Below are 57,671 nucleotides of genomic sequence, written 5' to 3' on the forward strand. Positions count from 1 at the left end.
GTCGCACCTTGGGTGACTGACAGTTTTTCATTCCATTGAAGGCTGGTCAGTCCCACAATCCAAAACTCTCCGGGATCTGTTGGCAATCGCATGCCGCGCGGGCGCAGGGTGGTGTCAGTGATTTCTTCTGTCGGAAACTCGGAGTCTTCAAAGGTCTCGGTGTTTTCAGTCTGGGCGAAAACGGAAACGGCTGAAAGCAAAAGACTGAGGGTGATAAGGATTCTTTTCATTCCGCTCTCCTAGTAAGAAACATGCACTTGGGTTTGTAACAACCAAGTGTCATCAACCCCGGCGTTGTCCAGATTTGTTTTTCCATTGGTCAGCCCCAAACGGTACTCGGTTCGTGGCAAAGGAAACGCGAGCAGACCGAAACTGTATTTCAAGTTTTCGGCAGATGAGCTTTGAATATCGTCTTTGGAGTGTTCCAGTGTTGCCAGCAGATTATATCCGCGGGTCAGATAAACCATGGATTGCAACCAGGCATAAGAGCCAAGCTGTGGATCAAGTCCCATGCCTTTGCGGGTCTGTTCTTTCAAGCCCGCTTCCGCCAGCAGAGATGTTCCTTTGGAAAGTCCCATGCGGCCTGTGACACCGGCCAGGCGCCAGCGTGTTTCGTCGGATTCTGAAGCCAGCACCGAGCCGCCAATTTTGAATTTTTCATAAACTTGATACTCACCAGTGACAGAGACACCTTGTTGGCGCTTTTCAGGTTGAGTGTAAACGCTGCCAAAAAACGGATTGATGGCAATATCCCAGGTTGGGTAGGTGATATGTGCCATCGCCCCCAAAGATTGGCCGAACTGATCCAGGCCCACGTTGGTGGCAGGGAAGCGATTGACTGCGGTATGGTCGACGTTTCTGATGCCGTAGGCTTTGTCCATCTGACCGGCGTACCACCACAGATAATTACTTTGTTTGAAGCGCAGATAAAATTCCTTGGCGTACATCGTCCACTTGTCGATGGTGGTTTCAGGAATGTCCATCTCCGCATAGGAGGCCGTCGTGACCAATGTGAAGCGTTGCTTTTTATCAAAGAAGAAATTCAAGTTCAGGTCATTTTGCATATTGACCCATTTGTTCACTTCGTTGCTGCCGTTGGGATTTCTTTGAAAGTAGAGTCCGCGGTATTTGATGCCGGGACGGAAAAACCACGGCAAAGGTTTGTTCACCAAGAAACCGGAAGTGTTGGCAATGGCTTCCTCATCCATCGAATCCGGGTAAACGGCGCGAGAGGTGATCTCTTGTGCAAATAACGCTCTTCCGTAGTCGTTCAATGCGCCACCACCCAAACCACTATAATGGCAAGTGATGCAAGAAGAATAACCGTAACTGATGAAATCAGGATAGGCGATGGCTTGTTTTGAAACTAAAAAAACACCGATAAAATAGAGGTAAAAACTGAGTTGTCTCACAACTAAACAGTCTATTAAGAAGATGCGGGGAAGCAACAAAAAACTGAATTCCCACATTTGCTATGCCGATAAGAAGATCATGAGAAAAACTATCGGTATTACACACGGTCCTTGGGTGATCATCCCGGCAGCATTCACACTTATGGTGATTCCGGTGATGGATTTCACCACCATGCACACGGGCACCACTGGAACCTTGGAAGCCATCGGGTGGTTGGTGGCCTTTGGCGCCGGTATCAGTTTTTTAATTCGTCACAAGCTTTTGTGGTTAATGGGTTTGGTTTTCTGCGCCTTGTTTATTGCGATCAACCTGTCACATCTGGTGTTTTTTCAGGAGCCACCTCTGGATACCGAAGTCGCGGTTTTTAAAATCGTCAGCACCATCATGGTGGCGGGGATTGCCTGGCTTTATTTTTCCCGATCGCCGGATTTGGATCGCCGCCAGCACTGGATGGAGCAGACGGCCCATCGCTACTATGTCGATATCCCTGTCGTACTGATGGGTAAAGAGAATTGCCGTATCCTGGATTTATCCTATACGGGCTCTCGCATCATGCTTCCCCAGGCCCGCGAAAAGTTCAAGGTCGGGCAGATGATCTCGGTGGAGATCCCGGATATTGACGATATTCTCTGTCAGGGCAAAATTATTGCAGTTTCGCATAGTGAAATTCGAGTCCACTTCGTGGATACCTCTGACCATGAAAAAGAGCTCATTCGTCAGTGGTTAGGCAGTCAAAATTTGCAAAGTGTTTAAGCTTTCTCTTCCTTGCAAGGCCATTTTAGGGCATAAGAAATCATCTTTGGATTCCAATCGACAGGCAGGTCATCGTGGCAAAGGCAAAAGCTAAAAAAATCACTAAAAAAGGTGCAGGTAAAAACACACCTAAAAGAGTTGTGGATTCTGAGATCGAGCAGATCCTAAGCACCAAAGATATCCTGGATAATGTTCGTCCAACACCGATGATCGACAACGGACTTACCAACGAACAGAAGATTGAAAAAATCACTGAAAAATTCACGGAAATTCTGGAAGTACTGGGGTTGGATCTTGAGGATGACAGCCTGGCTGACACGCCTAAACGTGTGGCTAAGATGTATGTGAATGAAGTCTTCGGTGGATTGGATCCGCATAAATTTCCAAAGATGACTGTTATTGATAACAAGATGAACTACGATCAAATGATCGTGGTGCAAAATATCGAATGCCTGTCATTCTGTGAACATCATCTTTTGCCAATCGATGGATTTGCAACCGTGGCTTACATTCCCTACAAAAAGGTGATCGGACTATCCAAAATCAACCGCATTGTACAATACTTCGCACGTCGTCCTCAGGTGCAGGAACGCCTGACGAAACAGATCGCGGATTGCTTGCAGTATGTGTTGGATACGGATCACGTTGCGGTTCATATCAACGCTAAACATTACTGCGTGATGATGAGGGGTATTGAGGATACTCACAGTACAACGGCGACTTCGGATGTACGTGGGCACTTTAAAACTCTTCCAGAGACCCGCGAAGAATTCCTTCACCACTGCCGCTTAAAATAGGTGAGCTGTCCTGACATTTTTTGATACTTAGACAGGGGCTTGAGAAAGCTTCATATTCTAATGCAATAGATACGCTTTAAGGCTCCGGAAACGGGGCCTTTTTCTTGCTATTACCCAGCTGAAATCAAGATTCATTCATCAAGGTGGGATCATAGCTTATGAAAAAAGCATTGTGTGCTCTATCGATTATTGCTCTTACGTGGACCGCGGGCGCCAAAGCCGATGTGGATTCTTTTATTCGCCAGGAAGTTGAAATGTTGGCCGTAAAAGCAGCCCTTTCCGCGGATCACCCGGATCGCCTGATGCACCTACAGAATATCCAAAGAGCTTCTGAGTATAAAAAATCCCTGAGTCCAACTACGGGTATTGCTAAAGCAGAAACCGCTGCCAAGACCTCACAAGCCACAAATGCCGTTGCAAATGAAATTGGTAAAGTTGATTCTTTTATTCGTCAGGAAGTGGAAATGCTGGCCGTAAAATCAGCCCTATCCGCAGATCATCCGGATCGCCTGGTGCACATACAAAACATCCAGAAGGCTTCAGACTACAAGAAGACTCTTTTAGCCCAAGCGGCTTCCGGCATCATTTCCTGCCAAGTTGTATTTAAATAAAAAAAACCACGGCAATCGGCCGTGGTCGTTTTTTAAAGAGCGGACTGCAAAAGTTCGCGTGAGTTTTTTGACATTCCCGGAACATCCACCATGCGTTTAATTTGCTTCATGGCTTGCGCTTTCAATTCAGGCTCAAGCTTCCCAACAAAATTAAATGCCGAGCACAGACGTGCTGCCACTTGTGGATTCTTTGGATCGATTTCAATAATCATATCCGCGATGAACTCGTAAGCTTTCTCGTTATTGAAGCTGACCAGGTTCGTCGTGAAAGCACGTAGCAAAGAATACACGTTGTTCGGGTTGTTGATGTTGAACGTTGGATTCTTCGTCAAAGCTTTGATCTCGTCCAAAATTTGCGGACGGTGAGCCAGGGCCTGAACCGTGAACCACTTGTTGATCACAACTGAATCGTTCTTCCAATTGGTATGGAAGTCCGCCAGAACTTTTTCGCGATGAACGCTTTCTGAATCCGCCAAAATCATCAGCGCCGTCATACGGTCTGTCATGTTTTGGGCTTCCCAGTACTGCGTGTTCACCAGTTCGTAAATTTCCGGATCATGCAAATCAGCCAGATAATGCAAAGCCTGGTTTTTCAACAGGCGTTGGCCGAAGACTTTGGTGTCACGGCTCTTAGGCTCCACGTTGTGATACTTTTTGTAAGTCGCAAGAAGAGTCTCTTTATTGCCCTTGGCGATTTCACGACGGATCGTCTGGCGGGCCTGATCGAAGGCCTTTGGATCCAGAACCGGCTCCATTTGTGCCAGTACCGCAAGACTTGGCAGCTGTAACATTTTGGCTTTGAACGCAGCATCCATGGACTCATCATTCATCACAGCAGACATCGCTTTCAGGAAGCGGGCATCCACTTTCATCTCCTGGCCATTGCGAGCTTGTTTGATCAATCCAGACATCAAACGCAGCGCCAGTTTTTGCGCCATCTCACGACGGTTGAAAGAGTCGGTGTCTTTTTCCATCAGGAAATAAAGATCTTCCTCGGAAGCCTCCCAGTTCAAATTCACCGGAGCCGAAAACTCGCGCAGAATTGAAAGCACCGGGCGGGCTTTGACGCCTTTGAAAACATAATTTTCTTTTTGTGATTTTAGTTCGATGACATGTTGGCCATCGCTGTTTTTCTCGATCTTTTCACAATCCAAATGAAGTTCCTGTCCGGATTTATCCAGAAGTCCCATCATCAGTGGAATATGGAAAGGCTCTTTCATCGTTTGACCCGGAGTTGGCGGGCAGGATTGCTCCAGGCTTAAATGGAATTCCCCAGCCTTTTCATCATAGCGTTCCTGAATGGAAACCACCGGAGTGCCTGATTGATTGTACCAGCGTTTGAACTGAGTGAAGTCTTTGCCATTGGGCTCAGAGATTGCCGCTGCAAAATCTTCCGTCGTTACGGCTTGCCCGTCATGACGTTTGAAGTATTCGTCCATCCCTTTGCGGAAACCTTTGCGGCCCACAATCGTTTGCATCATGCGAATCAGCTCAGATCCTTTTTCGTAGATCGTCATCGTAAAGAAATTATCCACGGCCATGCAGGATTCAGGGCGAACCGGATGGGAGTTAGGACCCGCATCTTCTGCAAATTGGCCCGTACGCAAAGAGTCCACGTCTTCAATGCGTTGCACGCCTCGGTCGGTCATGTCAGCAGAGAATTCCTGATCGCGGAATACGGTCAGGCCTTCTTTCAAAGAAAGCTGGAACCAGTCACGTAAAGTCACACGGTTTCCTGTCCAGTTATGGAAGTATTCGTGAGCAACTACTGATTCAATGGCGTGGAAGTCTGAATCTGTTGCAGAGTTTGAGTCTGCCAACACCAGACGGGAATTGAAGATATTCAGACCTTTGTTTTCCATGGCGCCGGCATTGAAATCATCAATAGCCACAATCATGTATTCATTCAAATCATACTCGCGGCCGAAAACCTCTTCGTCCCACTTCATTGATTTTTGCAGGGACTCCAGGGCATGCCAGCAGCGATCCTGCTTGCCGTGAGCAGCGTAGACTTCCAAGTTAACTTTACGACCGGAAGACGTTGTGAAGGTGTCACGAATCACACCCAGATCACCGGCGACCAGTGCAAACAGGTAACAAGGTTTTTTATGTGGATCGCTCCAGTAAGCTTTGTGACGGCCATTGCCCAGGTCTTCGATTTTTACGCGATCGCCATTTGAAAGCAGAACTGGGTATTTGGTTTTGTCCGCTTCAATGGTCACCGTATAAGAGGTCATCACATCCGGACGATCCAGGAACCATGTGATTTTACGGAATCCCTGCGCTTCACATTGGGTGCAGAAGATCCCGTTGGATTTATAAAGTCCTTCAAGGGATGTGTTGTTTTGCGGCTCCAATTGAGTTTCAATTTCCAGAACAAATTCCGCAGGCACATTTGGAATCGTCAGTTCCTCTGCATTGACTGAGTAGTCGGCAGTCGACAGGACCTTGTCGTTGATTTTGACACTGACAAGTTTAAGTTCCTCGCCATTGAGTTGCAGGGGAACACCCGCGGTCACAGTCTTGATTTTTGATTTGGCGATAACTCGACAAAAGTCCTCATTCAGAATGAAGTCGAGGTGTACGGACTCCACGGAAAAAGCAGGGGCTTTATAGTCCTTAAGGTAAATTTTCTCTTGTTTCATGGGTCCTCGCTTCTGATAATAGAACAATGAGTTTGAGCCTGACTTCTATCACAATTAACACTGCACAGCTACAGAACATGCTGAATTTTTACAGCCATTTAGGCTTTAAATTTCAACAGACTAAAGTGGACAAAGGCAGTGAGGTTCATCGCGCTGTGCATGATGGGGTTGAATTCTCATTGTATTCCCTGCCAGCCGCTCAGAAGTCTCAGATTCCCAGCCTTCAGCTTGGATTTCAAATTACAGGCTTGGAAGCTGCAGTATCAAATTTGGTAAAAGTCCCTGGGGCTTTGTTAATTTTGGATCCAACGGAAATGCCAGATGGTATGAAGGCCATTCTATTGGACCCTGATGGTCATTCTATCGAACTTTGTCAGAAATAAGATTCACATTTAATGGGAATTAGCCAGAGTACTTGTTTCGCTCCCTCAGAGGAGTAGCATGGAAGAATGGCTGTTGCTAAATCGCGCTCGCTTTGGGCAAATCTTTTTACTTTTGATCGATCTCGTTTGGACTTATGGGTTGCGTCACGCAGCGCAATGGCGGTGGGAATTGCACTAATGATCGGCGTGTGGCTGAACTCGTCCACGATCGGTTTGATTATCGTAATGGGTGTGTTGAATGCCTGTTTTTCTGATAACTCCGATGCCTATGCTTTTAGGGCTAAACGTATGACTCGGGCAGCGGTGATCACAGCTCTGTTGGTTTTTTTGGCGTCGATTTCTTCTGCGAACTTTTACCTTTCTTTGGTGTTGATCACGTTGATTGCATTTGCGGCGGGCTATGTGATTATTTTCGATACCGTATTGGGTGAGCTGGGTGTCGTTGCGATGAGTACCTTTGTGGTGTTCAGTGCGCACAAGGTGGATCCTGCGCAGGCCCTGCATTTAAGTTTATTTGCGCTGTTGGGTGCCGGTATTCAAATGGTGTTGGCGTTGGCTCTGTGGCCGTTGCGTCGCTATCGACCGGAGCGACGGGCACTGTCTAAGTTCTTTATGGACTTAAGCTCACTCTGCGATCTGCAATTCAAACCTGACGAGATCCCTGGCGGAAGTGCCCAAAGCATTGATACGCAGATAAATCTTGGAGCCATCTCCCAGGATGTGCGTCCTGAAGGTCGAAGATATCGCTCGCTTCTGACTCAAGGGGAGCGACTCCGTTTGGGGATTTTATCATTGGGACGACTGAAGAATCGCATTGATCGCGAAAACAAAGGCAACCCTTCGGTGGATATCATTGCCGATTTTTTGGCGATGGAAAAAATGCTTTTGCAAAAGGTGTCCTACATTATCACTCACGAACAAAAGGTTCAGGAAGCCCGCGAATACCTGAAGGCACTCGAAGTGGATTTGGCAAAAGTTCGTGACAGTGACTTTAGCAATCAGTCTGTATTCATGAAAGTTGTACTGAGCGATGCTCTTCGACAAATGGAAAACATGGTGGGGCAGTCAAGGGCGGTGATTGAACTTGCTGCGCGAACAACGGAAGCCGGAATGGTTGAGTCTGAACGCAATGAAAACGCACGCCCATGGCGATTTCGTTTTCGCGGGATTTGGGCGACGATCAGGGCAAATTTCACTTTCCACTCTCCGGGTTTTCGCCATGCTTTGCGACTTGCAATCTGTGTGGCCGTGGCCGAAATCGTTGGTCGCTTGCTGGCGACCGAGAGAGGTTACTGGGTGCCGATGACGGTCGCCATCGTGTTGAAGTCGGACTATTCCTCAACCTTTCACCGCGGTCTTTTGCGTATGGGTGGAACTATCGTGGGACTGTTGCTTGCGACGGTTCTGGTCACGGTTCTGCCCATGGAACCTGTTTGGACCCTTGGCTTGATGGTGTTTTTTGCGTTCTTGATGCGTTGGGTGGGGCGGGCAAATTACGGAATATTTGCAATTTCAGTAAGTGCCGTCGTGGTGTTGTTGGTCGCGATGACAGGTGTACCTCCCAAGAATGTTATCTGGGACAGGGGATTCAACACCGTGCTGGGCGGTGTGATGGCGATGCTGGCTTATTTGTTATGGCCGACCTGGGAGAAAACCCAACTGTCAGACGTCGTTGCCAGAATGCTTGATACCTATCGCAAGTCATTCAGAGCCACGGCGGGATTAAGTCTTTCTGGGCAGGCGGTTAGTATCGCAGAGCGGGATCGATTGCGTCAGCAATCCAGAGTGGCCCGTGCGGAGTATATGGCCTCCATGGATCGCTATTTGTATGAGCGGGGATCCACGGACAAGGACCGGGAGTTTTTGGCGGGTATTACGGCTGCGGGGAACCGATTTGCCCATGCGATGGTTGCGATCGAGTCCGCGTCCCCCTTTGCTCTGGATTCCCATCAGCAAAGTATATTCGCAAAATTCGTTCAGGACATCGAATCCACTTTGCAGAATCTTTCTGAAGCTCTTCGCGGCAAGGACGTGGCCAATAACGAGTATCCGGATTTACGAATTTCATTTGTGGAGCTGGAAAAAATGCGGGGTGAGGAAGGACGTCATGGATTGTTCTATGACGAAACCGATCGCATGACCAACAGCCTTAACACCTTGCGCGAGTTTGTTCTGCAAAGACTGCAACAAAACCGCCTGGAGTCCAAGTAGTCCAATGTAAAACCACATAGGACTTACCTGAAGGAAGTCTGAGTTTTAAAATCAGATTCAAGGGGAGGTCTTTATGAAAGTCACCGTCACCTTCAATGCCCAGGATAGACTTTTGGAAGCCGGCCTGTTCATTCCTGAAAACAATAGCGATGAAGAGCCCTTGGCCTCAGTGATCATCGAGGGCGCCATGACTGGAGCTGGCCCGAAATACGCAGACCAAGTGGCCCGCCGACTTTGTCAGGAGGGGTTTGTCTGTCTGGTTGTGGATCACGCATTCTACCTGGAAGATCAAAGAGCCCCGCATTCCTGGGAATCGCCCAGTAAGCGTGTCGGGGACATAGTCGCCGCCTTGAATTTTTTAAAAGATAACAATGTGGTTAATCCTGAAAAAATTGTGGCAGTTGGTTTAAGCGCCGGCGCCGAGTACATGGCGCAAGCCCTGATGAATACAGATATCTGTAAAGGTTTTGTGATCATCGATGAGGACCGTGATGGGGTTGCAGACCTTCCTTCTCGAGTGCACGTACCTGCGACGCGGATTACGGACTACAGCTATGAGCTGGCCAGCGAGGATGCCGCGATTTGGATTAACACGCTATTCAGTCAAATGTCGCCATTGAGTCGACATGACTTTGCTGCCTGGAATACCTTTAGTGAATAGTGTCTCAGGGTGAAACAGGGCATGGCTCTTGTATTGAGTATCTGTAAGATCGAACGAAAGGGTCTATAGATGCAGGTGTCCAAGTTCAAAGTTGTTGTAGCGGTGGTTCTGACGCTTTTAATGGGTCTTTCAGCGGCTGAGGCGGCAAATAAGAAGTCTCTTATCAAAATGGGACAGCCCAAAAAGGTCCCTGCTGTGAGCAAAAGCTGGCAACGTGAAGTTATCGCTGATTTGTATGCTGCGACGGCCTCAGCAGAGAATCTGGATTCCCAGTTGGAACCCTTGATGAATGCATCGGGATATTCTTATTTTCAAAAATGGAAACGCGGTATAGATGAAGTGGCCTTGCAAAAGCAATTCGCCAAGGGCATGAAGAGTCATCTGCAAATCATGGCGGTTCTGTTTGAAAAACACGGCAAATCCAAAAAGTTTGATCGCTTGAACGAATTTGAATTTCAAAATCTGGTTCGCCGCAGTGACTATATCCTGTCCTTGCCAGTTTCCAAACAGGCCATTGATGCGAGTATGTCAGTTAAAAAGTTCTCTGCTGATTTCAGAGTAACCCTTGATGCCTATAATAAAGTTCGTATGCGTTTTGACTCGAAAAGTATTCAACTGGCGCAAAAATAACGGTCTCTCCCAGTGAGTGTGTCGAAATATAGAATCGGTTAATTTAATTGGACTTAGTATCAGTTTAATTTGCATCTGATCAGGAAGTCTCCTTTCTCATGGGAAGACAGGGGGCTTTTTGATATCCTGATAATATGAGGATCAGGGTCTATCTTCTCCCTATAACGATTGTCGTGGGTACCGCGGCCTTAGGGTTTTTTCTGAGGCAAGGTCCTGCTATATCAGCGGCAACGATAGATCAAAAATACTCAGTTCCTGTAGCTCCCAAACCACAACCCATTCCCACAGTGAAGCCCAGCGACGATTTCTGCAGCAGCAGTTACGAAGCGATCTGCAAGGAAAGCGCACACGCTGATCCTACGGGGGAAACCTCTTTGGACTACCGTGGAGAAATTCGGGCTCTGCGCGTACTCAGGAAAATAGTTCGCACCAATCCAGGTTGGACGACGGATCAGGTCGAAGACGAATTAGTGAAGCGCATTTACACTCCAGAGCGGAAGGCCAAACTTCAGCGAATCTTCGAGTATGTTCGCGGGCAGATGACTGCTTATATCGAAGGGCAAAATTCCAATGTCTTGCGGGATGCCGATAAGGCCTTTTTGATTGATCGTATCAAACGGGTGCAGCTGGAGCTGCCGGTGGATCGCACGACCTATGCGGACGTGACAGATCTATACACGAAAAGTGAAATCTATTATGAGCGCAGTTCTTCCGGAGAAGAGCATAGAGTCCGGGTGGGAGGCGCCTACGTCCTGAACACCTCTTCGGAATACAGTATCATCTTTACCATGGCTCACGAACTGGCGCACGCCATTGATCCGTGCGGGATCCCTCACAACTCCGTGAACCATGCGGTGTATGATGAACTGGTTCAGTGCTTTGTGGACAGTCAGTGGATTAGCAAAGACGAAGCTCAATGCGGCAACAAGGACAAGTCCTCGGAGGTTTTCGCGGATTGGCTGGGGACGGAGATTCTGGCCCGGGCCATTCGCCAACAGACAAGTTACAGCTTACAGGATAAAACCCGCGCAGCGATAAATGCGGTTCGTGACCTGTGCGATGATTCATCGGGTTTTGAGAAAGTTAATTTGGAGTATTATCCCACCGATGTTGTGCGTGTAGGTGGAATTTTTGCCAACAACACTTTGTTGCGCAAAGAATTGCAGTGTTCGGCTTCTTCCAAAGCAAAGCCCTATTGCCGATTTGATTCACTTCCTTCGAAAGGCAGCAATTAATGGACAGGTGTCGCTGGTTTAATTGTGCTCTAATAACAATTGGATTTCTATTCCTGGGGGCTTGTGCGAGCAATCCCAAAAAAGAAGCTTCATTTATTTCGCCTTCAGCGGCGGCGGTGCCCGATAGCAGGATCAGTATTAACTATCATTTGCGGCATAACTATTACTTGTTTCAGATGCAATCCGGTGGTGCTGGCGTTTATACCGCAAAAAGCACAGTGAATGAAAAGGTGATAGAGAATCGCCCGGTCTCCCGGGAAAAGTATATTGCATTTGCCAATCGTGTTTATGACTTTGCGGAAAAGTACAATGGTTCGGTAGCGACCCAGGATGACTGTAAAAGTCCATTCACTATTCGGATGGAAAAAGCGGGGGCCGTGAAGGATGTTCAAGGTTGTCGGGGCAGCGACGAGACCGGGGAGCTCGGAAAGATCATCCGAGAGGGCGAGATCCTGTTCTATTCTGAATAAAAAAAAGCCCACTCTCGCGAGCGGGCTTTTTTACTGGAAAAATTAATTTCTCTCAGACAAAGGAACAACTTTACGTTGTTCAGCACCCACGTACTCAGAAAGAGGACGGATGATGCGGTTGTCAGCAGTTTGCTCCATGATGTGAGCAGACCAACCAGTTGTACGAGCCATAACGAAGATCGGAGTAAAGAAGTCGATCTCGAAGCCCATCATGTAGTATGCAGGACCCGCTGGGAAATCCAGGTTAGGGTAGATCTTTTTCTTATCAACCATAACTTTTTCCAAAGCCGTGTACATTTGCATCCATTTTTGTTCGCCAGTTACGTCAGCCATAACTTGCGCGTATTTTTTCATGGTTGGAACGCGAGAGTCGCCAGAGCGGTAAACGCGGTGACCGAAGCCCATAACTTTTTTCTTTTGTGCCAATGCATCGATCATCCACTGTTCAGCCTTAGCCGGATCAGCGATTTCTTTCATCATATGCATAACCATTTCATTCGCACCACCATGCAAAGGACCTTTCAACGCACCGATACCCGCAACAGTTGCAGAGTAGATATCAGATTGAGTTGAAGTCACAACACGTGCTGTGAACGTGGAAGCATTGAAGCTGTGTTCAGCGTAAAGGATCAAAGAAACGTCGAATGCCTTAACAACTTCTTTTTGCGGTACTTTACCAAAGCACATGTGGAAGAAGTTTTCAGCCATCGTCAAATCAGCTTTTGGAGGAATGAAATCCAAACCTTTTTTGAAACGGTAGTCAGCAGCAACAGCCGTTGGAATTTTCGCCAACAACATCATCGCTTTGTCCATGTTCGTTGCTGGAGATGAATCCCAGATACGAGCGTCTTCACAACCCATGAAAGATACAGCCGTACGGATAGAATCCATAGGGTGGCATTTTTGTGGAAGTGATTTGATCACGTTCAAGCAAGTCGCAGTGATGTCGCGGTTTGCGCGTTCTTTTTTAGTGAAGTCAGCAAGTTGAGTTTTGTTTGGCAACTCGCCATTGTACATAAGGTACGCTACTTCTTCGAAAGAGCAGTTTTCAGCCAAGTCTTGAACTGGGTAACCGCGGTAGATCAAAGAGTTTGTGTGTGGGTTCACTTTAGATACAGAAGATGTATCCATTACCACGCCATCAAGACCTTTTTTTACGTTCATCTTTTCCGGTTCTGGTACGTAATCTGGATTGATATATTCAGCCATAATTTCCTCCGATCGCACTTTCCCGAAAACCGGCTGGCGCCTTTTTGACGGTATGGTGCGTTAGTTAAAGTAAAGTAATGGCTCGAGGCTAGTCCTTGCCCCCTCCTCGGTCAAGCGGAGGCAAGGAGGGAGCAGTGTGGCAGGTGGGATTTTTGCGATGCGTTTTGCTGTGCAAGCGGTCTTTTAAACCGAAACTCTGACTGCAATGGAGGCAGTGTAACCTCCGGTTGACGAGTTTGCTGAGACTGTCAGCATTTCTGTCGATGTGCCGTCACTGAAAATTCCGTCTGCGGAATTATCCATCATTCCTGAAGTGCCCTTGTAGCCGTAGGTTGTTTGGGCGGCGACAGTGCGATTGACACTCATCGGGAATGCAAATTGGGCGATCTTTATAGGGGAGGCATCGTCCAGGCCCGCGTAAACTTCGGCATGAATGTGAATCGCTCGCCCCGTGTACCAACCGGGATAGATTGTTGTGAAAGTGACTTCACCGTTGGAATCTGTTTGTTGAATTCCGCGGAAGTAAGTCTCGGAGCTGGAGTGTGAGCCACCGTTGTTAGAGGCCGTGTAGGCTGAGTAAACTCCTGCAGGGGTGCAGTGCCAGATATAGATGTAGTAGTTTGGCAACGTCGCGCAACTGTTGCGCACATTTTGAAGAGAAATATTCAAAGTTAACGGAACTCCACTGAAGCTTTCGCCGATATCGCGACGAATGATGGGCGAGCCTGTGTAGACTTTGTCCAATCGGGTCGACGTGCCGTCACCGGCCGTGTTTGATCCGTCGGCAGGGAAGGGACCGTTTGTTTCATTGGCACTCTCCACACAGCTTCCACCCGTGGAACCACTGGAATCATCACTATCACTGGAAGTTGTTAAGGGGGAAAATCCCGTCTGATTGCATCCTGCCAGCATCACAGTTGCGCCAGCGCCCAGAAGGGCGGCAAGAAGTTGACGTCTTTGCATTCCATTGAACTTCGGTGCTTGGTCGCACATGGGTACCTCCGTACATTTATAAATGTAGAAGGCAACTATTGAAGGATCATGGAGTCGTATCAAAATGAAAAGAAAGCCCGGACATTTTGCCGGGCTTAACGTCATAAATGAATTGAGGATAGGAGACTAGAAGCGGAATTGCATTTCCACGCCCCAGATATTTCCACGTTCGATGCCCGCCGTTGTGGCAGGAGCCTTGCGAACCGTCATTTGCGCGCGTGCTTCCTGAATCACTTCGGAGCCCACGAGTTTGTTGATGTGTTCTGCAGCGACACCCATTGGATTCATCACGATCATCGCGAATGAACCAAGTCTTTCAGAGCCCAGAAGTTTTCCGTCGTTGGCTTTAATCTTTTGTTCTGCGCGATAGAAAAGTTCACCCAGGATAGATCCCACGATGGGTGTGGCGAACAAGTCCTGGATTGATGGTTGTTCAGCAAACGCCTCAACACCGAATTCCCAGAAGAATGTCGACATCAATACAGAATAACCGAAAGACTCCATCGCACTTAGGCCTTCATTACGAGCCACCTGATAGTATGCAGCGCCAGAGTACGGGTGACCAATGTAGTTGATCATCCAGTCGTCTTTATCCATATGCGGGCCGGCTTTGATATTCTCTTTCCAGTTTTTACCCAGATTCTTCATCTCGGATTTGTCCCAGTTGGTGAAACTTTCAGGCATCATGTACAGGATCCCAGCCACGCCCAGGGCGGCCAAGGCCACGTTGCGGGTGGCGGTCACAATATTTTTTTCTGTAGAAGTGTACTTCTTAATATTGATTTCTTTTTTCCATTGAACTTCACTTGATTCACTCAGGACAGTGACTGTAGCGATGGGCTTTTGATTGTCGACAACACACAAACCTTTAACGTCGTTCAAGGCTTTGAGTGTTTTGTTATTTTGTAGTTCTGACTGAATAGCCAGGCAGGCTTCCTGATCGCGAGTATCAATCGAAATGACCTGTCCTTTAAGCATCATTCGTTTTTGGTCGCCGGCTTCTTTTTCACGAGCCAGGCGTTCAATGTCGGCCTTCGTATAAAAAGGACCTTTGTTATTAATAAGGTCTGCCACCGCATCTTTAGGTTGATTGCCGTGGTTTAGATAGTCCATAGCGCTTTTATTCCAGTCGATGGGAGCAGCTGCATTCGTCTTTGTCTTAACATTAGTCAATGGCGCAAAATTGCTGGCGACAGCGGCGTTGACCTGAAGGGCTGCGACTCCAAATGTAATATAGCGAAGGATCGTCTTCATTTCTGGCACTCCTTAAATAACAAAATTACTGATACTTGTTCGGATGCAAGACTGTGGCCTAAGGGGGCCTTAATTCATTTAAATGGCTCTGGGCGTGACAATTGTGGGCTCTCGTCCAAGAGCTGTACACCTTATGTGCAGGCTGAATTCTTCTGGAGCGGGTGTGGAATATGCACCATGCGAACGAGATTGTTCCTAGGTTTTCGTATTTGAATGTGCAGGACAAACAGATGAGTGGTTTATTAAAGCTATTTATATTTTCATTGGTTGGCTTTTTTGGGGTCGTGGCTTTGGCCATTCCCAAAGATGTTGGTCTTTATTTGTCCTATGAGCAGCGCTTGGCAACTACTTATGCCTTGATGGCTTCCGGCTTGGAGCCTGTCCAGCAGGAAATTCTTTTGGATCGCGGAATCAATTACTTCAGGTTAGCGGCAGAAATGCCGGTTGAAACTATCGAAGTTAAAAGCTTTAAGGATTTTTTGAAGGCATTCAGAGGTGAGTGGCCCAACACGCAAAGTACAAGCTTGGATTTGGAAATTCTGGAGAAGGCGTCACCGCGTGCCTTCCGTATATTTAAGTCTGCCAGTGCCCGCGTGCAAAAACAAATCGATGAATATATAGAGTGGCAAGAACAGAAATTAAAAACAATGGGCTCTGAAGCAAAGGGTTCAAAGATTCCCATGCTGAATCCTGAGATTTTGGCGCAAGCGGCGCTGCTAATGCAGTCAGAGGCAGGACAAAAACACGGGAAAAAATTATTTCTTCAACACAGTGATCAGTTCTTTCAGGAACAGTTGAAGGAGTTTGATCGTATCGGTGAAAAGGTAGCGACTTCTGGGCTGGCACAAACAGATGACCGCATCACCAAACTTGTGATGGAAACAATCCTTTCCGAATACTTCGCGCGACTTTCATTGGCTTCCAAAAAATTGATTGTGTCTTCATTTTTGGGCGGCGACCTTCAGATGGGCGATATGCAAAAGTTTGAGGTGATGGTGCAAAACTCCGGGCCTCAATTGCAAAAGCTTTTGCAGGTTGTGGCTCGTCAGGGTGGTCTTGATCCTGCGATGTTGCAGATTTTCAAACGACTTGAGGATGCAGTTCGCTCGGTGCCATATCATCAGGTCGAACAGATTCTTAAGAATGAAAACAAGAATTACGACTTCACGTACTTCGAACGAAAACCACTGGGTGTCGGCACGATGGCGCAGGTTCATCGCGCAAAAATCCAGGTGAATGGTCAGCGTCGGGATGTCGTGGTTCGCTTTATCAAGCCGGAAATTGAAACTCGTGTGCACGAGGACGCGCGCATTCTGGCCGAAGTGGCGGCTATTTTGGATACCAATATCGAGTATTTGAAATCGGGAATGCCCAAGATGGGGCCGTTGGTTTCAGATATCACGGCGACCGTTACTGCGGAGCTAAGTCAGGATGATACAGTGGCACGTCAGTCGTTGGCGGCTAAGCGATACAATCAGGAAGTTTTCATGAAGACGGCTGGTTATAAAAACACCGTTCAGTTTCATGTTCCGGAAATTTACTCGCCGAAATTGAGTAAGTCTAAATTTATGGTGCAGGAAATGGTGTTTGGCCGAAAACTCGACAAGGAAGCCAAAGACTGGCAGCAGGTCGCGCCTAAATTAAGAGCTGGAATTGTTGAGACCCTGGTTCAAGTATGGGGACAGGAAGCTTTGTTTGGCAGTGGATTCTATCACTCGGACTTGCATCAAGGTAACTTCCTGGTTCGTTTTGGTGATGACAAAATCAGAGTGAATCTTTTGGATTTTGGTATGGGTGGCCAAATCTCCCCAGAGATGCAGCAGAATATTCTGCTGTTGGAATCAGCATTGTCGATCCACGATTCCGATTTGATTGGCCGCGCACTGTGGGAAATCAGCAACAAGGCCGGCAACTCGGTGAGTGAGTCTCAGTTTAAAATGCTGGTTCGGGCTAAAGTTAGAAAAGGCTTTAAGACTGCAGATGATGTGTCGACGGAAGAATGGACTAAATGGGCCATGAACCACGGTTTGCGCTTGCCTTACGACTTTATCAACATAAACCGAGGTATTACCATTTTGAAGAAGCTATTGCAGGATAGTGGTAGCACCGAGGATTTGCGTTCCATCATGTCCAAAGTAGCACTGAAGCATCCTAAGAAAGTCATCAACACATTGGTTGGGAAAAATCTGCTTTCTCCAGTGGAATTGGTCAAAGCCGGTGTGAGCACTTTGATAAACCCACCATTGCCGCCAGTCACCAAGCCCGCTGCCATTATCTCGTGCCAGTCCGTGTTCAACTAGAAGCGTCGATTTAGGAAATCAGGGGCTGGACTTGACAGTTTAGGGGGCGGGGAGTGTACTAAATGGATCATGAATAAGCCCAATAATTCCAATAATAAAGCCGCTCCCAAGTCCAACGAAAAAGCTCCCGCTGAAGGCGCGAATTTTTTGAAGCAAATCATCGAAAAGGATCTTGAATCCGGCAAAGTGAAAGAAGTGGTTACACGCTTTCCACCAGAACCGAATGGTTATCTTCACTTGGGTCACGCAAAATCAATTTGTTTGAACTTCGGTTTAGCGCAGGAATACGGCGGTCGTTGCCATTTGCGTTTTGACGACACCAATCCAGAGACAGAAGACACTGAATACGTTGAATCCATCATGAATGATGTGAAGTGGTTGGGTTTTGATTGGGGCAAACACCTTTATTATGCTTCTGATTATTTCGAAGAGATTTACCAATGGGCTGAGCAGTTGATCAAAGATAACAAGGCCTATGTTGATTCTCAGAATGAAGAAGAAGTGCGCGTTAACCGTGGTGACTTCACTCGTCCGGGAAAAAACTCTCCCTTCCGTGAGCGCACTGTTGAGGAAAATCTTGATTTGTTCCGCCGCATGCGTGCAGGCGAGTTCGCGGAAGGTCAACACATCCTTCGTGCCAAAATCGACATGGCTTCGCCGAATATGAATATGCGTGATCCACTGCTGTATCGCATTCGTAAAGCGCACCATCACAGAACTGGCGACAAGTGGTGCATTTATCCAATGTACGACTATGCCCATCCGCTTTCTGATGCGAAAGAGATGATCACACATTCAATTTGTACCTTGGAATTCCAGGATCACAGACCATTCTATGATTGGTGTGTGGAAAACGTGAATGTTCCAGGCGAACCGCACCAATACGAATTTGCGCGCATGAACATGACTTACTTTGTGATGAGTAAGCGCAAGCTTTTGCAATTGGTCAAAGAAGGCTTGGTAATGGGTTGGGATGATCCTCGTATGCCGACTCTGTCAGGTGTTCGTCGTCGTGGTTACACGCCGGAGTCTTTGCAACGATTTGCAAAACGCATTGGTGTCTCTAAAGCGGAAAGTTTGATCGAATACGATACTTTGGAAGCTTGTGTGCGCGACCATCTGGATGAGGTCTCTCATCGTGCAATGGCAGTTCTTGATCCTATCAAAGTTGTGATCACGAATCTTGAAGACGGGCATAAAGAAACTATTCTGTCTTCCGTTCATCCGAAGAACGCGGACCTTGGCAAGCGTGAGCTGTCTTTCACTAAAGAAGTTTACATTGATGGTTCTGACTTCATGGAAAATCCTCCAGAGGATTTCTTCCGTCTGGGGCCAGGCCGTGAAGTGCGTCTGCGCAATGCCTATGTTATTAAATGCAACGAAGTGATCAAGGATGCATCCGGCAAAGTAAAAGAACTTCACTGCGAATACTACAAAGAGACTTTGGGCGGCAAACCACTGGCTGACGGTCGTAAAGTAAAAGGTATCGTTCACTGGGTATCTGCCTCAGATTGCATCGATGCGGAAGTACGCATGTACGGTCGCTTGTTTAAAACCGCTCATCCAGAGGACGTGGCAGAAGGTCAGGATTTCAAGATCAACCTGAACCCTGAATCCTTGAAGGTGATTAAGAACGCGAAGCTTGAGCCAAGCCTGGCTAAAGCTTCCTTGGAAAATCGTTACCAATTCGAGCGCGTGGGTTATTTCTGCTTGGATAACAAAGACTCCAAGCCGGGCAACCTGGTCTTCAATATGGTAGTGGATCTGGCAAGCTCCCACTAAAAGGTAACAGTTCCCTTTTTGGAAAAGAAAAAGCCCGGTTCATCACCGGGCTTTTTTATTGGGGTAATTCGGTTAAAAGTTAATATTCCCTCTTTCTAATCCTATTTAATAAATCTTAAGTACAAGTCGTAAACCAATCCGTAACTGTTATCTTTCATGACCACCACTGATTTGTAGCGAACCATGTTCCCGTGTTGGTCGACCTCTTTGTAACGGCGGTCGTATTTCAAGTCGATCGCGATCACGCCTTTTTCATCCAGAGAGTGCAGCTCAGAAGCCTGTGCGACACCGTCCAGATTGTCGTCCTTCCACAGTTTCAGTGCGCCGAATACAGAGTCTGCGCCAGTGATAATGCGGTCTTTGTCTTCATCATGTTTCGCAAGGGCGTGGAAGCCTTGTTTTGCGAATTTCTTATCAGGACCCAGAGTCGCATCGCCGAACAACTCGTTGATACCCAGAACTTGACCCTGACCGTTTGGAAGAACCAGGAAGTAGTTCTCAGTGTCAGCGGAAGCAAACCATGCTGTTCTGACTGGTTTGTGATTGTTCAATGCACCCAGAAGGTCAAACATCACACCGTGCTCCGGCGCAGTCAGGGCAATTGGTTTTGGTGACTGCGTATTCAATTGCAAAAGCAACGGGTCGATCACATCAGCATCTTCACAGGCAGAGTCACCTTCAAAGCCGACAAGTACGTTGGCAATCTGTGGTTTGCCTTGCAACTTGCCATCTTTTCCGATGCGGAATGCAGAGTTCACATCAATAAAGCCTGCGACGGTATCTAGGATTGGTGCCACAGCTTTGGCTGCGCTATCCATTGAATACTTATATGGAGATTGAGCTTTGCTTCCATTCCAAAAGACCACCGCATAAACACCTTCAGTAAGAGGCGAATTTACCGGGAATTCGATATTCTTCGAAAGTGCCAGTTGCTCTTTGAAACGTTTGGAGTCAGCTTCGCTATCCCAAACCTGGATGGCAGTCGCTTGTGCTGCCAAGGAACCCATGCTTGACTTGTATAAGACGGCAACGATCTTGGAGGCTCCCGCAAGAGTCGTCATTTTTTCGGAATTTATTTTAGGTCCGCACACAGCGTTTGGTGTCACGCTGATCATGCTGGAGGATGAAGAGTCAGGAGTACTGCTGTCTTCGCCATCGTCTGGGCTTGAAGAATCAGGGATGCTGCCTTCATTCGGAGCCGGGAAGTCGGAGATGCCATTGTCAAAGACATTGGAATTGTCCAGAGCGGATTGCTTGGCTCTAGGATCAATACTAAATGCTGCTTTGGAACAGTTTTGAAATGAGACGATTGTTACTGCCGAACCAAGCAAGATCGAAAGCTTAGCCAGGTTCCCACGAAGATTTCTCATCATTCCTCCCCCCAGAGTCATAAGAGACAAATGTTAGCGTTGCAAACTTGGGCCCACCTCGAATTGACTCCAGATCAAAAGGACCGCGTACTGACTTTCCTTGGGAGGGCAGATTGTCTACCAAAAAATAGACAGTGCCTGATCCCTGTTCGGTTTTGTTTGGACAGTTAAAAGGGGAGCAGTGAAGTGGGGACTATTTGACGCGAATAAATCGGCTGCCGTCGTCAGAGAAAACGGTTTTGCCCTTGCTGGCGCCCCAGCGTGAACCGGAGCTGTCGATCACGGTGATTTGATATTCCACCATCTTTTGTTGGAATGAAGATTCCTTCATCATGCCTTTGGCCATGTTATAGCTTGCGCCAGTAAAGCTGGAGAGCATTTCATCTCGTGAGCTGCCCGCAGAGCCGACATTGAATCCAGCCCGAGTCGCTGCATTCGTTTTGCGAGTGCCCGATGTCGAGCTGTTATAGTAGCTACCACTACCACTACCACTACCACTACCACTGCCACTGCCACTACCACTGCCACTGCCACTACCGCCAGAACGTCCCGCTGTCGGGTTGTCGTTGCTTGCAACCTCATCGTCGGAACGGCCATCAGAGACTGTTGTGCGACCGGCAGATGCAATCATTCGCGAGCCACTGGACGTAGCCGTATTGGTGCTAGGGGAGGCGTCAGCAGTTGTACCTTTGGTAAGGTCCACCTCTTGCACCACTTTCAAGTTCTTGTTGCCGCCAAGGTAGAGCTTTTTTGAAATGTCCGTGCCAGAGCCAGATGCCGTAGACGCTGATTTGCTGTCGGGGCTATCGTAGCCATTGTGTCGGGATTGATAACGCTCTCTGGTTGAGCGATTTGAAGTAGAGCCAGAGCCGGACGAGTCTTCAGAGGCTAACGCCGGAGTGTTCATCACGCCCATTGCACGATCCGCCATGGCAAGCACTGGTGCAGACTGCGTTTGGCTAGCCTGCAGGTTGCTCTGTTCATTACTGCCATTGAGTCCCTTCGCCAAGTTTGACGACGATGGAATGGAGTTTTGAACTTCAGCGGAGGAGATTTCGCTGGCAATGTTGAGTGAATCAGAGTTGATGTGTTCAGCAGGGGCGCTGGCAATTGAACGAGTTTTAGTCTGAACCTTTGCGCTGGCTGCTTCTCGGGCCACATTTACTTTTTGTTTTGCAACGTTATTCGTGCTTTTGTCCACGTTGCTTTTGACAAGCAGTAAAGTATTATTTTTGGCGTTCAATGGTTTAACTTTTTTCCCGTTAGCGCAAACATTCACGATTTGATCAGTGGTTTTCTCGTCACTGATGCCGGATCTGTGCAAAAGCTCATGGTACAGGAGCGGCTTTAACTTTGCGGCAAGTTCTTCAGTGTCTGCGTTTGCCGGGATACTGATTTCAATGCCACCATTTTCAGTGTACTTTCCAGTAGGCTCTGTTGCGCCTTCTGCAGATGTCTTGCAGGAAATCAGGTTTTTGCCCTCTTGCTGAGCGCTGATTTTTTTAAGATCCAGTTTCAACTTGTTTGAAAAATACTGAAGTTCAGAAGGGTCCGCACCCGCAAGCACTTTTTGAATTGCCGGTGTTCCAATGCACCCAGAGAGGGATTCATCGTTCATAATCTTTGAGAGCGCCACGGCAATTTCATTTTTGATTTCGGCATCGTCGCAGGAAATGGCGTTTTGGGCAGCTTTAGTGATTTGCGCGAAATTGAATTCTTCAGTGAACTTCGAAAGGTCGCCCAGAACTGATTTGTTTTGTTCAACACAGGCATTGTCACCTGGAGTTCCATTCATGACAGACGGGGTGCGTGCAGCTGAGCTGCTTAAATTCCAACGGGCGCTCCCGTATTCGAACTGAGCTTCTTTAATTCCTTGCGAGTCTGTGCGTTTAAAAGCGATCGATGACGGCTTGCTGTTTTTGAATTTAACAATAGCTGTGGTTTGGTCTTTTTTTACCACCCATAAATCAACATGGCCATCCAGGTCGGAATCGATGCGGAAGTCTTCATAGTTTTCGCTGGCGATGAATCGGGCGCTCATATCAGTTTGATTGAAAACAACAGAGGTGCTTTCAAAGGCGAATGAAGGATTGCTGAATGATAGAACGATCGAAAGAATGAGTCTCATTGGGATACTCATCGGACCAAGGTCCTGTTTTGTTTAGTGGAAATTTAGGGCAAATCCGCATGATTCTCATAATGAGATTTTTATGATCCAATTGAGGTATGAAATTGATGATCGCGACATTACTTTTGCCAATGCTCGGCAATGCTCAGGTCTTTGGATTCAAGCCTGTGAATTCTGCGAACCAAAAGGTGGATGCTCAGTCTCAAATTGAGATCGAGAATCTTCCGCCACAGCTCACCCAGGATACGCTGGGGATTTGCTACGCCGTCGCAGCTTCAACATTATTGACCGCTGAAAATTGCCGTTCCATGAAAACGGATTGTCGAACTATTTCGGAAGAACAGGTTTTTTCTCCATTGGGTCTGGCTCCTTTGGGACGTGCGGCAGAGGATGGTGATCAAAAATCCACAAAATCAGAGGATGCTGCAGTCGATCCATACGGTGGAAATATTGCCAACGCTCTTGAGGAGTTGGTCAGTGGCGGTGGCTTTGCACCCTCCGAGCAGTGTCTTTCTCTGGATAAGATTTTAAGCCGCATCGGTGGGGCAGAAGAAGGCGTTGAAGTTCAGTTGCAAATCTGGAGCAAGCTCAAAGATCTTTATAATAAATCCAAAAAAATTCCGAAGGACTGCGACAGCTGTTCCAATAGTTTTTATACGACTGCGAAAACAGAGATTGAAGGCAGTCTGAACCTCAATCTTTCTGAAGCGGATTTGTTGAAGGCATTTGGGAAAAAAACCTATGCTGAATTTTTTGATCGAGTCATGATTTCGCCGGCGTGCAAAAACCTGACTAAATCACTGGGTTTGGAGTTCTCTAGCAAGCGGGAAGTGAAGCTCTTTCCTGAAACTGGTAAAACGGGTAACTATAAGCAGGTTCTAAAAACGATCAAAGACGTGCTGACCGAAGGACGTCCTCTTGGGCTGGGGAATATTTGTCTGGACGCCAAGCCCTCTAAAAAAGCCTGCCAAAATCAGCACGCTGCTGTGGTTGCAGGTTATCGTAAAGTCTGCGACCCAAAGGGTGAATGCGTTGACTCAGTCAAAGTATTGAACAGCTGGGGAAAAGGCTGGCAGAAAGCAAACAGTGATGGCTGGGTGGATGCGAAGACCTTATTGGATCGGACCTTTTACGCAGAAGCCACTTTGACCTGGATTGAAGATAAAAAATAGTTAGAAGGATTGGATAGACATATGAAAATTTCAGCATTTGTATTAGGTACTTTGATGTTCGCTGCCGGAGCTCACGCCGATCAGACTCTCAAATACTACAACAACGACAAATACGAACAAATTAAGTTTAAAACCTACGAGAAGGCCAACATCAATGAAGCGTGCTTCAAAGGTGGCAAGCCGAACTGCAAGGCGTGGACGGTATTTACGGGCAAAGCTAAAACGCCGACAAAAAATCCAACGCCTCTGGCGGGAAATCCAGCCGCTCTTTATTGCTGGGACGTGGGCGCAAAAAACAGAATTCTAAAAGCACAAAACGGCGATCAATACGATGCCTGCGTCTTCGATGACGGCTCCATGATCGACTCCTGGGATCTTTACTACAAACACTTCCCAAGAAAATAAAAAAAAGAGCAGGTCAAAAACCTGCTCTTTTCATTTGATCTAAATATTGAATCAAAAACTACTTCAACGTGAAGTTGAAGATGTTCTGGTCAAAGCTGTTGTACTCATCATAACGAGTCAACGCATAAAGGTCTTTGCGAGTTTGCATTTTCTCAAGCAAGCCCTCTTGAGTGCCTTTAGCTTTAATTTCAGCCAAGCCCGCAACAGTAGCGCCCATCGCAAGACGGAAAGTCGTCACAGGATAGATCACGATGTTGTAACCAAGGTTAGAAAGCTCAGCGTAAGTGAACAAACGACCTTTACCAAACTCAGTCATGTTCGCCAAAAGAGGAACAGAAACTGCTTTTCGGAACTTCTCAAACTCTTTCTCGTTCTCAAGAGCCTCAGTAAAGATACAATCAGCACCCGCATCGATATAAGCCTTAGCACGATCAATAGCCGCATCCAAACCTTCAGAAGCACGAGCATCCGTACGAGCAATCAAAAGAAAGTTCTCATCAAGCTTTTTACCACGAGCTGCAGCCGCCACTTTACGAGCCGCCTCATCGCGACCCACAAGTGATTTACCATCAAGGTGGCCACAACGCTTAGGATTTACCTGATCTTCGATATGGCAACCAGCAAGACCCATCTCAATCATCTCTTGAACTGTGCGAGTCGCACTCATCGGCTCACCAAAGCCAGTGTCGATATCAATAATAGTAGGCAATGAAGTTGTACGAGCAATCTGACGACCACGCTGAGCAACTTCAGTCAGTGAAGTCAAACCGATATCTGGGTAACCCAAATCGTTCGACAAAACAGACCCAGAAATATAAACCCCATCAAACCCAGCCTTCTCAATAGCCATAGAAGCAAGCGGAGACCAAGACCCCGGCATCTGCAAAAGCTTGCCAGTCTTCAAAGCATCTCTAAAATTCTTACGCTTCTGAGCCGGAGTAATTTCAGGAAACAACATAGAACCTCCAATGACGGAATTAAAAAAATAAATTCAAAAATCTAGATTCGAGGCTTTTGAAATTTGAAAGAATGCACTCTGAACCAGATCAATACTTAAACTACCACTTCCAAATCAAAAGATGCCTCAACATCAAAGTCTTCCAAAAGTGATTTTCTATTTCTACAAAAACAGGCAGCGGCAAGGGCTGGCCTAGGGTTTTGTAGAGACCTCCGCGGGGCCTGGACGGCCCTCGCCGAAGGCGAAGCGGCAAGGGCAGGAGGCCCGGGTCTCGTAAAAACCCTAGGCCAGCCCTTGTCGCTGACGGTCTTCGTCCGAAGACTAGAAGATACCTTTTGTGTCGCGTTTATTGTTAGTCAACTTCTCGATAGGAATCTGTACGTTCAACTGTTGAACTTGTTCAGCAGTCAAGTTTTCCAAATTCTCACAAAGACCGATGAAACGATCGCGCTCTGCTTTAGTGATGATTCCTTCAGTCAAAGTGTCGAACTTACGGATGTAGTCAGCACGTTTGAATGGACGAGCCCCCGCTGGATGCGCATCAGCCACACCTAGTTCATCAACGATTTTAGAACCGTCTTTCATCGTGATTTCTACGCGGCCACCGAAGCGTTTTTTGTCTGGATCTGTCTCGTGGTACCATGCAGTCCATTGTTTGTCTTCGACCGTGGAGATTTTGTGCCACAAAGCCACAGTGTCAGCACGTTGTGCACGCTCTGGAGCGTACGAGTTAACGTGGTGCCAAGTGCCGTCCTGAAGAGCCACTGCGAAGATGTACATGATCGAGTGATCAAGAGTTTCGCGGGAAGCAGTTGGATCCATTTTTTGTGGATCGTTTGCACCAGTACCGATTACGTAGTGAGTGTGATGAGAAGTGTGGATCACGATATCTTTGATATCGTCGAAGTTTTTAACCATTGGCTTCATTTTACGAGCCAAGTCGATCAATGCCTGAGATTGGTACTCTGCAGAGTGTTCTTTAGTGTAAGTCTCAAGGATCGCGCGTTTTTCTTCGCCAACTTCTGGAAGTGGTACTTCGTATTTACCGTTTTTGCCGTCAAGCATGTAAGCGATAACAGAGTCTTCACCTTCATAAATTGGAGATGGAGCGCCTTCGCCACGCATAACACGGTCAACTGCTTCAACAGCCAGTTTACCAGCGTGTGCTGGAGCGTAAGCTTTCCAAGAAGAGATTTCACCTTTGCGAGATTGACGAGTCGTGAAAGACACGTGAACCGCTTGTTGAACTGCTTGGAAGATAGTTTCAGTTGGAAGAGCCAACAAAGTCCCGATACCAGCTGCTTGAGCAGGGCACAAGTGAGCGATATGATCTTTTTTGTGCATGTGAAGGCAGATTGCTTTTACCAGGTCCACGTGAACTTCGTAACCAGTCACGATACCTTTAAGAAGTTCTTTACCGTTTTTACCCATTTGTTGAGCAACTGCAAGAATCGCTGGGATGTTGTCGCCAGGGTGAGAGTAGTCAGCAGCCAGGTAAGTGTCATGGAAATCCAATTCACGAACCGCAGTACCGTTGGCCCAAGTAGCCCATTCACAGTCAAATTTTTGATCGTTCGGCATGCCGAAAACAGTCGCGCCACCGTTGCGTGGATGCGCAATTGCCATTGCACGAGCAGAAGCCACCGGACGGCGGTTCGCAGCTGCGATCGCTACAGACGCATTGTCGATGATACGGTTGATAACCATATCCAAAACGTCAGCTTTGATTGGAGCATTGTCAGAAGCGATTTCTGCAATTTTCCAAGCCAGTTGATCTTTACGATCTAATTTTTCTTTAGATGGATAAACACGTACTGTGTGTTTTTTCATTGGGAATCCTTTCGAGACTCTTGCTTGCGGCAAGCCTCAAGACTTGACGCGTTATTTATTATTAAATGAAAGCAAACAAAGCTAACTTGCCACGCTTGCGGTGGTCAAGGAACTGAGAGGGAAAGCTGGGGGTTTCTGCGATGCTCCCCTAGAGGGAGTAGGTGAAAGCCGCTTTATTGTGAAAATCGGCCTGAGGGCCCGGGTGTGACAATGCGAAATAGGACTTTGATCCATCGGAAAACTCGATGACGGCCGTGATGCCAAGTTGCTTAAATTGAGGCATTGCCGGTGATTGGATTTTCACCCGAAAGACCGCCTGGTCTGATTCCAAAGAGCGGTGAATCAGATTCACGGAGGCAGTGCCATCCGCTCTCATGCCCTGGCGATAGCTGTTGAAAGCGTAAGCATTCCAGTCGCCATTAGGTGAACAATTCACTTCAAGGTAAGGGGAGTCCGAATTGTTGTCGAAAGCAAAGAAAGCCTCCAGGCAAGTGGTCTTCCATAATTCATCCCGGCGTACAGAATCTGCACCCTCGTGTTGAGGTGGGAAATGCAAATGGCGAGTGGGGCCTGAGAGGAAAAACTCAAGTATCACTTCATCCTTGGCGGTGACATAAACCTGGGACTCCACCTTGATGATTTTCGTGAATTCTGTTTCTGCAAAGGGCTTAAGCTCAAGCACTAGGGTCTCTCCCAATTCAAGCGAGCCGTAAATAAATTCCTGCCGTCTGCGGTGCGCACCCCGCGATAAACGGAGGAGCCGCCCTGGGCGTTTTCAGATGAATCCGTCAGGCTCTGTTCAATATCAACAGTATCACCCAGTTTGGTTTCTGCCAAAAAATTTACGGAATAGGATTTCAGTTTTAAAGTTTTGTGAAGTTCATAGGGGATGGCATCCAGTATCCACTGCGCATACTTGGCATTGTTCACGTGATAGTTGATATCCAAATCGGAATTGCGAACCGCAAAGTTTGCCAGTTTCAGGTAATCACCTCGGACCGCAATCTTTTCGGTTTCCAATGCGAGTGTTTCCTCACCAATAAGCTCCGACCAAGGGCGCAGGCTCTCAACGGGAAGAATTTTGCCACTGCCTTGCTCCAGCGCCAAAAAGCTGGTGGTGCAAGTGCCAATGACTTTGTCCTGGGAATCTAAAACCTTAAAACCACGCAGTACGAAAGCCCCCTCGGGTGGGCGCAGCCAGGTCTGGATTCGGATGGTTTCGCCAAAGCGGGGCCACACAGTCATTTCGACAATTTGGCGAGTAATGACCCAGTACATATTGTCTCGGGCCATCTGATCTGAACCAAAGCCGATTCTTTCCGCATGTTGCCAGGCCGTTTCTTGCAGGAGATTTAAAAGTCCGTACAACCCTAAAAACCCCCGGGGATTCACGGAAAGGGTGGATATTTTGAAGACTTCATTCCAGGATTTAGAGTTCATAATTGAGTCCTTCTCTGATTTTAGGGGGGTCCTATGCTATTTTACACATCCTATGCGAAAAAACAGGACGGAATTTACTTCAAGTGATGTATACTATGTTTAGTTGTTGGTTTGGAGATACTGTCCAAATCAGTTTGTCACATTCTGAAAAGTTGTTTATGATTATTTTCGTTCAGGCGGTTATATGAGACAAAAAAATATGTTAGCTGACTTTCTAAAAACAAAACGTGTGGCTGCAGGTCTTTCCCAAAGAGACGTGTCAGACAAGTTGGGTTATTCAACACCTCAGTTTATTTCCAACTGGGAACGTGGGGTTTCTCATCCACCGATCAATGCTTTGAAAAAGTTGGGCGAACTATACAAAATCTCTGCCGAAGATCTTTTTGAAGTGACTTTGAACGCGACGATCCAAGAGGTCACTCAGGATTTGCGTCGTAAATTCGCCAGCTCCAAATCTCGCTAAATTCAGTTTCAATTTTGAAAATAAAAAACCCGGTTTTCCAACCGGGTTTTTTATTTTGTGCGAGGTGATCTTTTAGAATGTACCGATTGAGATGTGTACGCGCCACGGCTCCTCGCCAGGCTGCATGTTCAACTTCCAAGCCATATCCACGCTAAGTGGACCGACCGGGGTGTTATAGCGAATGCCGAAACCGGTCGAAGCGCGGTACGGTTCGTTGATATCCAAGCCCTGAATTTGCACGATACCGCCATCATAAAACACGGCACCACCCAGGGCGTCGTACACCGGGAATCTTAATTCAGATTTGATAAGTCCCATGGTTGAATCCGTCGTCAGATAGTACTTTCTATTGGTGCCGGCAATTCCCAGATCGTTGTTGTTTGGGAAATACTCGGAGCCCGCCTCGTAGCCACGAACCGTGGAGATCCCCCCTAAACTGAAACCTTTTTTATCCCAAGGCACACCATTCTGACGAGTAGAAGTGTCAGGCATCTCACTTAGATTCTTTAAGTAACCGCCGCGGAAGTTGTTGGCCCAGATGATAGGTTGCTTTTGAGCCGTTCCGATTCTGTTATAGAAGGTGATTGCGGCCACGGCACGCCAGTAATTAATGGTTTCAGTTCCGCCAAAAGCAGGATCTGAATATTCGGCATTAATGCGGGTGAACGTGCCCGCAGTCGGATTGAAAGGGTTATCCCGGAAATCGAAGTCAATGTTGGGACCTGTCGTGACGATATCCTGACGTTCCGGTGGGTACGGGTAGGTGTCATCCAAACCGGAGTCCTTCACTTGTGCCAGAGAGTAAATATCCCAGGTTCCCAGAATTTTCGGAGTCAGGTCTTTTTCAATTGTATAAGTGTACTGATTCAAATCAGTGACCTGCTTGAAGTTGTAATCCGTGATCTGACTGGAAAGAGTGATATTCACGCGACCGCGGATGTGGGAGCCGAACAAATAAGGCTCTAAGTAACCAGCAACCACTTTGTGCTCAAGATATTTAACGTCTGCGATATTATAATTACCCTCAAGGCGCAAGGAGACCCCGCGCCCCGTGCCCATCAAATTGCGGTAGGCAATCCCGGTATATCCTCGCAACGTCAGTTTTCGTTCATTGGTAACACCGGCACCGATATTAAATGTTCCGGGTTCACGCTCAGAGATACGAACAATCACTGTACGATCTGCGATGTTGGTTTTTTCTTCCAGTGTTCTGACGTCCACGGTATTAAACAAACCGGTTCTTTGCAGCTGAGATATCGAGTCTTCCAGTTTCTTTGGCGTGATCAACTCACCCTGGCGGATTTCCAATTCCTGATACAGAACAGAGTCGCGAGTGAAAGTATTGCCTTCCAAAACGATGGAGGCAGCGCGGACCTGAGGTCCCTCAAAGATTTTAAAGTTCAGAGTAGCTTTGGTGTTGGTCTCGTCGTAAGAGACCAGGTCTTCCCTTTCGTTCAGCAAAAGCATCTCGATATAAGCATTGTTATGGTAGAAATCTTTGATGTTTTTCACTGCTTGTTCGATTTGATTCAGGCGCAGTGGACCTGGTTTCAGGCCTGTGACTTTCAATAGTTCATCACTTGGATAAGCCTGATTTCCCAGGAAAGACACGGACTGCATCAGCGTCATAGGCCCCTCGTCCATATTCACATACAGGGTGACTTTGTCTTTTTCCTTATTGTAGGTCAGGCGGCTGGAAGTGACTTTCGCCTGCAGGTAACCTTCGTTTTGCAGTGCCAGAACCAAATTCTTTAAGCCCGCGTCGATATCGTCTTTATTATAGTAGCCCTTTGAAACAATCGGGGAGCTGTAGTTTTTGATGATATCCGCATAGTGTTGGGGATCACGACTGAACTTGCCGGTTATATTGATGCCCTGAATTTTTACTTTTGGGCCTTCTTCAATATTGAAAATAATCTTACGCTGAAAAGGGCTGCCGTCTTCCTCTTCGCGGCTGCTGACTTCGGCGCGGGCATGTCCTTCAGAAAGATAGTAAGCACGAAGTTTGGCGGAAAGTTCATTGCCGATATTAGGATTGGCAGAATAGAAATTATCCAGATCAAGGGCATCTTTCAAATTTCCGCGACTGAGGATTTCAGCGCCCTCATATTCAAATTTAAATGATTCTGGACGCTCCACACGATATGTCAGGGTGGCTTCGGATTCGTCAGAATTATATTCAATTTTGGGTCCGATAAAGTCAGCACGGACAAAGCGTTTGCTATTCAGGAATGAACGGGCGGACTTCATAAGATCTGACAGATTTTTTTCCGTCAAAGGTTCATCCAGGCTGGAATCCAGCTTGTCGACCATGGCCTTATTCAGGGCGTGGTTGGGGCTTTGTACAATTAAGTTATGGATGACGGTGCGCTTGTTTTCAGTCACCTTCAAATGAATATCGACGTTCTCTCCCTTGCCCGGAGGCATTTCAATATCGATGACAGCATTGAAAAAGCCCTGATCTTTGTAAGCCAGGCGCAGCTTTTCACCCAGTTCAGCCAGTTCCTGCTGATCAAAAACGTTTCCGGACTTGACGGTAAAAATGGACAAAACTGCAGAGTTCGAGAAAAAGTCATTCCCGGAGATATTGATTTCTCCAATCCTGCGGGCCACCACGTATTCCAGTTTGTAAGTTCCGGCAGTTCTTTCCGTCACCATCACACGATCAAACAAAGGCTGAGGCTGCAGGTATCTAAGAACATCGTCGATCAGACTTAAAGGAATAAAATCCTTTTTGATAGCCGGATAACGCTGTACCAGTTCCGCTTGCATTTTTTCAGGAAGACTTGAAATATCCAATCCCTTCCCAAATGCAGGGGTTGTCTGGATCAAAAGCAGAATTGACAGAGTCAGAGAGGAAGCTCGAATCATTTGAACTCCCTCTTAAATTCAAGATCTAGACCGAAGATACTTTCGTTTTCCACAGGTGTGTTTTGCAAGGTGCTGTTCTCGTAAATATTTTTATTTTCAAAAGAACCCACGGCAGTCCAGTTTGGATTCAACAGGTATTCCAGTCTTACATCGTAACCTGAAATGTCGCCCACTTGACGGCTGCCGGAGACTTTCATTTTGTCCGTCAAACGACGGGTCAGGGTGATTTTAGGAATACTGATATTGCGAGTGGAGTCGTATTTGGAAGTCACAGACAAATTCAAGCCCAGTGTGCTTTCAAGTGGTTTGTTGATTTCTTTTGCGAAGGCCGCACCTGCCACCTCAAGACCCGCTTGATCAGCAAGTGCTTTGGACTGTCCTGATGTCGCCATGCTTTGCGAGGTCACACCAAGTGCAATCAAGGAAACAATGTCCTGATCGGAGAGGGGGGGGACACTGGTCAGTTTGATGACTGGATTTTTCGCCGAGCCCTGGGCGAAAAGGCTCACGTCGTACTCATTCACACGGGAAGTCGCCGTGACGTAAAGGTTTGGATTGATCTGAGTCGGATCAGAAAAATCAACGTTGCCGGCCTGAATATCAAAGTGCCGATCTTTGAAAATCAATTTAGAGCGTTTTTCCGTGGTGATTTTTCCCAGTAGAATTGGATTCGTGGGTGGACCCTTAACGGCCAATGCACCGGAAACGGATCCGTCGATCATGGAGTTCTTTACCGCAAGTGGTTTTTCCAGGTTGACCTGGATGTCCAGCAAGATTGGTTCAAATTGATTTTCGCGCAACACTTTTGGCAGGTAAGCACTTTGTTGAATGTTTGAAACTCCACCGGCACCTTCAGTCAGTTCGCGTTCGAAGACTCCGCCTGACACCCGGTAGGTTCCGGACAAAGTAAACGGGAACCATTTTCCAGAAAATAACAAGTCAGCTTCGCCGCTGGTGTGGACGCGGTCTGGCACGTTCAAACTGATGTTTTCCAAATGAGCGCGCACAGAAACCGGCAGGTCCTGAAAACCATTTATGATAACACTTCCGTCACCGGTCATGTTGCCGCCAGCAATGTTTCCTTTAAGGTCATTGATGATGATGCGTGACTGAGAGAAAGAGACGTTGGCTTGCAGTCTTTCGAGCGGGTGAGGGAAGCCTTTTAGCTTCACAAAAGAGCGAGTCAGATTCGCGGTGCCCAGGATTTCCGGTTTACTAAGTCTTCCGGAGACTGCAGCGGAAACACGCAATGGGCCGCCCAGGTCATCAAGGAAAGGCATGAAGATCTGCAATAGTCTTAAGTCTGTTCTTGCCTGAATATCCATGTTCAAGCGTTCTGCTGTGAAATTATTGCCTTTGATCTGAATCGAGTTTTGCGGCCCACGAAGGATGAAGTTTTTAAATGTCACAGAGCCGTTGTCCATGGCAATTTCAATAGGCCCATTATTGGAGATACTGGAGTTGGCGCGTTTCAGGCCAAACTCGTCGATCAGAATTTTACCGGATGATTTAAGCAGATCGCCGGATTCGGAGCGTAGATCGATGGTGGCAGTCAACGAGGACTCGTATTCACTTGCAAGATTTGCCCCGCCAATCAAGGCCAGCAAGGTTGCAAATGTCCAGTTGTTCGTCTTCATCTGAATTCTAAGCGGAGAGACTTTTTCAAATGGATACTGGAAGCTGCCCTGGACTTTATCGCCAAAGAGGTTTACCTGTCCGCCGAAGGCCTTAGTGTCGACACTCATTTGGAAATTGGAGTTTTCAACCTCTTGATCCTCAAGAACTGTTTCCGTCAGGCCGCCCTTGATATTTACACGTGCATCACTGAAGGAGTTTTTAATTTCAGCAGAAACATTCAGTGCCCCGTAAATATTGTCAGCGATCTGAGTGACAATATCGGACTCCTCAAGTCTCCAGTTTTTGGCGTCAACCATCAGATTCAGAATTTTATCTGAGCTGATATCGCCCGTGACATCGGCGACGGAGTTGTTCTTCAGAAGTTGAACTTTGCGAGTTTTGATATTTCCGTTGGTGGCATCCACGTTAAAGTGAAGCTGATCAAAGCTTTCGTCGCCGGCTTTGACGTTTTTAAAGGCGGAATCCAGCTTGTAGTTTAGCTTCCAGAAATTCAAAGGCCCTTGAACAGAGGCTTTGGCTGCGCCAATTCCCTGAACGGAGAAAGGGAATTCATAGATGCCGGAAATGATTTTTGCGATGTCGGCCAAATCAGCCGTCGGTGCACTGAATGTTCCGACAAGCGTGCTGTTGTTCAAATTAATATCCAGGTCGCCAATATATTGGGTGCGGTTTTCGGCGCCGGCGATCTCCGAGAATATCAAATGACCTTTTTGCAGTTTCACGTTGCTGATGGCATTGCCCAGAGTGAAAGTCTCAAAAACAAAGTTTCGAACATTCAAAACCAGGTCCATCGTTGCTGTGTCGGCGTTTCCTTGGGTCGAACCTTCAATGCTGGCCTGGCCTGACATTTTCAAATGCGCCAGGTTTTGGATGTCTTTGGTGTCCAGGTTTTTGGTTTTATAGTTGATCTTAAAACCCTTATCGAAATCAACAACGCCATCGCTGGTGCCAACACTGCTGCCAATCTGCAGGTGGGTATCGTAGCTGACAGAGGACGTGGTCATGTGGGCTTTGCCGGTGACCTTCATGTCTTTCAGATTTACAATTTCTGTACCCTTGGAGTTGTTTTCAGATTTGACCCAAAGATTTTGTCCTGTCAGTGTTCCGCCTTCGCAATTCAATTGGAAGGAAGGCAGGATTTTTCCGGAGCAGGGAAGTGATCCTTGCAGCTGAACTCCAACAGGGATGTTTGCCAGATCCAGGGAAACAAAAAGCTTTTGCAGATCCAGATTGTTGATTTTGATCTCGGATTGGAAGTCGTAGTTTTCGTTCAGTCGCAATTCTGACTTGTTAAGCTTCGCTTCGCCCGCCGGATGGCTGACCAGGACTTCTGAAAAATGAAAGCCCTTGTCTTTGTACTCGCCCTTGATGTGCGCGTCACCCAACGTGAACTTGTCCACGATGACGGATTCAGTGTTGATATCGGCTTTGCCTTGGATGTCCTGCAGGCCATTGAAGCGAACTTCGGCCTCTGTTTTCAGGGTTCCGGAAAGTTTTGGAATTTTCGCTTCAGGTTTGATGTCATGAAATTCTTCGTAAAGATCCGCCAGAGAGATCTTTGTGGTCAAATCGATGACACCAGAAGGTTTGATGGTCACATTTTTAAAATCAGTCATTTCACCACGGGCCAGGACTTCGGATTCATCAAGGCGTACGCCCAATTGCAAAATGCGTAAGGACTGTCGGGTTAAATAAAGGTGAGTGTCCAGTGAGCCGGAAAACTGCCCGACTTTTTTCAACGACAGTGCCAGGGCTGGAGTGTCCAGCTTGGCTGTGATGTTGCGGCCCATATTGGTCAAAAGAATGCCGATATTGTTTGCCTCAACGTGGAAGCCCATTTTTTCAGAGCTCACCAGGATGTGTGCGTCCTGAATCAAAACTTTTTGCAGGGGGATTTTTTCCGTAATGGAGAAAATCTCATCGATAGGAAGCGGTTTTGGCTTGGAATCGTCCTTGATCAGGGGATCGATATTGATTTTTGCTTCAGGAGCCGTGATCACCAAAGCGGAAAGCTTAAGACGGCCGCCTAACAGCGAGAAGAAATCCAACTGCACTCGCGCTCGGGCAACGCGAATCTCTTCGGTGATTTTGGTGATTTCGCCTTTTGAAATAATGCGGATATTTTCAAGCGCCACCGATGTGCTCAGTACGCGAATCCGCATGCGCTCAGCTTGAATGTCCACAGGCAGGTTTTTGGAATAACTTTGCAATTCGTTCAGAGCCCAGGTTTCCAGGCGCGGAATAATCAACCAGGTGCCCAAGCCCCATAAAATCAAGAATGCCAATGTTGGAGTGATCAAAATCCAAAAGACGCGTTTCACTGACCACTCCAAATACTTAATAGCGCACTGCCAGCCCGGTAATGAGGACGGGATGCCAGCAGCCCTTCCAGAATTTCAACCGCGGTGTGCTTTTGCCCGATACCCCACATGGCTTGAGCGCGAAGGTAAGCAGTCGCAAAGAATGTCTCCGGCTCGTGCGCCAGAGCCAGTTCAACATGAGAGATTTCATTTAGAAGTTCGATGAAGCGACGGCATTGCAGCAGAACTTCCAGACGGAACCATAAAAGGCTTTCGGATATTTCACAAAACTGCAGAATATCCAAAGCCGTTTCGTAGCCTTCCAGCATGAACGCGGCGATTGCAAAATCAAAAGCCATATCCGGATCCTGTTCCGCATGGTCGCGCAGATTTTGCAAAAGAATCAGCATGACTCTTTCGACTTCCGGATCCTTTGGTGAAAGCTCTTCAGGTTTCGGATCACGAGCGCGCGGGGATCGGCGTGCCAGAATTTCCAAAGCATGGCGCTGGCGGTGTTCGCGAACTTCATTGCTGACATCACTGTCGCCCGGATAAAGTTTTTGCAGTCGCTCCAGCAGAACTTTTTCCTGTTCATAAAGTTGCTGCGTGCGCAGAGTGATCAATTGATCCAGGAGATTCTTTTTATTGCTTAGGAAATCCTTGTGAATGCGGTACTTGCGATTCGAGCGCCATTCACCCAAAAGAGGCGAGCGTGAATTCAGAGCCAGAGATCTGGCGGCTTCATTTTCAGATTCACTTTCGCGGATGCCCTCGATCAATGCCTCGATGACTTTATCATCAAGATCCAAGGATGCATGCCCCAAGGCCTCCATAAAAAACGGCCACGGCACAGGAAATGTTTCGTTGTCGATATGCTTAAGAACGAATTCAGCAAGTTGCAGGTGGCGACCGCTTAGATTTAGAAATCTCGCCAAGGCATTGATGTTATCCAGAGAAATCTGTTCAGGAGAAGAGTCCAGGGTGGAAATAAGTCGTGAAGCCACTTCATCCAGATCGCTGGTCTCATTGAGTAAATTTTGAATTTCCAACTCAACAAAAGTGGACAAAAAAAGCCTCCGCCCTGATTAATCAGAATAACACTGTTATTTTGTTATAAAAACCAGTGTTAGCGGAGACTTAATATCTTGCGTTAGTGATTATTTTTACTAACTATCTTTGGCTTACGCGCTCTACGTAGTCACCAGTTGAAGTATCGATACGCAAAGTATCGCCTTCATTGATGTGCAAAGGCACGCTCACAACCAAGCCAGTTTCCATAGTTGCTGGTTTGGAAGCACCAGTAACACGGTCACCTTTGATACCTGGGTCTGTTTGAGCAACCAACAAGTTCACAGCTTTTGGAACGTCTGCAGCAACGGCTTTTTCATTGTAGAATAGAACCACAACTTTCAAACCTTCAGTCAGGTAGTATCTTGATTCGCCAAGATCTTCTTCGGACATCGCGATTTGCTCGTAAGTTTCATTCGACATGAAGTTGAAGCCCGTGTCGTCTTTATAAAGGAAGTTCATCTCTTTGTTTTCAACGTTTGGAACTTCGAATTTTTCGCCGGATTTGAATGTTACTTCCAGGTTTTGGCCTGTCAGCATGTTTCTCAATTTTGTGCGGGTGAATTGGTTGCCTTTACCTGGTTTTACGTGTTGGAAGTCCACGATCACGTAAGGTTTGCCTTCAACCATAATCTTAAGATTTTTTCTAAAGTCCGACGTTTCGTACATTCTGATCCTCGTTTGTTATTCAAAGAGGTTCACTATGCCCAAATCGGCCGTGGGTTGTCAAATATGGGAGCGGTAGTCTTCGATTTTGCGAAGCATCATCTCGAGGGTTTCGATCTTCTTTTTGCGCACCATCTCCTCGCGCGGAAGGAGAGGTTTTAAAGGAACGGGTTCGTCAGGTTCGTTATAACGGACCTGCAGTGTTTTCATTCTGCGTTGAATCTCGGCATGGTCGCCGAATTCCACGCGGGTGTCCTTAAGAAGTGCATGGGCCTTTTCCAGATCGTTGCGCACAATAAAGGCATCGATCAGGGAAAGCATGCGTTCAAAAGCCTTATTTCTAGGCACCGGTTGGGGTTTGAAAACCTCAGTGGCAGCACCTGTTTTTGTACCAGGCACGGTTTGCTCAATCGGGGGAGATTCCAAATTCACCTGCGGAAGTTTTTCCATCGAAAAAACTTCGTCGTCATACTCGTCCGCCGTCAAAGATTCCAGTTTTTGCACGGCTTTTTGCGCGGACTGAGAGTTGGGATTCAAAAACAAAACCATCTTGAAAGCCTTTAGAGCTTCCTTTGGATTCTTGTTGGCCAGCTGAAGTTCGGCCAGCAGTTGATGAGCAAGGATGTTCTCCGAAGCCAAGCCTGTGGCCTTTTTCAGGGCCTCGATAGCGCGGCCGATTTGGCCTGCGTCGCGCAAAATTTTAGCGTATGTGACCAATCCTCCGACAAATTGCGGATGGCGTTGAACGCCAGAAGTCACAACCTGCAAGGCCTCTTTCATCATCCCCATCTCGCGATAAGCTTCCGCCAGCGGTGCAAACACCTGGGAAGTTGGATCCTTTGCGAGGATAGTCTGATATTTTTCGATAGCGCTTGCTTCAATCTTCGGCATGCTTCAGATTCTAGTGCACATTCATTGACTTAGCAATACGTTCGGAATGAAATTAAAAGTATGAGTTTGACGATTCTTGGGGTTGACCCCGGTTCCCGCATCACAGGTTTTGGCGTGGTTCGCATCAACAATGGCAAAATTGAACACATCAATCACGGTGTTATTTTGCTGGAGGAGGATATGAACTTTGCCTCGCGCATGACTGAACTTGGTTTGGCCTTTCGCGAAGTCATGGAGAAATATCGTCCCCATCAAGTGGTGATCGAGAAAATCTTTATGGGTAAAAATGCCGACAGCGCCTTTAAGCTGGGGCACGTGCGGGGAGTGGTGATGTATGAAGCCGGTTTGGGCAAAGCCTCCGTTGCTGAATACGCCACGAGATCCGTTAAAAAAGGAATCACCGGCAATGGTGGTTCTTCAAAAGAGGATGTGCAGGCTGTTTTGTTGGCCATGCTGGGGATTAAATCCATCAATCGCATCGATGCCTCGGATGCTTTGGCCATGGCTTGCTACCATGCCTTTGAAATGAAAAAGAACGCAGTTTTACAAAAAGCGGTGAGTATATGATCGGTTATTTGCGCGGAAAAATTATCGAAGTCCTGGGTGATTCAGCCCTGATTGATGTGCAAGGTGTGGGCTATGAGGTTTTTGCCTCCTCGAACACATTGGGTGACTTCACAACTTTGCTGGGCAAAGACATCATCGTCTGGATTCATACCCATGTACGCGAAGATGCCCTGACACTTTTTGGTTTTCACGACAAAGAGGAAAAGAATCTGTTTCTTTCACTTCTAAAAGTGAATGGTGTCGGTCCAAAAATGGCCTTGAGTATCTTGTCGGGTGGTCGTCCTGTGCAAATTCAGGAAATGATCGAGGCTGGAAATGCCAAGGCACTTTCCGGGTTGCCTAAAGTGGGTAAGAAAACTGCAGAGCAAATCATCCTGACTCTTAAAGGAAAACTTGTTTCAATCGACGAGGGTAGCAAGATCAAGTCAGAGTCTTTGACACAAATTACGTCGGCGCTTTTGAATCTTGGATATAAATCTCAACTGGTGGATCAATTCGTGGCGACTTTGCCGATGACAGTTTCTGTCGAAGAGGGCGTGCGTAAAGGATTCCAAACATTGTCAGGTAGCTTGTCATGAGTCGTATTATTGAAGGCAGCATTATGGAAAACGACAGCTCTGATTTTAGTGGAGCTGTGGCTGGTGGTGAAAAGGCCTGGGAAAATGAATTGCGTCCCCAGGATTTCAGCGAGTTTTCGGGTCAGGACATCGTAAAAGATAAAATCAAAGTCTTCGTGGCAGCAGCAAAAATCCGCAAGGAGCCACTGGATCACGTTTTGCTCTCGGGTCCTCCGGGCTTGGGGAAAACCACGCTCGCGCAAATCATCGCCAATGACATGGGCTCTGATATCAAAATGACGTCGGCTCCGGCGATTGATAAAAAGGGTGATCTTGCCGCAATTTTAACATCGCTAAAACCCAACTCTGTTCTATTCATCGATGAAATCCATCGTCTGAGTCGCCATGTTGAAGAGTATCTGTATACCGCAATGGAAGACTATTACATCGACATCGTAACTGGTGATGGCTTGGGTGCACGTTCGATGAAATTTCAATTGGCGCCATTTACGCTGGTAGGGGCGACAACACGAGCTGGACTTTTAAATCCTCCATTTCGTGATCGTTTTGGGATTGTTGAGAGACTTCAGTTTTATGACAAAGCGGCTCTTCAAAAAATCTTGATCAGATCTGCTGCCAAACTCAATGTGGAGATTGACAGTGAAGGAGCTGAGGAAGTGGCTCGTCGTGCGCGCGGAACGCCTCGTATTGCGAATAGATTGTTAAAGCGTGTTCGTGATTATGCACAAGTTAAAGGTAATGGCGTCGTCACTCGAGAAATTGCGATATATGCTCTAGATCAGCTGGGTGTGGATCATCATGGTCTCGATTTGATGGACCGTCGTATTTTGAGTCTAATTCAAGAAAAGTATAACGGTGGGCCTGTCGGAATTGATACTATAGCAGCTGCGCTCAGTGAGGAGCGTGACACTCTTGAGGAAGTCTATGAGCCGTTCCTGATCCAGGAGGGATTCATTCAGAAAACTCAGCGCGGTCGCGTGATCACCGAGTTCGCAAAGAACGCAGTATTAGAAATGATCCAAAAATGATCTAACTGGAGAAACAGTATGCTTAAAAGACAGCCTCTCGTCGTCGAAGTCCTCAGAGGGCCCGCAGTCGAGAGTGTTCACAACGTCATGGTCGCTGTTGTGAACGAGCTGGGGCAACTGCTTCATGGCTGGGGGAATCCCAGCTTCGGTACCTTCCCTCGAAGTTCCATAAAAATGCTTCAAGCACTGCCGCTGGTTGAGTCTGGTGCCGCGGATAAGTTCGGTCTCGATGACAAAATGATTGCTCTGGCATGCGCCTCCCATCGCGGAGAGAAAGAACATCTGACGGTTCTTTCACAGTGGGCAGAGAAAGTTGGAATCACCGAGAGTCAGTTGATGTGCGGACCTCATTTGCCATACAACGAGGCAGCAGCTCATGAATTGATTCGTCGCAATCAAAAGCCCACTCCATTTTGTAATAACTGTGCTGGAAAACATGCGGGTCTTATCACGACATGTTTGCATTTGGGTGAGGATCCTCATGGATATGAAAGTTACGAGCACGGTGCGCAGAAAAGATTGCGCAACATTTTCACCGAAACCATGAAGGTCGATCACAGCAAGGTTCCTCACGGAGTGGATGGATGTGGGATTCCCACATACTCGGTTCCGTTGCAGGCAATTGCTGCCGGAATGTCTGTGTTCGTGAATTCCAAAGCACCGGCGCACCGAGTGCGGGCCTGCCAGCGAATCACGAAGGCTGTTGTTGGAAATCCATTTTACATCGCCGGGAGTGACGATTTCGCCACAGCTGTGATTGAAAAGACACACGGTCGAGCTATTATCAAAGGCGGGGCCGAGGGTGTTTTTGCCGGGTTTTTACCTGATAAAAAAATGGCCTTTGCCGTGAAAGCCGCTGATGGAGCGGGTCGCGCGGCTCAGTTGGCCACAGCGCAAATCCTGTTGCAGCTGGGAGGAATGACTGTCGAGGAAGCCAAGTCTCTCTCTAAATTCACTATGCCAGTTATCAACAATTGGAAGGGCGAGCCTGTCGGCAAGTTGCGGATTGCTAAGGACCAATAGTCAGTGCTAAACTGAGTTCATGTTCTTACAAAAAACTATTCGTAAAAAGACGGTGATTAATGGCATTGGGATCCACTCAGGTGACCCGTGCACATTAACATTCAAGCCAGCTCCTTCTGATACCGGTGTTTACTTTATTCGTAGAGATCTTCCGGGCAGCCCGTCTTTGAAAGTCACAGCAAGAAATGTTCAGGCGACAAGTCACCAAACCACTATCGGTGGTGAGGCGTTTTCCGTTGCGACGATTGAGCACTGTCTGTCGGCGTTGTCGGCTCTTCGTATTGACAATATTTTTATTGAGCTTGATGGACCGGAAATTCCAATTTGCGATGGCAGTGCCGGTGAGTTCCTAAAAGCTCTTTTGGATGTCGGTATTGTCGAGCAGGATCAACCTCGCAAGTATTGTTATATCACTGAGCCTATTTATTTTAGTGAAGGCGAAAAGCACGCTTACGTGGTTCCGTACCATGGACTGCGTGTGACCGTGACGATTGATTTTGCGCATCCTCTTATTGGCAAACAGACAATTGACCTGGACATCAATGAGCAATCATTTGGACGGGATATCGCAAGCGCACGCACCTTTGGATTTCTGAAAGACGTTGAGGCTCTTCAGGCTCGCGGTTTGGCAAAAGGTGGAAGTTTGGATAATTGCGTGGTTTTGGACACTGACGCCGTCGTTAATCCCGAGGGGTTGCGCTGGGCTGATGAGTTTGTCCGCCACAAGGCTTTGGATGCATTGGGTGATCTGGTGACCTTGGAGATGCCATTGATGGGGCATGTGGTGCTTTATAAAGCGGGCCACGATGTGATGAACAAACTGGTTCGTAAAATCTGGGATTCGCCAAATTCATACCGCCATGTGGAGCTGGGAGCTGATATCAGCGACGAAGTTCAAAAGTTCTCTGGCTGGACGATGGATGCAAGGTAGATTGATACAAAGATTGAAATAAAAAAGGCGCTCTCAGAAGCGCCTTTTTTTTATTTTCTTTTAGCGGGTTCGATCACGCTGACTTCGTTTCCGCTCATTGCGGCTTCCATCAGATCTTTATGATAGTGGTAAATCAAACTGCCTTTTTCCAAAACCGGAATTAGCTTTGTCGCAATTGACAGAGACAAAGCCGGGCATCCCCAAGAAACTCCCAGACGACCGAATGGCTGGCCCGTTTTTGGGTTTTTGGAGTTGATGAAGTTTTCACCCACATACCAGGCGCCGTGCAAAACGATGTCACGATTGAAGGCTTGATCGTTTGAAGACTGCAAGCCATACATGCGCAGTGTTTTGCCGTAAGATCCGTAATAGAAATCCCCCGTCAGGTAGAAACCCAACGAAGTCTGTTTGGAGTCTTTGATGTTTGAAAACTTAGTAGCCCAGTTGCTGTTGCCAGTGCCTTTGCCGTGGGAAACATAGTAACGAACCACATCGCCGGTACGCATGTTGATCAAAAAGAAACGACGGTTGGTGGAGGGCTGGGAGTAATCAATGATCACGATTACTTCCGGGTTTTCCAGCGTCACCACTTGAGTTGACGGTGAGCGGTCGGATTCTTCACAAGGTTTGATGCTACCTACGGGCCACTTGCCACATTGGTAAGTGCTTTGTTGGAAAGAGCGTCCTGCATGCTCGTCCATAAAGCGAACCGTTCTTTCCAAAGCTTCCTGCGGAACGCCTTGCTGCAAAATTTTACTATAGATGGCTTGAGAAGGAGCGGCCACAGCCGATGTTGCAATCAAAGACAATAGCACGGTGACAAATTGTACTTTCACAGATCCCCCACAGAATTTAGTGATAGTTCTTATTATGGATACTAGTGACGGGATATAGGAGTGATCCCCCAAAGAATCAATGTTTCAGTGCAACCATTGCAAATTTCTCTCAGTTTCCACGAGTTTAGATTGCAGCGGATTAACTAAAAGGCCATTTGAGCGAGACCAAGCCGGTCTCGCGTTATCGGTAGGTTTACTTTTGTCAGTTCTTGCGGGACTACATTTGGGATTTTAAGTAGCCCACGATATCAATACTAGGGGCTGATTCAGTACCCACGCCTGGCTTTGGTCCACGGCTGAGTTGATCCAAAGTGTAATCCATGCGCACGTCATAGCGGCGCTCTGTTTGATTGCGCAACCATTTTTGAGCATCAAACCAAGCCTTCTTGTTTTGATCGTCAGTGCACGAAGCAAGCTCTTTCGGCATGCGGGCGCCCCAACGCATTTCCGGGCAGTGGTACGGGTCAAAGCTCATATTGAACAATCTTTGGCGAGCCGCCTCAAGATTCATCAACAATGTGTCCCCATTGGAAGTCGTATAAGAGAACTTACACAATGTCGCTTCCTGGGAGTAAACCGCAAAAAGATCTTTCGCCAGATTGCTGCCGTTATAGCGAATCGTTCTGTCGTGTGCGCGCCATTTCTGGATCGCTTTTTGGGATTGGGCCAAAATATCCATAAAGGATGTTTTCAGACGGGCATCACGGGAAGGAGTGGCAAAAGATTCCCACTCTCCTGTCGCGCCAAAGATATTTACCGGCAGGCGCTCAGGGTGTTGTTTCAAAGGAATGCCTTCACGACGAGCCAATTCCACCGCGGCAACACGGTCTTTCAAGGAAGAGCAGATATCGATAACTTCGAATTTCATGTCCAAAAGAGGATCAATAACGGGCTCACCATTAGTCAGCTTCAATTGAACGTATTCAAAATAGTTGATCTCCTGGTTTCTGAAAACGAATTTGCCTTTTTTCCAGTCGCCAGACGGATCCGGTTGATTGCCGTAGAACTGCTCAGTGCCGAAGGCCGGAAGATTACGGTTGTCAGCAGCCTGAATTTGGCCTCCAACGAATACGCCACCTTCCTGAGAAGCACCAACCAGTTGCAAAGGACGGAAGTTTTTAAAGCCCGCGCCCTGACCTGGGATGGAGCGCATGAACTTGGATGTGTAAAGACCCATAGTCAAAGTATTGTCAGGATGCGCATCGATATACAGCACGCGACCGGCTTCAGTGACGCGATAGATGATGGCTACGTGACCATTTGGATCATAAATAACAGTACCTGGGCGGATGCCCGTGCGATCCAAACGAGCGGGATAGAAGTCAGCGTAAGTTGCACCTTGAGAATCACCGATCATGCGGAATGCAGCTGTTGAAACACTGTTGATCAAATCAGAGTTCAAAAAATCCACGGCATCAGGGTAAGTCGTGATGCGAAGTTTGTTTTTCTTGGTCAAAAGATCGCGACGATATTTCACCGAGTTGCCATTTGTGGAGTAGCGAATGTCTTTGTTGAAATCCTCTGGGCCGGCAGGGTTTGCAGTGAATCCCGTCGCGTGAGAGAAAGGCAATCCCATTTTCCAGGCAAAGTAAGCGCGAAGATAATAAGGCAAGTCAGCGCAGTCTGCGAAATAGCGGATGCCGCCTGGATCTGTTCCATAGAACATATTTGCAGAGCTGTTCAAACATTCAGTGACTGTCGCACATTTGCGGTTTTCGACAGCGACACCCAGTTTGGTGACGAATTGACCGAATTGATATTCATGTTGTTCAGTCCAAACTGGCTGAGTAATACGCCAATCACGGGCGCCCGCCAATGCGGTGGTGGTAGCTGTAGTACCAAAAATCAGAAGGAACATCGCAAATGTTGATTTCATCAGTAACTCCAATGACTTTAAAAATATCTCCGGATTTATAACAAGAACCCGGGTATTTTGCTTAGGAAAGTCGATTGGCTGTGTATATTTGCAGAACTTTCAGGGGTGTCAAAGAAGCTGACAGATTTTCCGTTAACATTACGTTTTTGCAGGAAGAATTTTCTGCGCAAACTTCCAAAACTTGTTATCGGCTCCTAATTTCTTAAGCAGATAATCACGGGCTTCATCTTGGGAGATCGTAAGAGATTGATTCCACAGGGGTTCAAACAGGGTTTTGGTTGCACCCACAGCGGTAGATGGAAAGCTCGAGTCCTCGATTTCGCCATAGGCCACAATCAGAAGTTTTTGCCACAATGCTTTCATAGCTCGATTGTAAGTGGACTCCATATAACGCCCTTGAAGATCGGCAATTTCCTTAAGCTGTTTTGTTGAAAGAGGGGAGTCCATTTCCAGAGCCTCCAGAATTGTACGACTCTCGTGGGAAAGCGGGGCCTCGCTGCGCTGAAATGCCATCATATTGGCGAACGCCTCCTTCGAGAAAAAGGTCGCACGATTCTGGTACCATTTCGCATAAACAACCTTGTTGGACCGGGAGAGCTCTTCCTTTAGCAGCCACAGATCCGACACCTTGTGATCTGCGTCGGCATCCCATTCCCAAACCATTTTCGAACGAGGCCACAGATGGGCCCACAGGGAGTCCGGTTCCGAGCTGTTTTTGATCGGATATACGAGTAAAATTCCCTCTTGTTCGATCGCCTTCAAGGCCTTTTGCTTAATCATATTCACATTAGAGCAAGTTCACAAAAGTTTGGCAATTTCCGACTCACTGTCAGGTCTTTTGACACTCGGAAAAAATCTTCCCAATAGGCTTTCAACAACGAACTTCGCAGGCCAAATTTTTGAGATAATTCCCTCTGTATGGTACCTATTTTAGCCAACTATATGGCATTAAAAAACACAGCATTCAGATTCTTTTATAAGCTTCACATGTACGTCGGTCTTTTCGTGGCGGTGCATTTTATTTTCCTCAGCATCAGTGGATCCATTCTGCTTTTCAAAGAAGAAGTCGAAGGTGAGATTCACACGGCCGCTGCGACGTCAGCCAGCGGTGCCCCTTTCTCATACTCCGGTTTGATGAATGAGGTTCTGAAAGAGTTCCCAGGGGAGCGACCTCTGGCGGTTTTCAAAGACGATGAAAACGAGAACATCATCAACGTGCGTCTGGGAATGAATGATTCCAAAATGTTCCGTGGTGCGCGCAAGCTGACGTACGATGCGAATACTGGCGCTGAGATCAACGTTGAAGCCAGCAAAAGCTCCTTCATGGATTGGATGCTAAGACTGCATCGTGAATTCTTCCTGGGATCCTACGGAAAAATCTATGTGGGCCTGATTGGTCTTCTTTATTTTTTCGTGATGCTGTCCGGTTTTTTCATCTACGGAAATTTCGCAAAAAAAGTTGCATTCGGAGAAGTGCGCATCAAATCCCCACGTCATTGGTTTTCGGATTTGCATCGCTATATCGGGATGGGTGTTTTTGCCTGGGGTTTGATTATCGGTGCAACTGGATTCCTGCTGGGTATCAGTTCATCGTTGATCAAGTTCTATCAATATCAAGAATTGAAACAAATCACTTTGCAGTACAAAGACGTTCACGGTGACAACGATCATGTTCATAACATGTCTGTGTTGGACAACGTCATTAAAACGGCAGAGACGTCTCTCCCGAACTCCAAAGTGGACTATATCGCTGTGCCAGACACGCAGTTTGCGCCACCCAATCACTTTTTGGTGGTGATGGTTGGAAACACTCCAAAAACAGAGCGTATGACCCAATTGGTGGTGGTGGATGCCGCGACGGGCCTGCAAGGTGAAGTGCGTGAGCTTCCTTGGTATATGGAAATCACGCTGGCATCGGAGCCCCTGCATTTCGGCAATTACGGCGGACTTTTCCTGAAAATCGTATGGTTGGGATTCTCGATCTTCTCTCTGTTGCTGCCTGTGTTTGGTCTGGTTATCTGGTACAAACGCAAGAAAGCAAAACCTGCGGGAGCGGGTGTGACCATGGAAACGCGCAAGCTTTCAGAACATGCACTGTTTAAAAGTCGCTTTGCGATCCCGGTAATCCTGTTTGCCGTGACTTCTTTTATGATTATTGGCGCCTACATTTTTGGTGGCATGTTTGCCACCGTCTCTGGTGTGGTGCTTTTGATTCCTCTATATATTTGTGCCCAGATTCTTATTAAAGGTCGCAGGGGGCGTGATTGAATCTGGCTCTCCTTGCAAACCTTAACACCATCACTTTCAGTGCGTTGCAGATATTGCTGTTCACGCTTCTGCCTTATTTGGCAGAGGCGATGCATGTCAGTCTGTCGCTGGTTGTTGCGGTGTTCAGTGCAGGGTCGTTTTTGTTTTTATGGTCCTCTCCTTATTGGGCGGCAAAAAGCGACATTGCCGGCCGTCAGCCTATTTTGCTTGCGGGTATTCTGGGGTTGGGAGTTTCCACATTGATGTTGTGGTCCCTGACTCAATGGGGTGAAAAATGGGGAGCCACGGCGGTTGTGGTGATTTTAGTTCTAAGCCGCGTGATCTATGGACTGCTGGCTTCGGCGGTGGTCCCAGTTGCGCAGGCGTTGCAGGTGGATTTATCAGAATCCAGCTCCGGCTCTGCCATGAAGGCGATGATTTCCAATTCCATGAGCCTGAACATTGGCCGCTCCCTGGGGCCTATTTATGTTTTGCTTAGTGGCGGTCAGAATATGGACCGCGTCCTGGTGGGATTCATATTCTGGATTCTGCTTTTGGCGGGTATCAATGTTTGGGCGCTGGGAATCAAAGCGCCGCAAATGAAAACGGCGCCAGCCAAAGAGCAGGGATTCCAGGCATGGGGAATGGCCTTCAATCGAATGCGCTGGGTGTTTTTGTTGGCAGTGCTGTTCACAAGCTTTATCGGCATTCTGAATTCCTCTTTGGCAGTGATTCTAAAGAACAGCTTCTCTTTAAGCAGTCAGGATTCAGGTCTGTTGATGGCGAAACTTCTATTGGTTAGCGCAGTGATTGCGGTTGCGACTCAATTCATGGGTCGAATGTTTTTTAAGAATCCCTGGCAGGGAGCCCTGGTATTGGGCGTTCTGACTTTATTGGTGGGATCCGTGCTGTTGCTGGTGATGAATATGCAGTCGCATTTGTGGGCGGCCATTTTCTTTTTGTCGGTGGGAATTGCCCTGGTGCCGCCATGCTATCTGACTTTGATGACGACTGTGGATTCAGCTCATCTGGGTTTGGGGCGCAAAGCGGGCCTGGTCAGCGCCGCCAACACCATCGGTTATGCCGTTGGCGGCTCCCTGGCCGCAATCACTTTGAAGGCTCAGGCATTTTCGCTCGAGTCGCTCATGGTGTTTTTGGTTTTATTAATGATGTTGAGCATTGCGATCTTATATCGTCAGCGTTTTTCAGCTGCGGTGGAGACATAATATGAACTTGCGTGAACTTTCACTTCGACATTCGGCTTCGTGTTTTTTCAATTCCCTTTTCAGAGAATGGTTTGATTATGCAATTCAATCCTCGCCGAATCAGATTGCGATTGAGACGGGCTGCAAAGAGTCTCTGACCGTAAAATTGACCAACGGAGACGAACTGTATTTGCCACTGACCCGCAACTCCCTGATGGGCCGCCATCAATACTCTTCCACCTTCTATGTGCATAGTGCCGGTATTCTGAAGGCCACTGATTTTTTGACGGTGGCGGAAGTTTTGGTCAAGCATCTGACAGCGGTTTTTCCAAACAGCACCGGCAACGATGCGGTTTTTATGGATCGCTTGAATAACAGTGTGGAAAATATCGAGCTGGCATTGGGTCATCGCAAGGCAGACTTGCAGTCCATTTACGAGCGTCCTATGAATTTTCAGCAAGCGGAACAGGGTTTGATGATCGGCCATAACTTTCACCCTTATCCAAAAATGCGTGAAGGTTTTGACGAGGCCGACTATCGCCAGTACTCACCGGAAATGGCCGGGCAGTTCACTTTGCATTGGTTCCTGGCCAAGCCTGAAACGGTCGTTAACGAAAAAGCCCAAAAGTTCCAGATTGAACAATGGACTTTGGATGCCTTTTTGAAAGACTATTCCAGTTCTGAAGTGGCGATGGCAAAATTGAAAGCCGGCTATATCCCATTCCCGGTGCATCCCTGGCAAAAGCAGCACTTACTGAAAAATCCGGTTGTTCAGAATTATCTGAAAGAGGGATCGCTATTGGATCTGGGAGCGGCTGAAAAGCCCTGGTTCCCGACGACATCATTGCGATCCATTTATGCGTCTCACTCGCCATTTATGATGAAGTTTTCTTTGACCTTGCGACTTACCAATTCCATTCGTCATTTGACAGCGGTGGAGGTCGTGCGTGGGTTACAGGTTTATGACGTTTTCATGACCTCCAAAGCCCAGGAGTTTTCGCGCAAACAGCCTCAGTTCCAAGTGGTTTTTGAACCGGCATTCATGGCACTCAAGGATCCGTCAGGTGAAATTTTGACGGAATCCATCGTCGTCTGCCGCGAAAATCCATTCACGGAAAGCAATCGCGAAGAAGCCGTGGTGCTTTCAACATTGGCGCAGGACAACCCGCTGGGTGGCGAAAACCTGATCCAAAAGTCCATTCGCAAGGAATCTGAAAAGACGGGTCGTCCGTTAAGTGAAATTTCAGAACAATGGTTTGCGCGTTACCTGGAAGTGGCCGTGAAACCTTTGGTATTAGCTCAGGCCAATTATGGAATCTTATTGGGTGCTCATCAGCAAAATCTGATTTTAAGCCTGAAGGCTAACTTTCCTGAAAAAGCTTACTTTCGCGATTGTCAGGGCACGGGGTACAGCCATTTTGGTTTCTCTTTGTATGGCAAAGATGTGGCCAGTCTGAAAATGGAGAACGGAAATATCCTGGATGATAAAGGGAATATTCTGTTTGCCTACTATTTGATGATCAACTCCACGTTCAATGTGATAGCAGCCATTGCTGCCGATCATTGGGTGCGTGAAGAAGACCTGGTGCGCGACTTGCGCCAGTTCCTGATGTCCATTCGTGACACGAATCCACAGGATCATTCCTGCTTGAACTACCTTTTGGATCAGGCGGAGATTTGGCACAAAGGAAACTTCACCTGCAGTTTGCAGAATATGAATGAAAATACCGCGACAAACCCATTGTCGATTTACAACCTGATTAAAAACCCGATCGCAGCTGTTGCGGTCAAGGCTTAGGACGTATTATGAGCAAACAAACTTACTTGCATGTTCAAGAAGGCACTCAATACCAGGCGGAAGTCGCTGGCAGTGTTTTGACGGTGACAGCAAATGAAACCGTTCAATTTCACCTTGAAGAACAAACTGACAAAGCCCAGTTGATCACGCGGGAAAACGCCGCTTCTGGTTCAGTTATGGTGGCGATGGAGCATCTGTTTGGACTGAAGCCAGAGTTGAAATCCATTTCTGTGAATCAAACAACAACTCTGCGTCAGGATTTCTTCCAGAACCCATCCTTGTGGTGTGCTTTTGGAAAACAGTCCGTGGCTCCTGAACAATGGATGCACACGGGGCAAGTGTATCACCCGGTGCGTCCTCAACCTCGTCCAGGGGATTTGCTCTATTCGCGTTTTGTTCCAAGCATCGGTAAAACAGTCAGCTTCCGTGTGGTTGATGTGGAGCGCGATCTTCAAACTTTCCACTTCTGGCACAATCAGCCCTATGTTGCAGAGTTCTGGGAGCTAGCGAAACCGGATTTTGAACTTAAAGAGTATCTTGAAAAAGGTCTGGTGGATTTGCACTCGATTCCAACATTTGTGGAATTTGATGGCGTGCCAGTGGGATATTTTGAAATGTATTGGACATTGGAAGATCGCTTGGGTCCTTACTATGAATCAGAAGCGTTTGATCGTGGTTTCCATTTGTTGATCGGAAACAAAGAGTATTTGGGTTTTAACAACACCGACGCGATTTTGAAATCCGCAAGTCACTACTTGTTCCTGGAAGAGCCGCGCACTCGTAAAATCATGGCGGAACCGCGCTCAGACAATCAACGTATCATCCGTTATGTCGAGACATTCCCGGCTTGGAGAAAAGTGAAGGAATTTGATTTCCCTCATAAGCGTGCGGCTTTGCTTGAATGCCGTCGTGAAAAATTCTTTATGGGGAATTTCCTGTGAATCTGACAGCGAACACACTTCATTCAGGATCCGCATGGGTGCGGGTGAATCAGAACCTGGTGGCTAAAAGCCTGCAGGAGCTGAGCTATGAACAGGTTCTGAAAGCCGTCACTTTGGACGGTCAGAACTTTGTGTTCGTTTTGCAAAATGGAATTGAATACCACTGTCAGGGCTGGCAGGGGATTTGGACAGACATAAAAGTTCAGGCGGACTCCATTGTTCGCGTGGTTGATGGAATCAAAATGCCGGTGAAAAGTGCCGGTCAGTTTTTTATCGACTGCCAAAAAGAGACAGGCATGGATGACATCATTCTGGGAAATTTTCTGGAAGAGATGCATAACACTTTGTTCTCGGATTTGCGTATTGAACAAAAACAGGCGGAACAAACCTCTGCAGAAATGACCCAATGGACTGGTCTTAAGATTCAGTCCATTTTAAATGGCCATCCCAAGTTATTGTTGAACAAGGGGCGCATCACTTGGAGTGAAGGGGACCTTGCGGAGTTTGCTCCGGAAAGTCAGCCCGTGATTCGCTTAATGTGGTTGGCAGTTCGTAAAAATTCCGCTTTGGCAGCGCAAATGCCGGGCGTGACTCAAGATGTGATTTTAGCGCAAAGCATGGATTCAGCGGAGTTGAATCGTTTTGAACAGCACTTGGCAGAATTGAAGCTGGTGAAGTCCGAATACGTTTTCGTTCCAGTGCATCCGTGGCAGTGGGATCGCTTTATCCAGGTTCAGTTTGCCGGAGAGCTGTCCACGGGCGTGATCAAAGCACTTGGGGTGTTCGGTGATAACTACCAACCTCAGATCTCTATTCGTACACTGTCAAATATCAGCCGCCCGGGGCTTTGGGATATCAAACTTCCGGTGACGATCCTGAACACCTCCAGCATCCGTGGAATTGCAGCAAAGTATATTCCAGTGGGTGTCGAGCTTTCGCAAAAAATGAATGACATTTGCGCTCAGGATCCGGTTCTTAAAAACGTTCAGATTTTAAGTGAAAAAGCCGGCGTCAGCTTTCAGCACCCGGTATTTAAACAGGTGGCTTTGGCCCCTTATCGCTATCACGAATATTTGGGCGCAATCTGGAGAGAATGTGCCGAGTCGAAAGCCGCAGCTGGCGAGACTTCTGTGCTTACTGGTAGCTTTTTTCATAAAGACGCAGAGGGACAGAGTTTACTGGGGGCTTATGTAAAGTCTTCAGGACTGTCTATGGATCAGTGGTTGCGTCAATACTTTGAAGTGGTGGTGGTGCCTTTGTATCACCTGCAGCTGAAGTATGGGATCGGCCTTGTTTCTCATGGCCAAAACATCGTGTTGAAACTGAAAGATCATGCCCCGGTGGGCTTGATTTTAAAGGACTTCCAAGGGGATTTACGCCTGGCTAAGGGCTCTCCCTTGGTTCAAGAGTCCGCTAACCTGGCGGCGCACTTGTTGCAGCTTCCACGCAATTATCTGATTCATGATTTGTTCACGGGACATTTTGTCACCGTTTTAAGGTTTATTTCCGAGGTTTTGAAGGAGTGCGACGGTTTCTCAGAATACGAGTTTTACGGGATTCTGGGGCAAACCCTTCGCGATTATCTTTCATCTAGCGGAAAAAACCTGAATGTGGATGACAGCGTCAACCTTCTGGCGGAAAAAATGCCTCGTGTGCTGGTAAATAGGGTGCGTTTTAAGATCGGTTATGCCGACTCACACGAACGCCCGGTCCCCATGGTCGGAGACGAACTTCTGAATCCATTAGTAACGGGATTAAATAAAGGAGCACTGTAAGATGGAACAAAAACACAATCTTATAGGTATCGGTATCGGCGTATTCAATCTTTCCCTGGCGGCTCTTGCTGATAAAACAGCAGGGGTGAGCAGCGCATTCTTCGATGGGAAGGCATACTTCGACTGGCACTCCGAAATCATGTTCGCAGACTCTGAAATGCAGACGTCCTTTTTGAAGGATCTGGTCATGGGAGCTGATCCGACAAATCCATACAGCTTCATGAACTACCTGGTTTCCAATGGCTTGTATTACTCTTTCATGAACACGAATCGTTCCGTTGTTACACGTCGTGAATTTGAAATGTACTGCCAGTGGGTTAGCGAAAAATTGGCGCACCGTTTGAACTTTGGTTCAAAAATTGACGAAGTCAGCTTCAAAGATGGCCAGTTCGTGGTTCGCTCTGGAGACAATATCGCAAAGGCTGCGAATATTTGTATCGGTACGGGTTTGACTCCGAACGTTCCTGATTTTGCCAAGGACTTTATCGGTCCGAAAGTATTCCATGCAAAATCCCAGCACCTTAAAAATCTGGATGTCACTGGTAAGAACGTGGTCGTTATCGGCGGCGGTCAGACGGGTATCGAGATTTTCCGTAATTGCTTTAAAGGCAAATGGGGCCGTGCTCTGAGCACGCGCATGATCTCCAGCCGTGCTAATCTTGAACCGTTGGACAATTCTCCGTTCGTTAATGAGTATTTCACTCCTAACTACGTGGAAGATTTCTTTGGTTTGGATCAGTCACAGAAAGATCCAATTGTGCGCCATCAGAAGATGGCTTCTGACGGCAACACTCCCGAGTATTTGGAAGCGCTTTACAATGACATCTACCAATTGCGCCACGTACTTCGTGATGAAGCGCTGATCGAGATTCTGCCGTCTCGCTGCATGGATCGTATTGAGGAAGCCGGCAATGGCTACAAACTGACTGTGAGCAGCACTTTCTCAAACAAAACGGAAGTGCTGAATGCAGACATCGTGATTCTAAGCACGGGATTCAGAACTCGTATTCCACAAATTATCGAACCGATTCAAAACATGATCGACTTCGATGAAAACGGACGCTTCATCCTGCAAAAGAATTTTGCAGTGCAATGGAAAGGTCCAAAGGAAAATAAAATCTACGCCATGAACTTCAGCCGTCATGGTCATGGAATTTCTGAACCACAAACCAGCTTGATGGCGTGGAGATCCGCGACCATTCTGAATGATTTGTTGGGTAAGGAACACTACAAGACTTCGAATATGGTTTCTAATTTTGTTAATTATAGAGGGTTATAGGAAGACCCAAGGAAAGAGAGAAATGAGAATTTTCATCGCAGCTTTGTTCACCCTGCAGGCTTGCTTTGCGCAAGCCCAGACTCCGACAGAACAAACCACAACCGAGACGCCAGCCACTGAATCACAACCCTCTGAAACGTACCAACTGCAACAAGTACAGATCCTTGGTAACAAGGAAGAGAAGTCTTACCTTGAGAGTACTGAATCCATCTCTGTCTTAAAAGCAGATGAGTATGACAAGGGTGTCAAAACCGACTCTATCAAGGCCTTGAACGCCCTTCCCAACGTTCAGGTTAACAAAAACGACAACACCTTCAGCTTGCGCGGTATCAATAATATCGGTGTGACGGGTTATCAAAAAGACAACTTGGCTTCCATCATCGTGGATGACGTTTTCCAAACGGACCTTGCAATTTCAGCGGGGGCCTTTGATTTCTGGGACTTGGACCACGTGGAAATCTACCGTGGAGCTCAGAGCACCACTCAGGGTATCAATTCTTTGGCGGGTAGTATTCTTTTGTTCCACCGTAAAGCCGGGGAGCAAACGGAGGGCGCAGCCAAAGCCGGACTTGGTACTTACGGTTCTAAAGAAGTCGGCGCAGTCACTAACAACACCTTCCTGGATAAAAAACTTCTGACTCGTTTCGCGGTGAATGTGGAACGCTATGATGGGTTCATCACGAACGTCACAACAGGCAATGATCGTTGGGGACATCAGGATAAGAACTATTTAACCGGTGATATGATTTATAAGATAAACGCCCATGATGAACTTCGTTGGAATGTGAAGATCATGCAGACCGAAAACGGGGGGACTTATTCTCAGTCCGCAGATCCGTTTAAGTACGAAGTGATCGAAAACGTAGATAGTCGTGCGTTGACCAACAATCAACAATCCAGCCTTCGTTACTCAACCAGGATCAATGAAAACTCCAGCAATGAAACGATCTTGGCCTATTCCCAGGCAGATCAGGATTCGACGGCGGACTCTGACGGCACATCTAATCCCGCATCGGGCATTCGATATGAGAATCACACGGATAGCTATTTGAGTGTGGAAAACCTGTGGAAGTACCAAAGCGATAAAGTTAAGAACGTTTTGGGTGTGCATTATCACGACTACACAATTAATAATGACTATGATTTTACGCTCCTGCCAGCTCCAGGGTATGTTCGTCAGAAAACTGAAAAGTATCAAAAATCATACGCGGTCTTCAATTCCGTGCTGTTCAAGTTTAACGAATCCCATGCAATGAATCTGGGGCTTCGTTATGAGTACATGGTGAACAAGTTTGATTCCTATGTCTTTGCCTTTGGTACGCCTCGAGTCGCCAACGGAAACGAAGAAGGCGGAATTCTACTGCCTAAAATTGCTTATACCATCACTGAAGGATTACACTCTTATGGGGCGTCCTACACTCAAGGATATCGTACCGGTGGTGTCAGTGTGAATCGTTGGACTTCGGCAGTGTCACAGTATGACCCGGAAACAACAGACAATTTCGAGTTAAGTTATAAGTTCGTTCAGGAAAAATCCCGACTCGCGGCCAACATTTTCTATACCCACTGGAAAAATCAGCAGGTGTTGGTGCAATACAGCCCCGGCAATCCCTATGACTCTGCGACTGTGAACGCCGCAAGTTCCGAGATCTATGGTGCCGAGCTGGAAGGTCAGTACAGTATCAATCCAAAGAATGTGATCAGTGCAGGGATTGGTTACAACCATACTCGTTTTATCGACTTCAAAAGTCCGACGGGCGTGGTCTATGACGGCAACCAATTCCCATTTGCAAGTCCGTGGACGGGGAACGTGAATTACACCTTCAAGCCCAACGATGCGTGGACTTGGGACAACACCCTAAGATATTTGGCAGCTGGATATGGCGATGCTGCCAATTCGAATGCCAAAAAAACACCTGAGCAGTGGTACTTGGATACGTCGTTAAGTTACTTGCTGGCACAATGGAACTTGAATACCGAGTTCTACATCCGCAACGTGCTTGATCAAAAGTACGTGATCTTCGACGCCAGCGGCTCAAGCTTTAAGGCTTATCAAGTCAACGCGCCTCGCGAATTTGGTGCCCGCGTGACCTACTTCTGGTAGTTTCAAAATTCAGATCTAAATCAAAAAAAGCTCCGGTGACCCCGGAGCTTTTTTTATTTCTGCGGCAAAGCATATGTGTAGATAGTCCGATAGTCATAGGTATAGCTTCAATCTGAAACGGCCCAATCATTTCCCAGTCTATTCTGGCTTTGTGATTCGTACCGAATTCTCGATTCGATATTTATGCCGATTGTGCTGAGCGCACAACACCTGCAAATTCTGAATATCATTCGTCCCACCAGCCCACACCGGCTGGATATGATCGATTTGCAGCAACCTTCGACTGCCACAGACCTTTCCGCTCGCGGGGTCCTTGAATTGGCAGTGACCCTGTTCTCGAATAAGCATTTTTTTAGGTGCCGAACTCAGTGGCTTACGCGCTGCCGCACCCGCTACGGGTGTGGATGTTGCGAAAGTGAAATTGTCTTGAGGGGGTGGTAGCGGCAATGCACTTTTGCCATCCATTTCAAAACTGGAAATGCTATTTGAAATTGGTGTGGCCGAGACGGAATTTTTGACTGATTTTTTGTTCGTCCGACGCTGTAGTTCTCTTTGCGCCAAATACATAAAAGTATTGGCCCATACTTTTTCTGGTTCTGCATGCGCAATTAAGCCCTGAACTGTGCTTAAAGTGGAGAACTGGTCCTTACTGAACGTAACTGTTAAGGTGACGGATTCGTCTCCGTGAATTTTCTGTTTATGCTCAACCAAAGCAGGAATGGATAAGGTTTGGCTCAAGATAACTTCAGTTTGACGTTGAGTTGTGTGTTCAATGCGATTCAGAATTTCACTTTTCTCTCCAGGTTCCAGCTTGCGATCTTCGGTCTTCTGGACAGTTCGTATGGCTTGCTGTACTTGTGACAGCTGAGAAAGATTTAAAGCTCCGCTCTCAATTTTTTTGCCAAGCTCGGGTATTTCACGCAGCAATCGCGCTGA

The 57,671-nt window shown here is 47.3% G+C and carries 47 protein-coding genes (2 of these 47 only partly in view); 26 read left to right on the forward strand and 21 right to left on the reverse strand.

Translation table 11 applies throughout. The annotated features are described in order from the left end of the window. Together AAAA73_RS03860 and AAAA73_RS03865 are read right to left on the reverse strand one after the other, a co-directional pair. Positions 1-230 carry the start of a hypothetical protein gene (locus AAAA73_RS03860; RefSeq protein WP_340596854.1) on the reverse strand. 421 nt of this gene lie to the left of the window's left edge, so 230 of the gene's 651 nt are visible here — the first part of the coding sequence; the start codon lies at positions 228-230; its stop codon lies off the left edge, out of view. 9 nt (positions 231-239) lie between these two features. Continuing rightward, positions 240-1,412 (reverse strand): hypothetical protein, encoded by a 1,173-nt coding sequence (locus AAAA73_RS03865; protein WP_340596855.1) that lies wholly within the window; start codon positions 1,410-1,412, stop codon positions 240-242. A 79-nt stretch (positions 1,413-1,491) separates the two neighbouring features. Between AAAA73_RS03865 and AAAA73_RS03870 the strand changes: the two genes are divergently transcribed. The 3 genes from AAAA73_RS03870 (at position 1,492) to AAAA73_RS03880 (ending at position 3,574) form a co-directional block, all read left to right on the forward strand. After that, complete coding sequence (locus tag AAAA73_RS03870) at positions 1,492-2,166, forward strand: PilZ domain-containing protein (protein WP_340596856.1); 675 nt, start codon at positions 1,492-1,494, stop codon at positions 2,164-2,166. A gap of 140 nt (positions 2,167-2,306) precedes the next feature. Continuing rightward, complete coding sequence (gene folE / locus AAAA73_RS03875) at positions 2,307-2,963, forward strand: GTP cyclohydrolase I FolE (RefSeq protein ID WP_445292022.1); 657 nt, start codon at positions 2,307-2,309, stop codon at positions 2,961-2,963. A gap of 158 nt (positions 2,964-3,121) precedes the next feature. Further along, the gene (locus AAAA73_RS03880; RefSeq protein ID WP_340596858.1) at positions 3,122-3,574 is read left to right on the forward strand and encodes a hypothetical protein; all 453 of its coding nucleotides are present in this window, start codon (positions 3,122-3,124) and stop codon (positions 3,572-3,574) included. Positions 3,575-3,606: 32 nt separating this feature from the next. Here the strand turns inward: AAAA73_RS03880 and pepN are convergent, their stop codons facing one another. Next, the gene (gene pepN, locus AAAA73_RS03885; RefSeq protein ID WP_340596859.1) at positions 3,607-6,219 is read right to left on the reverse strand and encodes an aminopeptidase N; all 2,613 of its coding nucleotides are present in this window, start codon (positions 6,217-6,219) and stop codon (positions 3,607-3,609) included. A 26-nt stretch (positions 6,220-6,245) separates the two neighbouring features. On the opposite strand from pepN, the gene AAAA73_RS03890 reads away from it, so the two are divergent. From AAAA73_RS03890 to AAAA73_RS03915, 6 genes are all read left to right on the forward strand, one after another. Continuing rightward, a complete protein-coding gene (locus AAAA73_RS03890) occupies positions 6,246-6,602 on the forward strand; it encodes a VOC family protein (protein WP_340596860.1) in 357 nt (118 codons plus the stop codon). Between the two features lie 66 nt (positions 6,603-6,668). Beyond that, positions 6,669-8,813 carry an FUSC family protein gene (locus AAAA73_RS03895; RefSeq protein ID WP_340596861.1) on the forward strand — a complete coding sequence of 715 codons (2,145 nt, stop codon included), beginning with the start codon at positions 6,669-6,671 and terminating at the stop codon, positions 8,811-8,813. Between the two features lie 73 nt (positions 8,814-8,886). Then, positions 8,887-9,474, forward strand: coding sequence for an alpha/beta hydrolase family protein (locus AAAA73_RS03900; protein WP_340596862.1), 588 nt, complete (start codon positions 8,887-8,889; stop codon positions 9,472-9,474). 69 nt (positions 9,475-9,543) lie between these two features. Next, on the forward strand, positions 9,544-10,104 hold the full coding sequence (locus tag AAAA73_RS03905; protein WP_340596863.1) for a hypothetical protein: 561 nt from the start codon (positions 9,544-9,546) through the stop codon (positions 10,102-10,104). 287 nt (positions 10,105-10,391) lie between these two features. Then, positions 10,392-11,339, forward strand: a complete 948-nt coding sequence (locus AAAA73_RS03910) for a hypothetical protein (RefSeq protein WP_340596864.1) — start codon at positions 10,392-10,394, stop codon at positions 11,337-11,339. 167 nt (positions 11,340-11,506) lie between these two features. Next, positions 11,507-11,809, forward strand: coding sequence for a hypothetical protein (locus tag AAAA73_RS03915; protein WP_340596865.1), 303 nt, complete (start codon positions 11,507-11,509; stop codon positions 11,807-11,809). A 42-nt stretch (positions 11,810-11,851) separates the two neighbouring features. Here the strand turns inward: AAAA73_RS03915 and AAAA73_RS03920 are convergent, their stop codons facing one another. The 3 genes from AAAA73_RS03920 to AAAA73_RS03930 form a co-directional block, all read right to left on the reverse strand. Then, complete coding sequence (locus tag AAAA73_RS03920) at positions 11,852-13,018, reverse strand: bifunctional 2-methylcitrate synthase/citrate synthase (RefSeq protein ID WP_340596866.1); 1,167 nt, start codon at positions 13,016-13,018, stop codon at positions 11,852-11,854. A 183-nt stretch (positions 13,019-13,201) separates the two neighbouring features. Then, positions 13,202-14,011, reverse strand: coding sequence for a hypothetical protein (locus AAAA73_RS03925; RefSeq protein WP_340596867.1), 810 nt, complete (start codon positions 14,009-14,011; stop codon positions 13,202-13,204). Positions 14,012-14,137: 126 nt separating this feature from the next. Continuing rightward, entirely contained in the window at positions 14,138-15,265 is a 1,128-nt protein-coding gene (locus AAAA73_RS03930; protein ID WP_340596868.1) for a DUF3943 domain-containing protein, read from the reverse strand. A 230-nt stretch (positions 15,266-15,495) separates the two neighbouring features. Between AAAA73_RS03930 and AAAA73_RS03935 the strand changes: the two genes are divergently transcribed. Together AAAA73_RS03935 and AAAA73_RS03940 are read left to right on the forward strand one after the other, a co-directional pair. Continuing rightward, positions 15,496-17,565, forward strand: a complete 2,070-nt coding sequence (locus AAAA73_RS03935; RefSeq protein ID WP_340596869.1) for an AarF/ABC1/UbiB kinase family protein — start codon at positions 15,496-15,498, stop codon at positions 17,563-17,565. 69 nt (positions 17,566-17,634) lie between these two features. Then, on the forward strand, positions 17,635-19,347 hold the full coding sequence (locus AAAA73_RS03940) for a glutamine--tRNA ligase/YqeY domain fusion protein (protein WP_340596870.1): 1,713 nt from the start codon (positions 17,635-17,637) through the stop codon (positions 19,345-19,347). A 101-nt stretch (positions 19,348-19,448) separates the two neighbouring features. Here the strand turns inward: AAAA73_RS03940 and AAAA73_RS03945 are convergent, their stop codons facing one another. Further along, on the reverse strand, positions 19,449-20,720 hold the full coding sequence (locus AAAA73_RS03945) for a hypothetical protein (RefSeq protein ID WP_340596871.1): 1,272 nt from the start codon (positions 20,718-20,720) through the stop codon (positions 19,449-19,451). 190 nt (positions 20,721-20,910) lie between these two features. Then, positions 20,911-22,845 carry a hypothetical protein gene (locus AAAA73_RS03950; RefSeq protein ID WP_340596872.1) on the reverse strand — a complete coding sequence of 645 codons (1,935 nt, stop codon included), beginning with the start codon at positions 22,843-22,845 and terminating at the stop codon, positions 20,911-20,913. Positions 22,846-22,943: 98 nt separating this feature from the next. On the opposite strand from AAAA73_RS03950, the gene AAAA73_RS03955 reads away from it, so the two are divergent. Next, positions 22,944-24,017 carry a hypothetical protein gene (locus tag AAAA73_RS03955; protein WP_340596873.1) on the forward strand — a complete coding sequence of 358 codons (1,074 nt, stop codon included), beginning with the start codon at positions 22,944-22,946 and terminating at the stop codon, positions 24,015-24,017. A gap of 21 nt (positions 24,018-24,038) precedes the next feature. Beyond that, entirely contained in the window at positions 24,039-24,422 is a 384-nt protein-coding gene (locus AAAA73_RS03960) for a DUF333 domain-containing protein (protein WP_340596874.1), read from the forward strand. 58 nt (positions 24,423-24,480) lie between these two features. Here AAAA73_RS03960 and prpB read toward each other — a convergent pair whose 3' ends face one another. From prpB to AAAA73_RS03980, 4 genes are all read right to left on the reverse strand, one after another. Beyond that, positions 24,481-25,380 carry a methylisocitrate lyase gene (prpB, locus tag AAAA73_RS03965; protein ID WP_340596875.1) on the reverse strand — a complete coding sequence of 300 codons (900 nt, stop codon included), beginning with the start codon at positions 25,378-25,380 and terminating at the stop codon, positions 24,481-24,483. Between the two features lie 321 nt (positions 25,381-25,701). Continuing rightward, entirely contained in the window at positions 25,702-27,210 is a 1,509-nt protein-coding gene (locus AAAA73_RS03970) for an MmgE/PrpD family protein (RefSeq protein WP_340596876.1), read from the reverse strand. Between the two features lie 148 nt (positions 27,211-27,358). Then, a complete protein-coding gene (locus tag AAAA73_RS03975) occupies positions 27,359-27,892 on the reverse strand; it encodes a DOMON-like domain-containing protein (RefSeq protein WP_340596877.1) in 534 nt (177 codons plus the stop codon). Continuing rightward, positions 27,892-28,650, reverse strand: coding sequence for an acyl-[acyl-carrier-protein] thioesterase (locus AAAA73_RS03980; RefSeq protein ID WP_340596878.1), 759 nt, complete (start codon positions 28,648-28,650; stop codon positions 27,892-27,894). The genes AAAA73_RS03975 and AAAA73_RS03980 overlap by 1 nt, the downstream gene beginning before the upstream one ends. A 184-nt stretch (positions 28,651-28,834) precedes the next feature. Here AAAA73_RS03980 and AAAA73_RS03985 point away from each other — a divergent pair, with 184 nt between their 5' ends. Further along, positions 28,835-29,113, forward strand: a complete 279-nt coding sequence (locus AAAA73_RS03985) for a helix-turn-helix domain-containing protein (protein WP_340596879.1) — start codon at positions 28,835-28,837, stop codon at positions 29,111-29,113. Positions 29,114-29,185: 72 nt separating this feature from the next. Here the strand turns inward: AAAA73_RS03985 and AAAA73_RS03990 are convergent, their stop codons facing one another. From AAAA73_RS03990 to AAAA73_RS04010, 5 genes are all read right to left on the reverse strand, one after another. After that, positions 29,186-31,984, reverse strand: a complete 2,799-nt coding sequence (locus tag AAAA73_RS03990) for a POTRA domain-containing protein (protein WP_340596880.1) — start codon at positions 31,982-31,984, stop codon at positions 29,186-29,188. Then, complete coding sequence (locus tag AAAA73_RS03995) at positions 31,981-35,943, reverse strand: translocation/assembly module TamB domain-containing protein (protein WP_340596881.1); 3,963 nt, start codon at positions 35,941-35,943, stop codon at positions 31,981-31,983. The genes AAAA73_RS03990 and AAAA73_RS03995 overlap by 4 nt, the downstream gene beginning before the upstream one ends. Further along, positions 35,940-36,989, reverse strand: a complete 1,050-nt coding sequence (locus tag AAAA73_RS04000; protein ID WP_340596882.1) for a hypothetical protein — start codon at positions 36,987-36,989, stop codon at positions 35,940-35,942. The genes AAAA73_RS03995 and AAAA73_RS04000 overlap by 4 nt, the downstream gene beginning before the upstream one ends. A gap of 103 nt (positions 36,990-37,092) precedes the next feature. Further along, complete coding sequence (gene efp, locus AAAA73_RS04005) at positions 37,093-37,659, reverse strand: elongation factor P (RefSeq protein WP_340596883.1); 567 nt, start codon at positions 37,657-37,659, stop codon at positions 37,093-37,095. A gap of 57 nt (positions 37,660-37,716) precedes the next feature. Continuing rightward, positions 37,717-38,547 carry a tetratricopeptide repeat protein gene (locus AAAA73_RS04010; RefSeq protein ID WP_340596884.1) on the reverse strand — a complete coding sequence of 277 codons (831 nt, stop codon included), beginning with the start codon at positions 38,545-38,547 and terminating at the stop codon, positions 37,717-37,719. Between the two features lie 60 nt (positions 38,548-38,607). On the opposite strand from AAAA73_RS04010, the gene ruvC reads away from it, so the two are divergent. From ruvC to lpxC, 5 genes are read left to right on the forward strand one after another with little or no spacing between them, the layout of a single operon-like run. Beyond that, positions 38,608-39,114, forward strand: coding sequence for a crossover junction endodeoxyribonuclease RuvC (ruvC, locus tag AAAA73_RS04015; RefSeq protein ID WP_340596885.1), 507 nt, complete (start codon positions 38,608-38,610; stop codon positions 39,112-39,114). After that, complete coding sequence (gene ruvA / locus AAAA73_RS04020; protein ID WP_340596886.1) at positions 39,111-39,692, forward strand: Holliday junction branch migration protein RuvA; 582 nt, start codon at positions 39,111-39,113, stop codon at positions 39,690-39,692. The genes ruvC and ruvA overlap by 4 nt, the downstream gene beginning before the upstream one ends. Continuing rightward, positions 39,689-40,720, forward strand: a complete 1,032-nt coding sequence (ruvB, locus tag AAAA73_RS04025; RefSeq protein ID WP_340596887.1) for a Holliday junction branch migration DNA helicase RuvB — start codon at positions 39,689-39,691, stop codon at positions 40,718-40,720. Before ruvA ends, ruvB begins: the two co-directional genes overlap by 4 nt. Before the next feature lie 18 nt (positions 40,721-40,738). Then, positions 40,739-41,743: an asparaginase gene (locus AAAA73_RS04030; RefSeq protein ID WP_340596888.1), complete on the forward strand. Its 1,005-nt coding sequence runs from the start codon at positions 40,739-40,741 to the stop codon at positions 41,741-41,743. A 19-nt stretch (positions 41,744-41,762) separates the two neighbouring features. Further along, a complete protein-coding gene (gene lpxC, locus AAAA73_RS04035) occupies positions 41,763-42,674 on the forward strand; it encodes a UDP-3-O-acyl-N-acetylglucosamine deacetylase (protein ID WP_340596889.1) in 912 nt (303 codons plus the stop codon). A gap of 50 nt (positions 42,675-42,724) precedes the next feature. Here the strand turns inward: lpxC and AAAA73_RS04040 are convergent, their stop codons facing one another. The 3 genes from AAAA73_RS04040 to AAAA73_RS04050 form a co-directional block, all read right to left on the reverse strand. Then, positions 42,725-43,510, reverse strand: coding sequence for a murein L,D-transpeptidase catalytic domain family protein (locus AAAA73_RS04040; RefSeq protein WP_340596890.1), 786 nt, complete (start codon positions 43,508-43,510; stop codon positions 42,725-42,727). 217 nt (positions 43,511-43,727) lie between these two features. After that, positions 43,728-45,386 (reverse strand): hypothetical protein, encoded by a 1,659-nt coding sequence (locus AAAA73_RS04045; protein WP_340596891.1) that lies wholly within the window; start codon positions 45,384-45,386, stop codon positions 43,728-43,730. A 138-nt stretch (positions 45,387-45,524) separates the two neighbouring features. Further along, a complete protein-coding gene (locus AAAA73_RS04050) occupies positions 45,525-46,166 on the reverse strand; it encodes an AlkZ-related protein (RefSeq protein WP_340596892.1) in 642 nt (213 codons plus the stop codon). A gap of 138 nt (positions 46,167-46,304) precedes the next feature. Here AAAA73_RS04050 and AAAA73_RS04055 point away from each other — a divergent pair, with 138 nt between their 5' ends. Genes AAAA73_RS04055 through AAAA73_RS04085 form a run of 7 tightly spaced genes read left to right on the forward strand, consistent with a single transcriptional unit; the run spans position 46,305 to position 56,735 of the window. Beyond that, complete coding sequence (locus AAAA73_RS04055) at positions 46,305-47,654, forward strand: PepSY-associated TM helix domain-containing protein (RefSeq protein WP_340596893.1); 1,350 nt, start codon at positions 46,305-46,307, stop codon at positions 47,652-47,654. Continuing rightward, positions 47,651-48,859 (forward strand): MFS transporter, encoded by a 1,209-nt coding sequence (locus AAAA73_RS04060; RefSeq protein WP_340596894.1) that lies wholly within the window; start codon positions 47,651-47,653, stop codon positions 48,857-48,859. The genes AAAA73_RS04055 and AAAA73_RS04060 overlap by 4 nt, the downstream gene beginning before the upstream one ends. Before the next feature lies 1 nt (position 48,860). Then, positions 48,861-50,636 carry an IucA/IucC family protein gene (locus AAAA73_RS04065; RefSeq protein ID WP_340596895.1) on the forward strand — a complete coding sequence of 592 codons (1,776 nt, stop codon included), beginning with the start codon at positions 48,861-48,863 and terminating at the stop codon, positions 50,634-50,636. An 8-nt stretch (positions 50,637-50,644) separates the two neighbouring features. Next, entirely contained in the window at positions 50,645-51,577 is a 933-nt protein-coding gene (locus AAAA73_RS04070) for a GNAT family N-acetyltransferase (RefSeq protein ID WP_340596896.1), read from the forward strand. Beyond that, positions 51,574-53,352, forward strand: a complete 1,779-nt coding sequence (locus tag AAAA73_RS04075) for an IucA/IucC family protein (RefSeq protein WP_340596897.1) — start codon at positions 51,574-51,576, stop codon at positions 53,350-53,352. The genes AAAA73_RS04070 and AAAA73_RS04075 overlap by 4 nt, the downstream gene beginning before the upstream one ends. 1 nt (position 53,353) lies before the next feature. After that, a complete protein-coding gene (locus tag AAAA73_RS04080) occupies positions 53,354-54,631 on the forward strand; it encodes a lysine N(6)-hydroxylase/L-ornithine N(5)-oxygenase family protein (RefSeq protein ID WP_340596898.1) in 1,278 nt (425 codons plus the stop codon). Between the two features lie 22 nt (positions 54,632-54,653). Next, positions 54,654-56,735 (forward strand): TonB-dependent receptor, encoded by a 2,082-nt coding sequence (locus AAAA73_RS04085; RefSeq protein ID WP_340596899.1) that lies wholly within the window; start codon positions 54,654-54,656, stop codon positions 56,733-56,735. Positions 56,736-56,873: 138 nt separating this feature from the next. Here the strand turns inward: AAAA73_RS04085 and AAAA73_RS04090 are convergent, their stop codons facing one another. Continuing rightward, positions 56,874-57,671: the 3' portion of an HNH endonuclease gene (locus AAAA73_RS04090; RefSeq protein ID WP_340596900.1), read on the reverse strand. Its footprint extends 306 nt past the window's final position; the window shows 798 of its 1,104 coding nt (coding positions 307-1,104); its start codon lies beyond the right edge, outside the window; the stop codon is at positions 56,874-56,876.

The organism is Bdellovibrio sp. GT3 (genome assembly GCF_037996765.1).
In the GTDB taxonomy this organism is placed as follows: Bacteria; Bdellovibrionota; Bdellovibrionia; order Bdellovibrionales; family Bdellovibrionaceae; genus Bdellovibrio.

What these genes read in the sequence shown, in the direction of transcription:
- AAAA73_RS03870 (WP_340596856.1), top strand. Translation starts at nt 1,492, where the DNA reads ATGAGAAAAACTATCGGTATTACACACGGTCCTTGGGTGATCATCCCG.
- AAAA73_RS03880 (WP_340596858.1), top strand. Translation starts at nt 3,122, where the DNA reads ATGAAAAAAGCATTGTGTGCTCTATCGATTATTGCTCTTACGTGGACC.
- pepN (WP_340596859.1), bottom strand. Translation starts at nt 6,219, where the DNA reads ATGAAACAAGAGAAAATTTACCTTAAGGACTATAAAGCCCCTGCTTTT.
- AAAA73_RS03890 (WP_340596860.1), top strand. Translation starts at nt 6,246, where the DNA reads ATGAGTTTGAGCCTGACTTCTATCACAATTAACACTGCACAGCTACAG.
- AAAA73_RS03895 (WP_340596861.1), top strand. Translation starts at nt 6,669, where the DNA reads ATGGCTGTTGCTAAATCGCGCTCGCTTTGGGCAAATCTTTTTACTTTT.
- AAAA73_RS03900 (WP_340596862.1), top strand. Translation starts at nt 8,887, where the DNA reads ATGAAAGTCACCGTCACCTTCAATGCCCAGGATAGACTTTTGGAAGCC.
- AAAA73_RS03905 (WP_340596863.1), top strand. Translation starts at nt 9,544, where the DNA reads ATGCAGGTGTCCAAGTTCAAAGTTGTTGTAGCGGTGGTTCTGACGCTT.
- AAAA73_RS03920 (WP_340596866.1), bottom strand. Translation starts at nt 13,018, where the DNA reads ATGGCTGAATATATCAATCCAGATTACGTACCAGAACCGGAAAAGATG.
- AAAA73_RS03925 (WP_340596867.1), bottom strand. Translation starts at nt 14,011, where the DNA reads ATGTGCGACCAAGCACCGAAGTTCAATGGAATGCAAAGACGTCAACTT.
- AAAA73_RS03930 (WP_340596868.1), bottom strand. Translation starts at nt 15,265, where the DNA reads ATGAAGACGATCCTTCGCTATATTACATTTGGAGTCGCAGCCCTTCAG.
- AAAA73_RS03935 (WP_340596869.1), top strand. Translation starts at nt 15,496, where the DNA reads ATGAGTGGTTTATTAAAGCTATTTATATTTTCATTGGTTGGCTTTTTT.
- AAAA73_RS03940 (WP_340596870.1), top strand. Translation starts at nt 17,635, where the DNA reads ATGAATAAGCCCAATAATTCCAATAATAAAGCCGCTCCCAAGTCCAAC.
- AAAA73_RS03945 (WP_340596871.1), bottom strand. Translation starts at nt 20,720, where the DNA reads ATGATGAGAAATCTTCGTGGGAACCTGGCTAAGCTTTCGATCTTGCTT.
- AAAA73_RS03950 (WP_340596872.1), bottom strand. Translation starts at nt 22,845, where the DNA reads ATGAGACTCATTCTTTCGATCGTTCTATCATTCAGCAATCCTTCATTC.
- AAAA73_RS03955 (WP_340596873.1), top strand. Translation starts at nt 22,944, where the DNA reads ATGAAATTGATGATCGCGACATTACTTTTGCCAATGCTCGGCAATGCT.
- AAAA73_RS03960 (WP_340596874.1), top strand. Translation starts at nt 24,039, where the DNA reads ATGAAAATTTCAGCATTTGTATTAGGTACTTTGATGTTCGCTGCCGGA.
- prpB (WP_340596875.1), bottom strand. Translation starts at nt 25,380, where the DNA reads ATGTTGTTTCCTGAAATTACTCCGGCTCAGAAGCGTAAGAATTTTAGA.
- AAAA73_RS03970 (WP_340596876.1), bottom strand. Translation starts at nt 27,210, where the DNA reads ATGAAAAAACACACAGTACGTGTTTATCCATCTAAAGAAAAATTAGAT.
- AAAA73_RS03980 (WP_340596878.1), bottom strand. Translation starts at nt 28,650, where the DNA reads ATGAACTCTAAATCCTGGAATGAAGTCTTCAAAATATCCACCCTTTCC.
- AAAA73_RS03985 (WP_340596879.1), top strand. Translation starts at nt 28,835, where the DNA reads ATGAGACAAAAAAATATGTTAGCTGACTTTCTAAAAACAAAACGTGTG.
- AAAA73_RS03990 (WP_340596880.1), bottom strand. Translation starts at nt 31,984, where the DNA reads ATGATTCGAGCTTCCTCTCTGACTCTGTCAATTCTGCTTTTGATCCAG.
- efp (WP_340596883.1), bottom strand. Translation starts at nt 37,659, where the DNA reads ATGTACGAAACGTCGGACTTTAGAAAAAATCTTAAGATTATGGTTGAA.
- AAAA73_RS04010 (WP_340596884.1), bottom strand. Translation starts at nt 38,547, where the DNA reads ATGCCGAAGATTGAAGCAAGCGCTATCGAAAAATATCAGACTATCCTC.
- ruvC (WP_340596885.1), top strand. Translation starts at nt 38,608, where the DNA reads ATGAGTTTGACGATTCTTGGGGTTGACCCCGGTTCCCGCATCACAGGT.
- ruvA (WP_340596886.1), top strand. Translation starts at nt 39,111, where the DNA reads ATGATCGGTTATTTGCGCGGAAAAATTATCGAAGTCCTGGGTGATTCA.
- ruvB (WP_340596887.1), top strand. Translation starts at nt 39,689, where the DNA reads ATGAGTCGTATTATTGAAGGCAGCATTATGGAAAACGACAGCTCTGAT.
- AAAA73_RS04030 (WP_340596888.1), top strand. Translation starts at nt 40,739, where the DNA reads ATGCTTAAAAGACAGCCTCTCGTCGTCGAAGTCCTCAGAGGGCCCGCA.
- lpxC (WP_340596889.1), top strand. Translation starts at nt 41,763, where the DNA reads ATGTTCTTACAAAAAACTATTCGTAAAAAGACGGTGATTAATGGCATT.
- AAAA73_RS04045 (WP_340596891.1), bottom strand. Translation starts at nt 45,386, where the DNA reads ATGAAATCAACATTTGCGATGTTCCTTCTGATTTTTGGTACTACAGCT.
- AAAA73_RS04050 (WP_340596892.1), bottom strand. Translation starts at nt 46,166, where the DNA reads ATGATTAAGCAAAAGGCCTTGAAGGCGATCGAACAAGAGGGAATTTTA.
- AAAA73_RS04055 (WP_340596893.1), top strand. Translation starts at nt 46,305, where the DNA reads ATGGTACCTATTTTAGCCAACTATATGGCATTAAAAAACACAGCATTC.
- AAAA73_RS04065 (WP_340596895.1), top strand. Translation starts at nt 48,861, where the DNA reads ATGAACTTGCGTGAACTTTCACTTCGACATTCGGCTTCGTGTTTTTTC.
- AAAA73_RS04070 (WP_340596896.1), top strand. Translation starts at nt 50,645, where the DNA reads ATGAGCAAACAAACTTACTTGCATGTTCAAGAAGGCACTCAATACCAG.
- AAAA73_RS04080 (WP_340596898.1), top strand. Translation starts at nt 53,354, where the DNA reads ATGGAACAAAAACACAATCTTATAGGTATCGGTATCGGCGTATTCAAT.
- AAAA73_RS04085 (WP_340596899.1), top strand. Translation starts at nt 54,654, where the DNA reads ATGAGAATTTTCATCGCAGCTTTGTTCACCCTGCAGGCTTGCTTTGCG.